At 42.1% G+C, this 57,671-nt stretch carries 60 protein-coding genes and 1 tRNA gene (2 of these 61 running past the window's edge); 18 read left to right on the top strand and 43 right to left on the bottom strand.

Annotation, left to right across the window (positions count from 1 at the left end; translation table 11 throughout):
• A protein-coding gene (locus RZ44_RS08265; RefSeq protein WP_035810291.1) for a YfcC family protein crosses the window boundary here: on the bottom strand, positions 1 to 651 show its 5' portion. 741 nt of this gene lie to the left of the window's left edge; the window shows 651 of its 1,392 coding nt (coding positions 1-651); it begins with the start codon at positions 649 to 651; its stop codon lies off the left edge, out of view.
• A gap of 192 nt (positions 652 to 843) precedes the next feature.
• On the opposite strand from RZ44_RS08265, the gene RZ44_RS08260 reads away from it, so the two are divergent.
• The 5 genes from RZ44_RS08260 (at position 844) to RZ44_RS08245 (ending at position 6,549) form a co-directional block, all read left to right on the top strand.
• The gene (locus RZ44_RS08260) at positions 844 to 2,838 is read left to right on the top strand and encodes a catalase (protein ID WP_035810288.1); all 1,995 of its coding nucleotides are present in this window, start codon (positions 844 to 846) and stop codon (positions 2,836 to 2,838) included.
• Between the two features lie 287 nt (positions 2,839 to 3,125).
• Positions 3,126 to 4,400, top strand: coding sequence for a cytosine permease (codB, locus tag RZ44_RS08255; RefSeq protein ID WP_035810286.1), 1,275 nt, complete (start codon positions 3,126 to 3,128; stop codon positions 4,398 to 4,400).
• Positions 4,390 to 5,652, top strand: coding sequence for a cytosine deaminase (gene codA / locus RZ44_RS08250; protein WP_035810285.1), 1,263 nt, complete (start codon positions 4,390 to 4,392; stop codon positions 5,650 to 5,652). Before codB ends, codA begins: the two co-directional genes overlap by 11 nt.
• 94 nt (positions 5,653 to 5,746) lie before the next feature.
• Positions 5,747 to 5,902 carry a hypothetical protein gene (locus RZ44_RS11325; RefSeq protein WP_171816122.1) on the top strand — a complete coding sequence of 52 codons (156 nt, stop codon included), beginning with the start codon at positions 5,747 to 5,749 and terminating at the stop codon, positions 5,900 to 5,902.
• The gene (locus RZ44_RS08245) at positions 5,902 to 6,549 is read left to right on the top strand and encodes a DsbA family oxidoreductase (RefSeq protein ID WP_035810284.1); all 648 of its coding nucleotides are present in this window, start codon (positions 5,902 to 5,904) and stop codon (positions 6,547 to 6,549) included. Before RZ44_RS11325 ends, RZ44_RS08245 begins: the two co-directional genes overlap by 1 nt.
• 193 nt (positions 6,550 to 6,742) lie before the next feature.
• Here RZ44_RS08245 and RZ44_RS08240 read toward each other — a convergent pair whose 3' ends face one another.
• On the bottom strand, positions 6,743 to 7,285 hold the full coding sequence (locus tag RZ44_RS08240; protein WP_171816121.1) for a superoxide dismutase family protein: 543 nt from the start codon (positions 7,283 to 7,285) through the stop codon (positions 6,743 to 6,745).
• Between the two features lie 66 nt (positions 7,286 to 7,351).
• Positions 7,352 to 8,491 (bottom strand): glycerate kinase family protein, encoded by a 1,140-nt coding sequence (locus RZ44_RS08235; RefSeq protein WP_035810279.1) that lies wholly within the window; start codon positions 8,489 to 8,491, stop codon positions 7,352 to 7,354.
• A gap of 103 nt (positions 8,492 to 8,594) precedes the next feature.
• Here RZ44_RS08235 and RZ44_RS08230 point away from each other — a divergent pair, with 103 nt between their 5' ends.
• Together RZ44_RS08230 and RZ44_RS08225 are read left to right on the top strand one after the other, a co-directional pair.
• Positions 8,595 to 9,590, top strand: coding sequence for an acrylyl-CoA reductase family protein (locus RZ44_RS08230; protein WP_035810277.1), 996 nt, complete (start codon positions 8,595 to 8,597; stop codon positions 9,588 to 9,590).
• 151 nt (positions 9,591 to 9,741) lie between these two features.
• Positions 9,742 to 10,215 carry a SoxR reducing system RseC family protein gene (locus RZ44_RS08225; protein WP_141639005.1) on the top strand — a complete coding sequence of 158 codons (474 nt, stop codon included), beginning with the start codon at positions 9,742 to 9,744 and terminating at the stop codon, positions 10,213 to 10,215.
• Between the two features lie 19 nt (positions 10,216 to 10,234).
• Here the strand turns inward: RZ44_RS08225 and RZ44_RS08220 are convergent, their stop codons facing one another.
• The 7 genes from RZ44_RS08220 to RZ44_RS08190 all read right to left on the bottom strand — a co-directional run bounded on the left by RZ44_RS08220 (position 10,235) and on the right by RZ44_RS08190 (position 17,553).
• A complete protein-coding gene (locus RZ44_RS08220; RefSeq protein ID WP_035810273.1) occupies positions 10,235 to 11,602 on the bottom strand; it encodes a lanthionine synthetase LanC family protein in 1,368 nt (455 codons plus the stop codon).
• 154 nt (positions 11,603 to 11,756) lie between these two features.
• Positions 11,757 to 12,182, bottom strand: coding sequence for an OsmC family protein (locus RZ44_RS08215; RefSeq protein WP_035810272.1), 426 nt, complete (start codon positions 12,180 to 12,182; stop codon positions 11,757 to 11,759).
• A 26-nt stretch (positions 12,183 to 12,208) separates the two neighbouring features.
• On the bottom strand, positions 12,209 to 12,991 hold the full coding sequence (locus RZ44_RS08210) for a sulfite exporter TauE/SafE family protein (RefSeq protein ID WP_035810271.1): 783 nt from the start codon (positions 12,989 to 12,991) through the stop codon (positions 12,209 to 12,211).
• Entirely contained in the window at positions 12,991 to 14,352 is a 1,362-nt protein-coding gene (locus tag RZ44_RS08205; protein ID WP_035810269.1) for an MBL fold metallo-hydrolase, read from the bottom strand. The genes RZ44_RS08210 and RZ44_RS08205 overlap by 1 nt, the downstream gene beginning before the upstream one ends.
• A 31-nt stretch (positions 14,353 to 14,383) precedes the next feature.
• On the bottom strand, positions 14,384 to 15,463 hold the full coding sequence (locus tag RZ44_RS08200) for a DsrE/DsrF/DrsH-like family protein (RefSeq protein ID WP_035810267.1): 1,080 nt from the start codon (positions 15,461 to 15,463) through the stop codon (positions 14,384 to 14,386).
• Positions 15,464 to 15,575: 112 nt separating this feature from the next.
• Positions 15,576 to 15,860 carry a metal-sensing transcriptional repressor gene (locus RZ44_RS08195; protein WP_035810265.1) on the bottom strand — a complete coding sequence of 95 codons (285 nt, stop codon included), beginning with the start codon at positions 15,858 to 15,860 and terminating at the stop codon, positions 15,576 to 15,578.
• 79 nt (positions 15,861 to 15,939) lie between these two features.
• Positions 15,940 to 17,553, bottom strand: coding sequence for a M20/M25/M40 family metallo-hydrolase (locus tag RZ44_RS08190; protein ID WP_035810264.1), 1,614 nt, complete (start codon positions 17,551 to 17,553; stop codon positions 15,940 to 15,942).
• Positions 17,554 to 17,710: 157 nt separating this feature from the next.
• On the opposite strand from RZ44_RS08190, the gene RZ44_RS08185 reads away from it, so the two are divergent.
• Positions 17,711 to 18,265 carry a GNAT family N-acetyltransferase gene (locus RZ44_RS08185; RefSeq protein ID WP_035810262.1) on the top strand — a complete coding sequence of 185 codons (555 nt, stop codon included), beginning with the start codon at positions 17,711 to 17,713 and terminating at the stop codon, positions 18,263 to 18,265.
• A gap of 32 nt (positions 18,266 to 18,297) precedes the next feature.
• Here the strand turns inward: RZ44_RS08185 and RZ44_RS08180 are convergent, their stop codons facing one another.
• Positions 18,298 to 20,277 carry an elongation factor G gene (locus RZ44_RS08180; RefSeq protein WP_035810260.1) on the bottom strand — a complete coding sequence of 660 codons (1,980 nt, stop codon included), beginning with the start codon at positions 20,275 to 20,277 and terminating at the stop codon, positions 18,298 to 18,300.
• 112 nt (positions 20,278 to 20,389) lie between these two features.
• Between RZ44_RS08180 and RZ44_RS08175 the strand changes: the two genes are divergently transcribed.
• Positions 20,390 to 20,462 (top strand) — tRNA-Ala (locus RZ44_RS08175).
• Between the two features lie 49 nt (positions 20,463 to 20,511).
• Here the strand turns inward: RZ44_RS08175 and RZ44_RS08170 are convergent.
• From RZ44_RS08170 to RZ44_RS08115, 12 genes are all read right to left on the bottom strand, one after another.
• Positions 20,512 to 21,519: a beta propeller repeat protein gene (locus RZ44_RS08170; protein WP_035810258.1), complete on the bottom strand. Its 1,008-nt coding sequence runs from the start codon at positions 21,517 to 21,519 to the stop codon at positions 20,512 to 20,514.
• 32 nt (positions 21,520 to 21,551) lie between these two features.
• The gene (locus RZ44_RS08165; RefSeq protein WP_052108920.1) at positions 21,552 to 22,262 is read right to left on the bottom strand and encodes a DUF998 domain-containing protein; all 711 of its coding nucleotides are present in this window, start codon (positions 22,260 to 22,262) and stop codon (positions 21,552 to 21,554) included.
• Positions 22,263 to 22,294: 32 nt separating this feature from the next.
• Positions 22,295 to 22,933: a pentapeptide repeat-containing protein gene (locus RZ44_RS08160; RefSeq protein WP_035810256.1), complete on the bottom strand. Its 639-nt coding sequence runs from the start codon at positions 22,931 to 22,933 to the stop codon at positions 22,295 to 22,297.
• 27 nt (positions 22,934 to 22,960) lie between these two features.
• Positions 22,961 to 23,536, bottom strand: a complete 576-nt coding sequence (locus RZ44_RS08155) for a sugar O-acetyltransferase (protein ID WP_035810254.1) — start codon at positions 23,534 to 23,536, stop codon at positions 22,961 to 22,963.
• A 127-nt stretch (positions 23,537 to 23,663) separates the two neighbouring features.
• Positions 23,664 to 24,047 (bottom strand): hypothetical protein, encoded by a 384-nt coding sequence (locus RZ44_RS08150; protein ID WP_035810252.1) that lies wholly within the window; start codon positions 24,045 to 24,047, stop codon positions 23,664 to 23,666.
• A gap of 29 nt (positions 24,048 to 24,076) precedes the next feature.
• A complete protein-coding gene (locus RZ44_RS08145) occupies positions 24,077 to 25,105 on the bottom strand; it encodes a M42 family metallopeptidase (RefSeq protein WP_035810250.1) in 1,029 nt (342 codons plus the stop codon).
• A gap of 50 nt (positions 25,106 to 25,155) precedes the next feature.
• Positions 25,156 to 25,938 (bottom strand): formate/nitrite transporter family protein, encoded by a 783-nt coding sequence (locus tag RZ44_RS08140; protein WP_035810249.1) that lies wholly within the window; start codon positions 25,936 to 25,938, stop codon positions 25,156 to 25,158.
• A gap of 22 nt (positions 25,939 to 25,960) precedes the next feature.
• Positions 25,961 to 26,260 carry a cupin domain-containing protein gene (locus RZ44_RS08135; protein ID WP_035810246.1) on the bottom strand — a complete coding sequence of 100 codons (300 nt, stop codon included), beginning with the start codon at positions 26,258 to 26,260 and terminating at the stop codon, positions 25,961 to 25,963.
• 90 nt (positions 26,261 to 26,350) lie between these two features.
• Positions 26,351 to 27,190 (bottom strand): serine/threonine-protein kinase, encoded by an 840-nt coding sequence (locus RZ44_RS08130; protein WP_035810245.1) that lies wholly within the window; start codon positions 27,188 to 27,190, stop codon positions 26,351 to 26,353.
• A 16-nt stretch (positions 27,191 to 27,206) separates the two neighbouring features.
• On the bottom strand, positions 27,207 to 29,078 hold the full coding sequence (locus tag RZ44_RS08125) for an ABC transporter ATP-binding protein (RefSeq protein WP_052108918.1): 1,872 nt from the start codon (positions 29,076 to 29,078) through the stop codon (positions 27,207 to 27,209).
• 368 nt (positions 29,079 to 29,446) lie between these two features.
• Positions 29,447 to 31,201, bottom strand: a complete 1,755-nt coding sequence (locus RZ44_RS08120) for a GMC family oxidoreductase (protein ID WP_035810243.1) — start codon at positions 31,199 to 31,201, stop codon at positions 29,447 to 29,449.
• Positions 31,201 to 32,010 (bottom strand): gluconate 2-dehydrogenase subunit 3 family protein, encoded by an 810-nt coding sequence (locus RZ44_RS08115; protein ID WP_052108916.1) that lies wholly within the window; start codon positions 32,008 to 32,010, stop codon positions 31,201 to 31,203. The genes RZ44_RS08120 and RZ44_RS08115 overlap by 1 nt, the downstream gene beginning before the upstream one ends.
• Before the next feature lie 274 nt (positions 32,011 to 32,284).
• On the opposite strand from RZ44_RS08115, the gene plsX reads away from it, so the two are divergent.
• From plsX to RZ44_RS08095, 4 genes are all read left to right on the top strand, one after another.
• Positions 32,285 to 33,277 (top strand): phosphate acyltransferase PlsX, encoded by a 993-nt coding sequence (gene plsX / locus RZ44_RS08110; protein WP_035810241.1) that lies wholly within the window; start codon positions 32,285 to 32,287, stop codon positions 33,275 to 33,277.
• Positions 33,278 to 33,452: 175 nt separating this feature from the next.
• Complete coding sequence (locus RZ44_RS08105; protein ID WP_035810239.1) at positions 33,453 to 33,974, top strand: hypothetical protein; 522 nt, start codon at positions 33,453 to 33,455, stop codon at positions 33,972 to 33,974.
• Between the two features lie 70 nt (positions 33,975 to 34,044).
• Positions 34,045 to 34,764, top strand: a complete 720-nt coding sequence (locus RZ44_RS11055) for a hypothetical protein (protein ID WP_052108914.1) — start codon at positions 34,045 to 34,047, stop codon at positions 34,762 to 34,764.
• 105 nt (positions 34,765 to 34,869) lie between these two features.
• Positions 34,870 to 37,014, top strand: coding sequence for a DNA topoisomerase III (locus tag RZ44_RS08095; RefSeq protein WP_035810237.1), 2,145 nt, complete (start codon positions 34,870 to 34,872; stop codon positions 37,012 to 37,014).
• Positions 37,015 to 37,098: 84 nt separating this feature from the next.
• Here RZ44_RS08095 and RZ44_RS08090 read toward each other — a convergent pair whose 3' ends face one another.
• Positions 37,099 to 37,788: a phosphoribosylaminoimidazolesuccinocarboxamide synthase gene (locus tag RZ44_RS08090; RefSeq protein ID WP_035810236.1), complete on the bottom strand. Its 690-nt coding sequence runs from the start codon at positions 37,786 to 37,788 to the stop codon at positions 37,099 to 37,101.
• A 295-nt stretch (positions 37,789 to 38,083) separates the two neighbouring features.
• On the opposite strand from RZ44_RS08090, the gene nhaC reads away from it, so the two are divergent.
• Entirely contained in the window at positions 38,084 to 39,556 is a 1,473-nt protein-coding gene (nhaC, locus tag RZ44_RS08085) for a Na+/H+ antiporter NhaC (protein ID WP_052108912.1), read from the top strand.
• A gap of 43 nt (positions 39,557 to 39,599) precedes the next feature.
• Here nhaC and RZ44_RS08080 read toward each other — a convergent pair whose 3' ends face one another.
• From RZ44_RS08080 to guaB, 3 genes are all read right to left on the bottom strand, one after another.
• Positions 39,600 to 40,028 (bottom strand): hypothetical protein, encoded by a 429-nt coding sequence (locus RZ44_RS08080; protein WP_141639003.1) that lies wholly within the window; start codon positions 40,026 to 40,028, stop codon positions 39,600 to 39,602.
• 101 nt (positions 40,029 to 40,129) lie between these two features.
• A complete protein-coding gene (guaA, locus tag RZ44_RS08075; protein WP_035810233.1) occupies positions 40,130 to 41,674 on the bottom strand; it encodes a glutamine-hydrolyzing GMP synthase in 1,545 nt (514 codons plus the stop codon).
• 14 nt (positions 41,675 to 41,688) lie between these two features.
• Positions 41,689 to 43,158: an IMP dehydrogenase gene (guaB, locus tag RZ44_RS08070; RefSeq protein ID WP_035810231.1), complete on the bottom strand. Its 1,470-nt coding sequence runs from the start codon at positions 43,156 to 43,158 to the stop codon at positions 41,689 to 41,691.
• Between the two features lie 260 nt (positions 43,159 to 43,418).
• Between guaB and RZ44_RS08065 the strand changes: the two genes are divergently transcribed.
• On the top strand, positions 43,419 to 43,799 hold the full coding sequence (locus tag RZ44_RS08065; protein ID WP_035810230.1) for a hypothetical protein: 381 nt from the start codon (positions 43,419 to 43,421) through the stop codon (positions 43,797 to 43,799).
• Positions 43,800 to 43,814: 15 nt separating this feature from the next.
• On the opposite strand, the gene RZ44_RS08060 is transcribed toward RZ44_RS08065, so the two are convergent.
• The 3 genes from RZ44_RS08060 to RZ44_RS08055 all read right to left on the bottom strand — a co-directional run bounded on the left by RZ44_RS08060 (position 43,815) and on the right by RZ44_RS08055 (position 45,396).
• On the bottom strand, positions 43,815 to 44,375 hold the full coding sequence (locus RZ44_RS08060; protein ID WP_035810228.1) for a YfbU family protein: 561 nt from the start codon (positions 44,373 to 44,375) through the stop codon (positions 43,815 to 43,817).
• On the bottom strand, positions 44,376 to 44,507 hold the full coding sequence (locus RZ44_RS11470) for a hypothetical protein (protein ID WP_269448285.1): 132 nt from the start codon (positions 44,505 to 44,507) through the stop codon (positions 44,376 to 44,378).
• A gap of 136 nt (positions 44,508 to 44,643) precedes the next feature.
• Positions 44,644 to 45,396, bottom strand: a complete 753-nt coding sequence (locus tag RZ44_RS08055; RefSeq protein WP_035810226.1) for a helix-turn-helix domain-containing protein — start codon at positions 45,394 to 45,396, stop codon at positions 44,644 to 44,646.
• 126 nt (positions 45,397 to 45,522) lie between these two features.
• On the opposite strand from RZ44_RS08055, the gene RZ44_RS08050 reads away from it, so the two are divergent.
• The 3 genes from RZ44_RS08050 (at position 45,523) to RZ44_RS08040 (ending at position 47,660) form a co-directional block, all read left to right on the top strand.
• Positions 45,523 to 46,110 (top strand): general stress protein, encoded by a 588-nt coding sequence (locus RZ44_RS08050; protein ID WP_035810223.1) that lies wholly within the window; start codon positions 45,523 to 45,525, stop codon positions 46,108 to 46,110.
• Positions 46,111 to 46,171: 61 nt separating this feature from the next.
• Positions 46,172 to 46,909 (top strand): class I SAM-dependent methyltransferase, encoded by a 738-nt coding sequence (locus RZ44_RS08045; RefSeq protein ID WP_035810220.1) that lies wholly within the window; start codon positions 46,172 to 46,174, stop codon positions 46,907 to 46,909.
• A gap of 127 nt (positions 46,910 to 47,036) precedes the next feature.
• Complete coding sequence (locus RZ44_RS08040; protein ID WP_035810219.1) at positions 47,037 to 47,660, top strand: hypothetical protein; 624 nt, start codon at positions 47,037 to 47,039, stop codon at positions 47,658 to 47,660.
• 118 nt (positions 47,661 to 47,778) lie between these two features.
• Here RZ44_RS08040 and RZ44_RS08035 read toward each other — a convergent pair whose 3' ends face one another.
• From RZ44_RS08035 to RZ44_RS07975, 13 genes are all read right to left on the bottom strand, one after another.
• The gene (locus RZ44_RS08035) at positions 47,779 to 48,597 is read right to left on the bottom strand and encodes an IS3 family transposase (protein WP_052108910.1); all 819 of its coding nucleotides are present in this window, start codon (positions 48,595 to 48,597) and stop codon (positions 47,779 to 47,781) included.
• Complete coding sequence (locus tag RZ44_RS08030) at positions 48,585 to 49,316, bottom strand: helix-turn-helix domain-containing protein (RefSeq protein WP_035810216.1); 732 nt, start codon at positions 49,314 to 49,316, stop codon at positions 48,585 to 48,587. Before RZ44_RS08030 ends, RZ44_RS08035 begins: the two co-directional genes overlap by 13 nt.
• Positions 49,317 to 49,420: 104 nt before the next feature.
• On the bottom strand, positions 49,421 to 50,329 hold the full coding sequence (locus RZ44_RS08025; RefSeq protein WP_035810214.1) for a VOC family protein: 909 nt from the start codon (positions 50,327 to 50,329) through the stop codon (positions 49,421 to 49,423).
• A 180-nt stretch (positions 50,330 to 50,509) separates the two neighbouring features.
• On the bottom strand, positions 50,510 to 50,749 hold the full coding sequence (gene rpsR, locus RZ44_RS08020; RefSeq protein ID WP_035810211.1) for a 30S ribosomal protein S18: 240 nt from the start codon (positions 50,747 to 50,749) through the stop codon (positions 50,510 to 50,512).
• A 218-nt stretch (positions 50,750 to 50,967) separates the two neighbouring features.
• Entirely contained in the window at positions 50,968 to 51,657 is a 690-nt protein-coding gene (gene modB / locus RZ44_RS08015) for a molybdate ABC transporter permease subunit (RefSeq protein ID WP_052108908.1), read from the bottom strand.
• The gene (gene modA, locus RZ44_RS08010) at positions 51,638 to 52,426 is read right to left on the bottom strand and encodes a molybdate ABC transporter substrate-binding protein (protein ID WP_052108906.1); all 789 of its coding nucleotides are present in this window, start codon (positions 52,424 to 52,426) and stop codon (positions 51,638 to 51,640) included. The genes modB and modA (RZ44_RS08010) overlap by 20 nt, the downstream gene beginning before the upstream one ends.
• 117 nt (positions 52,427 to 52,543) lie before the next feature.
• Positions 52,544 to 53,440 carry a molybdate ABC transporter substrate-binding protein gene (modA, locus tag RZ44_RS11050; protein WP_052108904.1) on the bottom strand — a complete coding sequence of 299 codons (897 nt, stop codon included), beginning with the start codon at positions 53,438 to 53,440 and terminating at the stop codon, positions 52,544 to 52,546.
• A 225-nt stretch (positions 53,441 to 53,665) separates the two neighbouring features.
• Positions 53,666 to 54,178 carry a single-stranded DNA-binding protein gene (ssb, locus tag RZ44_RS08000; protein WP_035810209.1) on the bottom strand — a complete coding sequence of 171 codons (513 nt, stop codon included), beginning with the start codon at positions 54,176 to 54,178 and terminating at the stop codon, positions 53,666 to 53,668.
• Between the two features lie 26 nt (positions 54,179 to 54,204).
• A complete protein-coding gene (rpsF, locus tag RZ44_RS07995; RefSeq protein WP_035810207.1) occupies positions 54,205 to 54,507 on the bottom strand; it encodes a 30S ribosomal protein S6 in 303 nt (100 codons plus the stop codon).
• Between the two features lie 231 nt (positions 54,508 to 54,738).
• Positions 54,739 to 55,839 (bottom strand): redox-regulated ATPase YchF, encoded by a 1,101-nt coding sequence (gene ychF / locus RZ44_RS07990; RefSeq protein WP_035810205.1) that lies wholly within the window; start codon positions 55,837 to 55,839, stop codon positions 54,739 to 54,741.
• A 17-nt stretch (positions 55,840 to 55,856) separates the two neighbouring features.
• Positions 55,857 to 56,039 carry a DUF951 domain-containing protein gene (locus RZ44_RS07985; RefSeq protein WP_035810203.1) on the bottom strand — a complete coding sequence of 61 codons (183 nt, stop codon included), beginning with the start codon at positions 56,037 to 56,039 and terminating at the stop codon, positions 55,857 to 55,859.
• Positions 56,040 to 56,045: 6 nt separating this feature from the next.
• A complete protein-coding gene (locus RZ44_RS07980; protein ID WP_052108903.1) occupies positions 56,046 to 56,969 on the bottom strand; it encodes a mechanosensitive ion channel family protein in 924 nt (307 codons plus the stop codon).
• A gap of 18 nt (positions 56,970 to 56,987) precedes the next feature.
• On the bottom strand, positions 56,988 to 57,671 hold the 3' portion of the coding sequence (locus RZ44_RS07975) for a ParB/RepB/Spo0J family partition protein (protein ID WP_231856257.1). It continues 90 nt past the right edge of the window; 684 of the gene's 774 nt are visible here — the last part of the coding sequence; its start codon lies beyond the right edge, outside the window; it ends in the stop codon at positions 56,988 to 56,990.

The raw sequence follows: 57,671 nt of genomic DNA, 5'->3' as shown, positions 1-57,671 counted from the left end.
CCACGTATACCAGATCGTTGCTCCAACTAAAAGTGTAAATGCAATCAGTCTGAAAAGCATTCCCGAAAACAGCGGCAGTTCTGCAATATTATGTGCAATACCTACTGTATAGGGATTAAGAAATCCTGCCGCGAACCCGATAAATGCTGCATTAAATGTAATTGCCACTGCCACGAGTGCATCGAGCTTCAGCGCTTTTACGAGAAGAACCCCGATAGCAACGAACGGTATGACGGAGTTCGCAAGCGCGCCCACCGCTCCCCCTAAAGCGAATAAGACGATGATTGTTGCAATCAGCAGAAATTCTTTGCCCCGCATTTTATCGATTGCCGAATAAATGCCCGTGTGGATCGCACCTGACTTATTAATAATCTCAAACATCCCCCCGGCAAACAGCACGAGGAAAATCAACCCTGCACTTTCAACCATTCCGGTCTGAACAGACATAAATATGTCCATAAATCCGGCCGGTGATGATTCACTACTCTCATATGATCCGGAAACTACAGTCGTCACACCGTCTGATTCTTCCCTGTCAAAAGCACCTGCAGGAACTATGTATGTCGCGATGACTGCAATCAGCAGCACAAGAAAAACGATGACATAAGTATCCGGAAATTCCCATTTCTTTTTCTTTATCTCTTTATTCATGAATCCACTCCCCTTGTTTGTCCGAATATTCTAAAATTAAAAAGATATTTCTATACTAACACAGATAAAAATCTTTGGATTTTTCTTTTTACAATTATATTTCAAATTTTAAATTATAAATTTTGTAATTTGATTAACTGAATATAAGACGGGTACAGAAGGAATGTACTTAATTTCAGGAGGGGATTTTTAATGTCCGGAAAGAAAGACGAACTGAATCAGCGGGATACAATCGATAACACGAAGAAGGCGCCGCTTACGACGAATCAGGGGCTGCCTGTAAGCGAAGACGAGTTTTCATTAAAAGCTGGTGAACGTGGTCCTACTTTAATGGAGGATTTCCATTTCCGTGAAAAAATGACACACTTTGACCATGAAAGAATTCCGGAACGCGTCGTGCATGCACGCGGTTTTGGTGTTCACGGTGAATTTGAAGTTTACGAATCATTGGAGCAATATACAAAAGCAAAATTCCTCACAGAGCCCGGTAGAAAAACTCCGGTTTTCACAAGGTTCTCTACAGTGGCAGGAAGCCGGGGATCAATGGATATTCCACGTGATGTACGCGGTTTTGCCACTAAGTTTTATACAGATGAAGGTAACTTTGACCTTGTCGGTAATAATATGCCTGTTTTCTTTATGCAGGATGCAATTAAGTTCCCGGATTTTGTCCACGCAGTAAAACCTGAACCTCATAATGAAATGCCTCAGGCTGCTTCTGCACATAATACGTTCTGGGATTATGTATCGATGAATACCGAAAGTGCTCATATGGTCATGTGGCTGATGAGTGACCGTGCAATTCCCAAAAGCCTCAGCATGATGGAAGGTTTCGGTGTCCATACATTCAGACTCGTGAATGCCGAAGGTAAAAGTCACTTTGTGAAATTCCACTGGAAACCGAAAGATGGTATGCATTCGGTATTATGGGATGAAGCGCAGATGATTAACGGTAAAAATATCGACTTTAACCGTCAGACATTATGGGAAAACATTGAAAAAGGCATTCCGGCCGAGTTCGAACTGGGTCTGCAGATAATCGACGAAAATGATGAGTTCAAAATGGATTTCGACATTCTCGATCCGACGAAACTGTGGCCTGAAGAAGACGTGCCGGTACAAATTGTCGGTAAGATGACATTAAATCAGAATGTGGATAACTATTTCGCAGAAACGGAACAGGTCGCATTCCATCCGGGCAGTGTCGTGCCGGGTATTGATTTCTCAAATGACCCGCTCCTGCAGGGACGACTGTTCTCATACACGGATACGCAGTTAATCCGTCTCGGTGGTCCGAATTTCCATCAGATTCCGATTAACCGTCCGGTATGCCCGTTCTCAAACAACCAGCGGGACGGCTACGGACAAATGTCGATTCATAAAGGTCAGACAGCACATCACATTAACCATATGAACGATAATCAGCCGGAACCGTTAAGTCCAAAAGAAGGCGGTTATGAGCATTATCATGAAAAAGTGGAAGGGCGTAAAATCCAGGCACGAAGCGACAGCTTTAAAGATCACTTCAGTCAGGCTAAAATGTTCCTGAACTCATTATCCAAACATGAGAAACAGCATTTATACGATGCTTTCAGTTTCGAGCTCGGCAAGTGTGATATGGAAATCAGGGAACTGGCAATCAACAATCTGCTGAACTTTATCGACCGGGATCTAACAGAATATGTTGCAGATCATGTCGGGGTCGCAGCTCCTTCTGAAAACAACGAATCCACTTACGATAAAAGCTCGCCTGCACTCAGCATGACGAATACAAACTTCTCGCTGAACACACGTACAGTGGGTGTAATCGTTATGCCTGACGTTCCAGAAGAGACACTGAAAGATGCCCAGGAAAAACTTGAACAGCAGGGTCTTCAGCCAATGTTCATATCAGATAAAATTTATCGCATCGGGGATATTACTCTCGATGCAACATTCGATACCGTACACGCTGTGCTGTTTGATTCATTAATCGTTATCAGCGGGCAACAGCCGCTGCCTGCACCGGCTGTTGAAAATCTTGAGATTGCTTTCAAACATAAAAAAGCAATCGGGTTCGGCACTGATTCAGCGAATATATTCGATTCGTTATCATTCTCTGAAAATGATGACGGTGTCACTGATATTGAACAGAACTTTGACGGGTTCCTGGCCGATGTTAAAGGTCACAGAGTATGGAGCCGTTAAATCATTTTAAACTTAAAGCGTGACTTTAAATTTAATCTGTGTAATACTAATCAATAACTAAATACTGGTGCCTTTAAATCAGTCCAGAGAGACTGACAAGGACAGCGCGATGTAATATCGTGCGGTTAAACACGCCCACAGTGAGGGGATAGTTTGCCGTACCTTGTTATAGAGAAAGCTTCCTGTCATGTTTCCGGCAGGAAGCTTTTCTTTTTGCCGAAAATCATAACAGAAGTGCCCTTTCGGCGCCAGTTTCTGAAATTCAAAAGATACTGGAGGAATTATTTATGTCAATTCAGGACAAAGAGTTCTCACTTGAGGCTGTGCCTCAGTCAAGTCGCAAAGGTTTCTGGAATATTTTAGCTGTTATGCTTTCACTCAGCTTTTTCTCGGCAAGTATGTGGTCAGGCGGAACACTTGGCGAAGGGCTGTCATTCACCAGCTTCATACTTATTGTTCTCGCAGGCAACCTGATTCTCGGGTTATACACTGGTGCACTTGCTTATATCGCTGCTAAAACAGGGTTGTCGACTCACCTGCTCGCACGTTACGCTTTCGGTAAAAAAGGTTCATACATTACATCTTTTCTTCTCGCTTCCACACAGGTCTGCTGGTTTGGTGTCGGTCTCGCAATGTTTGCAGTACCGGTATCAGTCGCTACAGGTATTAACGTATTTGTCCTGATTGGTGTCTTTGGTGCACTGATGACAATCTCTTCAATTTTCGGTCTAAAAGCTCTTGCCATACTCGGTTTCATCAGTGTTCCGACAATCGCCTTACTCGGAACGTATTCAATGACAGACGCAGTCAACTCAATGGGCGGCATGGAGTCACTGCTTTTATATGAACCGGCACAGTCAATGAGTATTGCACTTGCACTGACAATCTGTGTAGGCTCATTCATCAGTGCAGGCACGCTGACTCCCGACTTCACACGTTTTGCAAAATCCACAAAATCTGCAGTGAGTTCAAGCATTATTGCATTCTTCCTCGGCAACTCACTGATGTTTCTGTTCGGTGCAGTCGGCGCGATGGCATTCGGAATTGCTGACATTTCAGAAGTAATGCTGCTGCAGGGATTAATGATTCCGGCAATTATTGTTCTCGGTCTGAACATATGGACGACTAATGACAGCGCACTGTATGCATCGGGATTAGGATTTGCCAATATCTTTAAACTTCCAAAAAAATATATCGTCGTATTCAACGGCATTTTAGGTACGATTGCAGCAATGTGGCTGTACAACAACTTCGTCGGATTCCTGACACTGCTCGGATCTGCACTGCCTTCAATCGGTGCAATTATTCTTGCCGATTACTTCCTTGTAAGACGCGGGAAATACGCTGCATACGGTACAATGGAATTTAAGTCACTGAACCATGTCGCAATAGTCGCATGGATTGCCGGCGTTGCACTTGCGAACTTTGTACCGGGAATTCCGCCGCTTAATGCTTTAATCGGAACAATCATTATTTACACAGCAGGCATGAAGCTTGCAGCATCTAAAGAAACATCAGCAGTTCAACTAACTACAAAGGATGAGGTCGTACGTGATTATTAAAAATGCTTCACTCAGAGAACAAACAGGATTATGGAATATCATCGTTGAAGATGGCAGATTTAAAGAAATTACACAGGGGAAAGTAGCGGATACTGATAATACGGTTGATGTTAACGGTTCGCTTGTACTGCCCCCGTTTATCGAACCGCATATCCATCTGGATACGACACTTACAGCAGGAGAGCCGGAATGGAATTTAAGCGGGACATTGTTTGAGGGAATTCAGAGATGGTCGGAACGTAAAGAGGCACTGACAATCGAAGACGTTAAAACACGTTCGAAAAAAGCGATTAAATGGCAGATTGCACAGGGCATTCAGCATATCCGTACACATGTTGATGTAACTGATCCGGAACTGACTGCGTTAAAAGCAATGATCGAAGTAAAAGAAGAGCTGGCAGAGTTCGTTAATATTCAGCTGGTAGCTTTCCCGCAGGAAGGGATTTTATCTTATCCGAACGGTGAGGCACTGCTTGAAGAAGCTGTAAAGCTTGGCGCAGATGTAGTCGGCGGCATTCCCCACTTTGAATTCACGAGAGAATACGGTGTGGAATCAATGAAAATTGCTTTCGATCTGGCTGAAAAATACGATAAACTTGTCGATATTCACTGTGATGAAATTGATGATGAGCAGTCGAGATTCGTTGAAGTCGTTGCGAATGAAGCGTATCAGCGCGGTTACGGCGAGAAAACGACAGCGAGCCATACGACAGCAATGGGTTCATATAATGATGCATATACAGCTAAATTATTCAGACTGTTAAAAATGTCCGGCATCAACTTTGTTTCAAATCCGCTGATTAATATTCATCTGCAGGGACGTTTTGACACTTATCCGAAACGCCGCGGTTTAACAAGAGTGAAAGAAATTCAGGCTGCCGGCATGAATATCTGTTTCGGACACGATGATATATTCGACCCGTGGTACCCACTTGGCACAGGGAACATGCTTCAGGTACTTCATATGGGAATCCACGCTGCACAGCTGATGGGATACGAAGAGATTATCAATTCGATTGATCTCGTGACAACAAACAGTGCCAGAACGCTGCACATCGAAGATCAGTACGGTATTGAAGCAGGCAAACCGGCGAATTTTATCGTACTGAATGCGGATAATGAATACGATGTTATCCGTAAACAGGCTGCCGTGACGCATTCTTACAGAAACGGCAGGCTCATCGCAGGAACAAAACCTGCAGAAACGACGATTAACCTCGGTACTGAAGAAATTATTGATTTTGAAAGATAAGGAACAACACTGCCCGCTGTCCTGCAGCAGGCAGTTTTTTCGTTATTCTCCGGCTGTCCTGTTAAAATGACAGTGAGTGAAAGGAGTTTGAATCATGAGTGTAAAAGAGAATGAGACAAACATTTCAAAAGAAACACCAAAAGAAGTTAAAGAAATCGAGACTTTGGATTTCGGCAATTCCGGTATGGTGTGCGACTTCGAGACCGGTATGTGCGGTCCAATCAAAGTAGAGAAAGAGGATAATAAATAATGAAAATTACAATCTGGTCAGATTTCGTATGCCCATTCTGCTATATCGGACAGGCAAATTTAGATAATGCACTTAAAACATTTGAACATAAAGATGAAGTTGAAATTGAGTATAAGAGTTTCCAGTTAATGCCGGATGCTGAATATACTCCGGGAGAAACGTATGCTGAAACTTTCTCTAAAATGAAAGGCATGCCTGCAGCACAAGCAGAAGGCATGTTTTCACAAGTAACAGAAACAGCTGAAAAAGCTGGTGTTGTGATTAATTACGATACTGCTAAACTCACGAATACACTGGATGCTCACCGCGTTTTCCAATATGCGAAAGAACAAGGTAAAGGAACCGAATTCTTTAAAGCGTTATACCAGGCACACTTCACTAACGGTGAAGTGCTGAACGATGAAGATACACTGGCACGTCTGTCAGAATCAGTCGGCTTAGACGGTGCTGCTGTACGTGATATCGTGAAGAGCGAACAGTATAAACAGGATGTGAATGTTGATATCTCACAAGCATCAAGTCTTGGAATACAAGGCGTTCCTTTCTTCCTAGTTAACGATAAGTATTCAATTTCAGGTGCACAGCCTGTTGAATTATTCCAGGAAGCATTAGGTAAAATTTATGCTGAAGAACAGGAAACAGAATAAAATATAAAATGAAGCTGAAAACTGGAGTGGTTTATTCTGAGTTCTAGGAGATTTGGATACACATGACTGACTTTCATCCCAACCCCAAGAGATTCGGATACACATGAGAGCGTCTCATACCAACTCCATTAAAATTCAAAAAAACAGCCGGCAAATCCTTAATAATGGATTTTCCGGCTGTTTTTATTTACTGTTATTTAGGTTCTGAAATAACACCGCACGCAACTGGTGTCCCCGCATCACCTGAAGGCTGTGTTTGATAATCATCTTCACCTGAGTGAATGATTAACGCAGTTCCTTCATCAGTCAGTAAAGTATTATCTAAGTTTTCTTCTAAAATAGATACACTCTCTGTATTAAGTTCCGTTGAAACAGTTCCGTCGTCAGCAACTTCGATATTCTCCAAGTCACCTGCATGAGGCCCGTCTTCATGATCAAATCCGTGAGCAGCATCTGTCGGGTTGTAATGGTCACCTGCTGATTCAAAGTCCGGCCCTTCACACATACCTGCATTATGAATATGGATACCATGCATTCCCGGTTCGAGTCCTTCTGCTTCCAGTGCGATTGTTAAGCCATTATCCGTTTCTGCTAACGTTGCGCTGCCAATCTCTTCTTCTTCAGTATTCATCATGGTGACTTCAATTTCCTGTGATGGCTCTTGTATCGGCGCTTCTCCGCATGCTGCGAGTACTAAAATTACGAGTAACATTGGTAAATACATCAAACGCTTCATAATAATCCCTCCAGCTTCTTATAGACATGTTCCCTGACTGGAAGGACATAAACCAGACTTATAAATCTACAGGTTAATCTTCAAAGTTCTCATGACCTGTTCTACCGTTCTTTCAATATTAGTCCGTGTCCTTTTACTATCCATTGCTTCTTCAATAGATAAAGGTTCATTCTGAATTGAAAATACTGCGTTTATTCCATGATGATTAAGATTGTAAGCATCGTCAGTCAGACTTCCGCCAACAGCGATAATCGGAACATTGTATTTTCCAGCTAAGCCTGCCATACCTGCAGGCACTTTTCCCATTGATGTCTGTGCATCAATCCGGCCCTCTCCGGTAATGACAAAATCTGCATTTTCCATTTCCGACTCCACTCCGAGAACGTCCATAATAAGCTCAACACCGGACTCCAGCTGACCGTTTAAATAACCATGGAAAGCCGCACCTAAACCGCCCGCAGCACCGCCGCCTTCAATACTTGAAATCTCGATGCCCATTTCTTTAGATGTAAAATCTGCATAGTGTTTCAAACCGGCATCCAGAACTTTCAGCATATCGCTGTCTGCACCCTTTTGCGGCCCGAATATATAAGACGCTCCCTGTTGTCCGTATAAAATATTGGACACATCACAGGCCACTCTGAATTCGCAGTCTTTAAACTTCCGGCTTTCAACTGTCTGGTTAATAGAATATATAGACGATAAAGACCCGCCGCCAAACGCAACCTGATTACCGTCACTATCCTGAAACTCGTAGCCCATTGCCTGCAGCATACCGACACCGCCGTCGTTCGTTGAACTGCCGCCGAGACCGATAATGAATTTTCTCGCACCATTATTATAAGCATGATTAATTAATTCGCCGACGCCGTAAGTTGTGGTCATCAGCGGATTCAATTGAGCTTTAGACAACAATGTTAACCCGCATGCTGATGCGACTTCTATAATTGCAAGTCTTTCATCTTTAATTAACCCGTATGAAGACTCAATCGGCGTACCCAATGGACCTGTTACAGTCATCTTAACGAGACTTCCATTCATACCATCAACAAGCGTTTCGGCCGTGCCCTCGCCGCCGTCAGCCATGGCGAATGATTTGACAACAGCACCCGGAAAAACCTGTTTAATACCATTCTCAACCGCATGATTCGCATCAACAGACGGTAAACTGCCTTTAAATGAATCCATTCCCACGATAACTTTCATGTCTACTCCCCCGTAAATATAATCTTGACTCTATATTACAACTTATGATTTACCAATCACACCTGAGGGTACTGTTAGTTAAAGTAAATTTAGGAGGCTCACAATGAATTCTTTCAAAGCTTTAGTTGCTGATAAAACTGATGAAGGCACAGAAATGAGTGTTAAAAATTTAAATATAGAGGACTTATCCGGAGGTGACGTACTGATTGACGTTCACTACTCCAGCGTGAATTATAAAGATGGCATGGTTGCAGCGGAAGGTCAGATTGCTGAAAACTTCCCGATTATTCCAGGGATTGACCTTGCTGGCGAAGTGATTGAATCGACTGATGACAAGTTTAAAAAGGGTGATTCAGTCATCGCGACAAGTTACAAAATCGGGACAGGGATTTCAGGCGGATTTTCTGAAATTGCACGTATTCCCGCAGAATATGTCGTGCCATTACCTGACGGACTGACATTAAAAGAGTCTATGGAACTAGGTACTGCCGGATTTACTGCAGGCATCTCTATTTCAAAACTTGAACAGGCAGGCGTTACACCGGATAACGGTGAAGTACTCGTTGCCGGTGCTTCCGGTGGTGCCGGAAGTTTATCGATCAGTATGCTCGCTGCTTTAGGATACGATGTCGTCGCAAGTACAGGCAGCATGGATGAAAAAGATTATTTAACATCACTCGGTGCGAAGAAAGTCATTCACCGTGATGACGTCGTTAATGATGATAAAAAACCCGTTCATAAACCTCAGTATCAAGCCGCAATTGACCCGGTCGGCGGGAAAACGACAGAGTATATTATTAAAACGCTTAAACCCGAAGGTGCACTTGCTACATTCGGACTGGTGGGAGGTATTCAAGTCCATACGACTGTACTGCCGTTCATCGGACGCGGTATTCAGTGGCTCGGTGTAGATTCTGTTTTCTATCCAATGGAGCAGCGCATAAAAGTCTGGGACAGACTGGCGAAAGATTTAAAACCGGAAATACTCAACAAAGATGTTGTTAATGAAGTCAGCCTTGAGGAGCTTCCTCAGGTAATTCATGATATAATCGACGGCAAGGTCAGAGGCCGTACAATTGTTAATTTAAAAAACAGCTAGAATAACACAACAGGAGTGAAAGCAAATGGGATTGGGGAGCTTCGCGATTTTCACGGGGTTAATACTGACAGTTGGGCTTTATATTATTACCTGCCTGTCTTTCTATTTTATTATCAGGAAAGCCGGGTACAGAAATAAGTGGATGGCATTTATGCCGATACTTTCAACGTATAAGCAGCTTTGTTTCGTATACGATTACTTTAAGGGGTATCAAGTGCTGGAAGGTACGATGCCTGCAGTAAAATATCAGGATGTCAGAAGGAATTTTGTTTCATCGGCGACAGCTGCATATGTTATTCTGCTGTTTGTAGGAGCATTTATCGCTATAATGCTGCTGGAGCTCAGCGGTGTTGTCATTGAAGATAGTTCTATAGATATGATTACTAATATAACTGGCATAATTTTCAATGCTGCTATCGGTTTCTTTATTTTAAGAAGTTTTATAAATAAGGAAACCGGAGAAAAAACCTCGCCATTAATGATTTTTGTACTGATTGTTCTTGGTATTGTCACTTTAGGCCTGAGCTGGATTGCAGTGTATTTCTATTTCGGCTTAAACGACAAACATTATTATGTACTCAATTTAAATGAATTAGATGAAACTGAAGAAGCCCCCGGTTATTAACCGGAGGCTTCTTTTTATATTATAAAGTTTTAGGATAAGGATCATCCGGCAGTCTCAGTACATCGAAATCATTCGTTACCGCCTGATACAGCTGAACTAATTCAGCTGCTATACCAGAAGCACCGTCCAGATAACCAATTTTAGCAGTCACGTGACCAGGGTCTGTTCTGTCGAATGCGTGATACCAGCATGCACCTGTGTTTTCTTCATAGACACTTTCGCTCAATAGCTGCTTGCCGACACGTTTTGCATAATGTAAATATTTCTCTTCACCAGTTTCTGCCCACATTCCGATAAATACACTGCTCATTCCAGCAGAGCCGCAGCATTGTGATGCGACGTTCCAGTAGCCGTCTGAATGAAGTTCCGGTGCGCCTGTATTCAAAATCCCGTTGATGATTTTTTCTGTCCACTCTTTATACTCCGCTTCACCAGTCACTTTATACAGCTTGTAAAACAAGCGGATGGTACCTGCTGCACCGTGACATAGCCCCAGATAATGTACATCTTTTAAATAAGGAAAACTGTGCGGAAATAAAATATTATTCTTATCCACTGTCGCAATCGATTGAATATATCTTGCACCTTTTTCGGCTGCTGCAAGATACCTCTCATCTTTATTTTCTTCATATAAACAAGCCATTGTGTATGCTACACCTGCTGTACCGTAAAAGTAGTTCGGCATAACACTGTCTTCAGGGATACCAAAGTAAGCCGGACTGATTGTCGTCCATGTCGTCCGGCCGTCTTTTTCATGTCCCTCATTCAGTATCTTTTCTCCTGCTTTTAAAGCAAGATCTCGCCAGTCTGTTCTCTTATATTTTTCTGCTGCTTTAATTAAAAACAGTATAATTCCGGAGTCAAAGAAAATCGCAGGTTCATCTGTCCAGGCAATTCCTTTATCTGTCTGACGTGCTGCATCTGCTGTTTCTTCAATCAGCTGAATCGCAAATTCATCAAATTCCACCATTCCTGAAACTTCAGCCAGCTCACCAAATACATAAGCAATCCCGGTTACACCGTTCAGCATACCCCACTCTGAATGTTCGATATTACCTCCGTACTGCTGCATTCTCACTTCACAGTCCCAGTTGCTGATAATATACCTGCCCGCTTTAACAGCATCGTCTAAATAACTGTGATCCTTCGCTGCCCGTGCCAGCTGAGTCAGAAAATAAATCACACCCGGTGAACCGCTGTATAAAGAAAACTGTCCCATAAATGTATCTTCATAAGGTTCAGCCGGAGAAAACGGTTCTTCTTCCCAGTAGATACCTTCCGATGTTTCAATCGCAGTATTTTTAAACATTTGTGCTGCTGATACAGCAGCGGTCAAGTAGTCTTCAGTTTCCGGTTCATGAAATAAGGGTCTTAATTGATTAGACATTCACACACTCCTCATTATAAAACTGTGATGATACTGTATTGGGCCCTATTATATACTAATAATTCAGATTTTTTAATTCTATTAGTATTTTCTTTAATCTGAGATAAAAAAATGACCCTGTATGAAATAGCTCATACAAGGTCAAATGCCTGGTTTATTCCAATGAAATTTTACCTTCAATCTTAATTTCTGCATCCGCTCTTTTAAGCAGATTGCCGATGTGACAGCCCATGTCGGCAGTATTAAATGCACGTTCCACGAACTTAATCTCTTCTTCAGTGGCACTTTCAGGCAGACTGACTTCAGGATAATGAATAATTTTTAATCCTTTATCTTTTGAATTCACAGCTTCTGTAGTCATCACTAGACCTATTACCGGTAAGTTTCTCGCTGCAGTTAAAGCAATTAATGTCATCGCATAGCAGGATGCTGCGGAAGCTGCGAGCAGGTCTGTCGGATTTGCGCCGTCACCGCTGCCGCCTGACACCGTCGGGATTGCGATTGGCGTGTCCATTTTATCTCCTGTAATTGTTCCGTTTCCTTTTGTACTTCCGTTCCAAACAGTTTTTAAATGAGCCATATACATCTCTCACCTTAATTTATTATTTACTGCGTGAATATCTCAATCCATATTTTAACAGCAGTTCCGAGAATAAGTATTCCAAGCATCCACTGGAGTATCTTTGTATTAATCTTTTGACCGGCTTTCGCACCGAGCGGTGCTGCAATCAGACTGGCGATAATCATAATAAGAGCAGGTCCATATAATACTTGGTCCGTCACTATTTTTCCGGCTGTTGTCCCGATAGAAGAAATAAAAGTTACCGCGAGACTGGTCGCAATCGTCACCCTGGTCGGGATTCTAAGCACAACAAGCATAATCGGCACTAGAATAAATGCTCCGGCTGCGCCTACAATTCCTGAAGCCGCTCCGGTAATGAACGCTAAACCTGCAGCAAGATATTTATTGAAATGAAGCTCTCCGCCAGGAAGGAATGGTACTTCTTTTTTCGGCATGAACATCATTATTACAGCAATCGTTGCAAGAGCAGCGTAGACGATATTAATCTGATTTTCAGTGAAGAATCCTGAGCTGTATCCGCCAATCAGACTGCCGATCAGAATGGCACCGCCCATATAAACAATCAGTTTTAAATTAAGATAGCCGCTGCTTTTATAAGCCCAAACCCCGCCGATAGTAGCGAAAAACACCTGTACTGCACTTATACCGGCAACTTCATGCGCTGTAAAAGAAGTAAAACCGAGCAGGGAAGGAATATAGAGCAGCATCGGATATTTAATAATCGAGCCGCCAATGCCTACCATACCTGATATAAAAGAACCGATAAAACCAATTAAAAATATAATGATGATAAATGAGAATTCCATTATTTCATCGCTTCTTTAATACCTATATACCCTTTTTCGATATTTACAATATTATCGAACCCCCGGGCTTTAAGGACACTCATTGCAATCGCTGAACGCACACCGGATTGACAATGAACATAAATTTTATCTTCATTGTTAAACGGTATATCCGCATTTTGAAGCTTGCCAAAATGAATATGAGCTGCACTTTCCAGATTTCCAGCGTGATATTCAGAGTTTGTACGAACATCAAGAATGTTTTTACTGCTCATGTCTTTAGTAAATATTTCCGGGGAAATATTCTCGTAATTATCGTCAGAATACTGTTCTGCCTGATCCATTGGTACGATTAACTGAATGTTATCAAAACCGATAGATGCAAAATCTTCCTGCAGCGTTTTGCTGGTTTCAGGGTTTGCAATTATCGTCATCGGTTCATTGTAATTAATATACCAGCCGGCAAACTGCAGGAATTTACTATTGTAAGGTACGTTAATCGCACCTTTTTTGAATCCCTTTTTAAACTCTTTTTTACTTCTTAAATCAAACAGCTGACCCGGTAATATTTCAGGCGTACCTGCTGTGAGTTCTCTCACTTTAAATTCCGGCAGACCTTCTTTGTTCACTTTTTTCATTTGTGCAAAATAGCTCGGCGGTTCCGGCTGATCACTTGTCAGTTCATTAATAAATGCAGCTCTGTCTGTCACTTTAAGTGCCCAGTTATTTTTTCTTTCGTATCCAAGTGTAGATAACGGAACGGCCCCGAGTGATTTGCCGCATGCACTTCCTGCACCGTGCCCCGGCCATATCTGCATAAAGTCAGGATAATCTTTCATTTTTTTCAATGAATCAAACATAGCATTTGCTCCTTCTTCTGTCGCACCCTCCATATTTGCAGCTTCTTCAAGTAAATCAGGACGGCCAATATCACCGACAAATATAAAGTCTCCTGTAAACATACCCATCGGTTCCGTACTTCCGCCGCCGTGGTCTGTCAGTACAAATGAAATACTCTCAGGGGTATGTCCCGGTGTGTGAATAACTTTCAATTCGACATTTCCGACATTTATAATACTGCCTTCTTTAAGAAATACAGTGTCATCAGGAACATTTTGATATTTCCAATTCTCATCGCCTTCGTCAGAGACATAAAGTGTCGCACCAAATTTACGAGATGCATCACGAAGACCGGAAGCGAAGTCAGCATGGATATGTGTTTCTGTCGCCTTTGTTATTTTAAATCCTTCAACATCCGCCGTTTCCCGGTATTCATCTACTACGCGTTTCGGGTCGATAATAATAGCTTCTTTTGTCTTTTGACATGCTACCATATACGAAGTTTGTGAAAGTTTCTGATCATAAAATTGTTTGAAATACATTAAATACACTCTCCTGTTTTAAATTTAGTTTTTATATAAATAAGTTAAGATTTCCGTTTTCTGCATCTCCGAGATATGTGCCGACACCACCGAATTGAACATTTGATAGAAGTTCTTCTTTTTCGACTGCCATAATATCCATGCTCATTGTGCAGGCAATCATTTTAACGCCAAGTTTGTCCGCTTTTTCAATCATTTCAGACAGTGCATCAACTTTCTTTTTCTTCATAACATGCTGAATCATTTTAGAACCCGCACCGAGCATATTCATTTTAGAAATCGGGAGTTTCGAAGCTGATTTCGGCATCATCATACTGAACATTTTATCGAGACCCTTTTTATTTCTTTTCGGTGCTTTCGGGTCTTTAATAATATTCAGTCCCCAGAACGTAAAGAACATCGTTACTTCTTTCCCCATGCTCCGTGCACCGGATGCAATAATGAATGAAGCCAGTGCCTTATCCATATCGCCGCTGAAAACGACAATTGTTGCACCGTCTTTTGTTTCAACCATTTTATGCCCTTCGGTCTGTACCGGCGCTTTCTTTTCAAGAACAACAGTTACATTTTCACCTGACACTTCGTTTTTCAGTACAGCATGTCCATGTTTTTTAGCCCAGGCTTCAACATCTGTACAAAAGCCGTGATCCGTTACAGTGATTTCCATTTGCTTCCCTGTTTCAAGACCACTCATCACTTCATTAACTTTTAACAGCGGCCCCGGACACTGCAGCCCGTGCGCTGCTATTTTAATACGATCTTCGGCAATATTTGAATTCGTCTCCGCCGGAGAAATAACTTCTTCAATATCGGTATTGCTGAACTTTCCTGTATACGATGAAAAACCGCCTTCCAGGCTGATTGCTTCAAAACCGTTGGCATTTAATAAATCCGCTGCTGTCTGACTGCGTCTGCCGCTTTTACAGTATGTATAGATTGTTTTATCCTTTGGTAATTCATCCATACGCTGCTCTAACACTGTTAAAGAAATGTGTTTTGCCGATGCAACATGGCCCATTTCATATTCAAATGTTTCTCTGACATCAAGCAGATACTCTCCTTTGTTAAGCAGTTCATCTACATCGTTCATATGATAATTATTTTTATTCAATTTAATAACTTCCTCTCGTCTTTAAATACCTATAGGGGTATCTTACCAAGTATATTTATCTTTGTCAAATACCTATGGGGGTATATTTTAAAATAAAAAAAGAACAGATATATTATCTGCTCTTGTTTAATAATTCTACTGCTTCTTTAATTAATTCATCGGCGTCCTGATCCGGATTAATCATCGCTTCTTTCACACATTCCACCAGATTTTCACTGATGATTATATTCATTGTACGGTTGAGTGCACTCTTTGCTGCACTCAGCTGAGTTACTACATCTTTGCAGTTTTCACCGTCTTCAATCATTTTTTTCGCACCGTTAATCTGCCCCTGCAGTCGGTTAATACGGTTTATTACCGCTTTATCATATACATGCTTCTGATCTTCGACTATCATATACATACCTCTTTTCACTCGTAGTCACTATGTATATTATATTAGGTAATCGGCAATCCGTCAAATACCCCACCAGGTATTATCTATAGAAGAACTCGCTTACAACTTCCCTGAGCACGGCCGGCATCATTTCAAATGCATTTTTCTTATGCAGCCGTTCGGTCATTTTATGTGCATCTTTACCGTACGGCCCGATGTTCATTACCGGTGCGCTCAGCTGCTGCATTTCTTCAAACGGTATTGTATATGTTTCTCCCCATAACGGCGCATTATTTTTAAACGACTGCCAGCCGTCATCTGCAGGATTATAATTCACATAACTTAAATCTGATATACCGTTGAAATAATGCTTATTCGTCACGTCGTAATTATATTGTTCATGCATCTCACTTTTAGTCGCTTCAATCAATTTTCTCACCAGTTCATCATCCGACGAATTCACTGCGGGCATGTATGGCGGTGCAAACATCAGCACAGTTGCCGGTGCCAGTTCCTGACAATATTCCATCAGCTTATCGGCAATCAGCAGGGTCTTCTTCCGCTCGTCAGTCCCGTTTTCTTCAAGGACTGCCCTGATCAGTTCATCTGCTTCTTCTCTACTGTATTTATCGATAAAATACTCCAGCACTTCGTGGTATTCCAGCACTCTGATACAGTTCGGCGCCGGTATATGATGCGCTTTACATATCTCTTCATAATCCGTCCGGCATTCATGCATGGCTTCATCCGCAATTTCCTTAAATGTAACCATTACGTCTTTAGCCGTCTGAGTCAGCGTAAATACGTTATACAGAGCGTAACTGTGGTGCGATGTCTGTACATCGTAGTTGTCCTTTAAATCGTTCGCCTGCAGACACACCGGCAGCGGAGTTGTTTCTCCGTCAAAGGTTTCTAAAAACTTATCCGTATACTCCATTTTCTTCGTCAGATAAGACCCGATGAAATGAGATGTAATGCCGTTAAGCGGTTCGCCTGCATGAGTCGGTACACCATAAAACAGTGCTGCCGGCAGTATTTTACCGATCGATCCTGAATATATATAGTGATTCTCATCCAGAGGCTGCTGTGTAAATGACGGCTCCCCGTTTAGAAATAATTTGATATTTAAATTGTGAGCCTGTGATATTTCAAGAATACCCGGTACGGCAGCGAGCATGCCTCCGGAACTGACTTCTTCATCGGGTACTGTCACCAGCAGTAAATTCACCGGCCATTCTTCTTTTACAGCCTGTTCAATTAAATGCATATGCAGTGTGAGTCCCATCTTCATATCCATCGCACCCCGGCCGAATACATACTGATCTGTATATAAATCCTCTTTTGCATCCGGTGTCAGGAAATCCGGGTTGTCCCGAAACACCTGCGTCAATTGTTCAGGATTAAATGCAAGCTCCTGCAGCTGGCCGTATTCTTCAGTACCGACTGTATCAAAATGACTGATCAAGACGACTGTATCCGAGCTTTTATCTGTTTTATATAATGCAGTAAATGCATTTCTGTCTTTCCCTGCATCAAATAATTGAATGTTATCCGGATTAGTTTTAAAATAATCCAGTTCTTTAAATTTTGCTGTCAGCTTATGCGGAAAATCAATTTCCCCTTGTGTTCCCGATAAACTTTTCCATCCGACTAATTCATAAAGCAGCACTTCAAGCTGTGCTGCGGATTCCCATAAGTACCCCTGTTGTTCCATATGCAAAACTCCCCTTGTTTACGATAAAATAATATCCGGCATATTTCCCGGGAAACATAGCTCTTTATCCTTTAATTATACTTTATATTAAAAGTCTTAATAGTAAAAATATATTAGTATTTATAATGATACTATAGAAACAAACAAGGAGGCATTTATGTACACTGATAAAGAACTCGGCATTCGTCCAATTAAAGATAATGATTTATTAAAGCTATGGGAATTAATATATCAAGATGAAAATCCGGAATGGAAAAAGTGGGATGCGCCTTATTTTTCACACCGTTCAGTTCCTTATGAAACCTTTATGGAGAAAAGCGAAGTATTCGTCGATTCCGACAGCCTGTGGCTGATTACTGTAAATAATGAAATATACGGCATTGTGACGTATTATTTTGAAGATGATATGAAGAAATGGCTGGAAGTCGGCATTGTTATTCATGAAGGAAAGAACTGGGGCAAAGGACTTGGCACACGTGCTTTAAAACTGTGGATTAATCATGTCTTCAATACAGTACCTACCGTAAGAGTTGGTCTTACAACATGGTCAGGTAATGAACGAATGATTCGTGTTGGAGAAAAACTCGGCATGCAGCTTGAAGGCCGAGTCCGGAAAGTCCGTTTCTACAACGGTGAATACTACGATTCAATTCGTATGGGTATTTTAAAAGAAGAATGGGCAGCTAAAAAAGCAGGGACAGAATCAAATTAAGATTCTGTTCCTGCTTTTCTTGTTATATTTATTTAATTAAAGTTTCCTTTAATATGACGGACTTCATCAATGTCGTACCACTTCACTTCATAGCCTGCACCTTTTTTAAAATAAATGGAGTTCGGTGTGTTATCGAGGTCGTTTTCGGGATTATAATCCGCCTGGTCAATCACTTCTTCCGGATTGTGACACGGTCGGTATCCTGCCGATTGCAGCGACACAGTTCCTTCGCCTTTAGTATATGATGCGAGTTCAATCGGATAATCTACAAATGTCGCGACCGGTACTTCCCCTTTTAGCGATACTTTGTTTTCTCCGAGCTGCGCCATATCACCGGACTCACCGTGAAGTCTCTGAACATCTGACATTGCACGTCCCGCTGCGTCTGCCGGCAGCGTGATTTCAAATGAATACCACGGTTCGAGGATAACTGATTTAGCTTTCATTAAACCCTGTCTGACCCCGCGGTAAGTTGCCTGACGCAAATCGCCGCCCTGTGTTTCTCTTAACGCTGTTTTCGCTGCCATTAAAGTAATTGTGACATCCGTCAGCGGTGCCCCGGTAAGTACACCCAAATGCTCTTTTTCTTTAATATGAGTCATAATCAGTTTCTGAAACTGAATTTTCAAGTCATCTGTATTCGCTTCATTTTTTGCGATAATACCCTGTCCATTCTGCCCGGGTTCGATACGCAGCTGCACTTCCGCATAATGGCCGAGCGGTTCAAAATGACCGTAGCCGACAATGCTTTCTTCAATCGTTTCTCTGTATAAAATCACCGGCGGACCGAATGTGATATTCATTCCGTATTTGTCACGAATAGATTCTGTCAGTACTTCCATATGAATCGTGCCCATGACACGCATATGTATATCACCTGTTGTTTCAGAAGTTCTGAGACCAATTTCCGGTTCTTCTGCTTCAAGCTGTCTGAGTGTCTTCATCGCTGTAAATACGTCAATACCTTCCGGCAGCACGAGAGATGCTTCCATTACCGGCTGCAGCTCCGGTACCTTTGACTCAGAAAACAGTTCAATATCCGCTTCCGACAATGCAATAATATCACCGAGTTCTGCATTTTGAATGCCGATTGCCGTGCAGACATCACCCGCTGCTGCTTCACTGACCCCTTCAAATTTCCCGCCATTCAGCCTCCTCAGCTGATTGATTTTTTCGCCGTCCGAATCTTTGTAATAGACCATATCCTTAATTCGAAAAGTACCGCCTAATACTTTAAACAATGTCAGTCTCTGCCCTTTTTCGTCGTGCATAATCTTATAAACCCGTGCACCGGCTTCTTCTATATATTCTTTTGATTCGGTTAATTTTTCCATTATATTAATGACTTCACCGATACCGTTACCGTTCAGCGCTGAACCCCGGACACTTGGAAATACCGTTCTGTTCATCAACGCTTTTTTAGCAGCATCAGACCAGAATGCCTGATCTTCAGTTCCTTCCATAAACATCTCCAGCAGTTCCTCGTCCTGCATTGCCAGCTGTTCGATAAATGATTCGCTCAGCTCTGAATCTGCTTCTGAAAATAATGCACAGCGTTCATCGAGTTCCTGCAGGCTGCCCATAGTTTTATCTTTATCGACACTCGGCCGGTCATTTTTATTAATATAAATAATCGCCGGTACTTCGTATTTTTCAAGCAGCTGAAAAATTGTTACGGTATGTGACTGCACCCCGTCGACCGCACTGACCACTATAATTGCCAGGTCCAGTATTTGCAGTGACCGTTCCATTTCTGCGGACAAGTCAGCGTGCCCCGGTGTATCGATTAAAGTGAATTTACGATTACCGACTTCAAAGTCAACCTGTTTGGATGACACTGTAATTCCACGGCTTCTTTCAATAGACTCGAAATCAAAATATGTATCGCCGTGATCGACCCGTCCCCGTTTTGAAATCGCTCCTGCATGATACAGCAGCGCTTCAGTCAACGTTGTTTTCCCTGCATCTACGTGGGCTAAAATTCCAATCGTCGTACGTTCCCCTGTAATCATCGATGTACCTCCTGAACTTGAATAACTATTCTTATGTTAAGAATACAGTATTTAAAATCTTACCGCTATTGAGTAAAGATGTGTAATGTCCTACAATGAGGATAATACATCCGGGGCCATAGCTCAGCTGGGAGAGCGTTGCGCTGGCAGTGCAAAGGTCAGGGGTTCGAGCCCCCTTGGCTCCATTCAAATAAAAATCCATCTCATTATTAATATGAGATGGATTTTGTCTGTTTAATTAGTGAGACATGCCGAGTTAATCTTATTTTTCGTCACTTCTTCCGGAAATTCGACTGGAACTTTCATCCAGCTTTTACCGCGGTCGACTGAGTGATAGACACCCTTGTTATTCACACCGTAAAACACGCTTGGTTCATCCGGTGACGTCAATAGATGAGTGACAATCGTTCCTTTGCTGTCAGGCAGTCCTTCTGTAATTTCCTCCCACGGCGTGTCTCCTTGTTTACGGAATACTTTCATCTCTGTCTTTTCTCGCTCAGGCATATACGCTGAAACCGGTCCTCTTGCACCGGAAACAAGTACCGTATTTTTATCACCGGGATCCACTGCGACATGTACTAAATACGTGAAGTCTCCGAGACCTTCATTATCAATCTGCCACGACTCGCCCTTATCGTCACTCCATGCATAACCGCCCCCGCCTGCTTCGTAAAGCAGATTGTCATCGTCAGGGTGAATAATCATGTTATGCACATCAAATTGAGAACCTGCTTTACGGTCCTCAAATGACTCTCCATTATCTACCGAACGCATAATACCGCCGAGCTCAATGCCGGCAAGTACAAATGACTCATCCTGAGTACCGCTCGCTATATCTTTAACATGATGTGTATCAGGACGAGGCGGGAAACTCCACTCTGATTTCGACGGCAGGTCCTGCAGTGCAGTCATTTCTGCCCATGTTTCACCATCATCATCCGAATAATGCAATTCACTCGGTTCCGTTCCGACATATAAACGTTTTGAAACAGGACTGATATGAAGTGACATTACTCTTTTCGGTAAGACATCCTGCCCAACAGCTTCAAAGGTCTCACCATTATTACGGCTTCTGAACAGCCCGTCATCAAAAGTTCCCACGTAAATCGTTTCGGCCAATTCATCAGCAGCCACTGCACGCACGTCATCATAACCGGTCTCTATCTCGTTAATCGACCAGTCCCGTTCCCGTCCTGAAACACTGATAATTTTAGATCCTGAAGTAAAATAAATTGAAGTCATTAATATTCCTCCTTTTTAAATCTCACATAAACCTATTTACGTTGAACTGATTTATTCAGCAGCACGATTCCTGTAACAATCATCCACAGCCAGACTGAACCATAAAGCACCCTCTGAATTAAGCCTCCCGGCAGCTCAGGAAACACTGGCTGTAAAAATATAAACAGCAGACTCAATAAATTAAGAACCAGACAGAAATAAGTCCATTTTGACAGTTTCGGCATTGTACTTTTAATTGCCCGTCCAATAATAATTAAAGCAGGTATTTGCACAAACATTCCCGGCAATGAGGCAAATGTGTGTACTAAAAAATTTATATCAGCCGGGAAGATCCCTGAAATACTGTAGCTGATCCCGAAAATAACGAGCAGTACAGTCGCTGTTTTTGTTTTCATGTTATCCGGCCAAAACCGATGAAGAAAAATGGCACCGGTAAAAACTGCTATGCCAGTTAGAGTAAACGTCCAGTTCATCGCCAGATGAGCCGGTGAACAAATTTCATAAGCAGCGAGCTCATACGTATCTATTCCACATATAGTTACACCTAAATCACTCATCGGCTGTTTTAAGAAATTATACGATGCAGTACTTGCTCTGATCACAATAAATTCAACGATAAAATACAGGCTTAATGCAATCCAAGACAGTGCACCGATAGTTTTTGTGAATTCATATTTATCTTTTAATACTAATGCTGTAATTAAAAGCGTTACAGTCAATATACCCATAAATATATAAGACATGACTTCCCTCCTGCACCTGATGCCAGTTCTATCTAACTATCCTTCACTACAAGTCCCATCAATGCCGCCATCTGAATCGCCTGTACACTGGAAACGATACAGCCTTCCAGATCTTCACGCTTAATGCTTAATGACTCAAAATGGGATGAGCTGATATCAATACCTTTAAGCGGTGTATCGACAAATCTTGCTTCAGTCAGATCACAATTTTCAAAGCCAATATTTTTAAATTTATTATTAAAGAAATCTGCTGTAACCATTCTCGTATTTTCAAACAATACATTCTCAAGTTTAGATTCACTTATCCCCGATAGATTTAACAGTGACTCAAAAAATTTAACGTTTTTAATTCTGGACTCATCAAAACTGACACCAATCATTTTGCAGTTAACAAACTCAACATTATGTATAGAAGCACCTAAAAATACTGTGTTTGAAAAGTCACAGTTAACAAATCGTGTATCTGTTAAATCTGCATTATCAAATTCGTTATTCGATAAATTACTGTTCTTAATTACAGAGTTATAGGAGATTAATCTTCCGAAATCAGTATCAAGAAACTCAGCATCGTTAATCTCAATACCATCAAATATCTGATCCTCATCTTCTATAATGGACTCATAAGAAACAACTTCCAGTTCAGATGCTATTTTCAGTGGTTTTAACTTCATTTTGAATTCCTCACTATTCATTTATTCTTAAATTTTATCTTCCAAATTACTCATAAATTCCGCAGGATTCCCCGCAACAATTGTGTTGGCCGGAACATCTTTTGTAACGACCGAACCAGCTGCGACAACTGAGTTTTCTCCTATTGTAATTCCCGGGAGAATTGTTGCGTTCGAACCAATCCATGAATTTGTCTCAAGTACAATAGGTTTTAAGAACATCGTCCCTCTGTTTTTTGGATCATAGTCGTGATTAATCGTTGCAAGTACAACATTGTGGCCGATTAAACTGCCATCTCCAATTGTAATCCCGCCCTGATCCTGAAAGCGGCATCCGGAGTTAATGAACACATTCTTACCAATCTTTATATTCTTACCAAAATCAGCAGTAAACGGCACAAATAGAGAAAAGCTTTCATCAATTTCATGTCCGGTAATACCTGACATATAGTTCCTGATTTCTTCATCAGTATACGCACCGTTATTCATTTCCGCGCACAGTTTTCTGGTCTCAGCAGAAACTTCTCTCATTGCTGCATTCTCTTCTGAACCAGCCTTAAGCACTCCATCCTTTTTCATATTTAATAATAGTGTATTGATTTCCAAAATCATCATCTCCAGCTTTAATATTAATAATATTTATATACCCTGTTCTTAAATATAAATGCTGAAGCACACTTCAGGTCAATAAAAAAACCAGCTTCCTCATACTGAAGAAACTGGTCTGGTCAGATTAAACTCCGTCTGTTCTTTTCTTAAAATTAAACTGGGAAAGCAGCGGTAATGCGACAATTAAAATCCAAAACTGCAGTTCTTGGATATTGAATGCATTCGTCTTAGGCTCTCCAACTAAAACATTCATAGCTATAATTGCCGCCCAGACAGCACCCATTAAAAACAGCCACTGTTTTCTGCTTTCTTTCCTCTCATCAACAGATTCACTTTCCTCTGGTTCACCTTTTTTCTTCTCAAAATAAGCACCAATAAAAATAATCATGATTGTCAGTATGATTGGTCCAAATTGGACATACCATGGAATTGCAGGATAGAAATCTGTAACTATCAATGTAAACACTGAAGCAGAAATTATTACTGTTATAAATGTACTCTTAGACAAGATAACAACACCTTAGTGAAATAATATTATTAATTCCGAATGTATTCCGAAATCAGTTCAAACGTATTTTCAAGTGCATCGATATGCGTGCGTTCCATCCCGTGGCTGCTTGCTACTCCTGGTCCGATGAGTGCTGCTCTGATGTTCGCACCGCCGCTCATTGCTGCTGATGCATCACTGCCGTACATCGGATAGATGTCTACCGCGTAATTCAGTGCTTTATCTTTCGCAAAGTTCATCAGTTTCGTCGTCATATCGTAATCATACGGTCCTGATGAGTCTTTGGCACAGATCGACACATCGTATTCGGTACAGTCAAGATCAAGTCCGATACATCCCATATCGACAGCTAAAAGCTCTGTAATATCTTCCGGAATCCATGCAGCACCGTGACCGACTTCTTCATATGTTGAGAAGATAAATTTCAGGTTCGTCGAAGGTGTTACTTCTTCCTGTTTCATCATTTTTAAGATGCTGACCAATACAGCAACCGATGCTTTATCATCCAGGAATCTTGATTTTATAAAACCTGAGTCTGTAACGACTACTTTCGGATCGTACGCAACAATATCACCATTTTGAATGCCGATATTCTCCACATCTTCCTTACTTTCCACACGTTCATCGAGTTTTACAATCAGGTTATCAATGTCGCGTTCTTTTGTCGATGCGTCTTTGAATACGTGAATCGATGGTGATTTAGACAAAATAGTCCCCGTATATACTTTGTCATCGCGCGTAATAATGTCACAGTATTCTCCGTCAAGCGTCGGTGTTAAAGGACCGCCGAGCTTAGTCAGCGATAAAGTACCGTCCGAGTTAATTGAACGGACCATCAAACCAAGTGTATCCACGTGGGCACTTAGTCCTCTTGTGACTTCAGTATTTTCACCGTCTACCTGAACAATCAGGTTCCCCTTCGGTGTCGTCATCGTTTCATAGCCGATGTCCTCAATTGTTTCTCTCAGGAAACTCACCGCATTATTTGTGTAGCCTGTCGGGCTGTTAATTGATAACAGCTTCGTTAAAAATGAAATCGTACCGTCTTTTTTAAACATAACTAAAGCTCCCCTTTTGTTTTAACCTAAGTCTTTCTGTAAACTATACACTAAATCTTTTCTTTATACCCGCCATTTAAATAATAATAAATACAGGCCACGAAAAATCCGCCGCCGATAATATTGCCGATTGTGACCGGGATTAAATTGTAGACAAATCCGCCGACAGTGACTGTATCCACACTGCTGTGCAGGAGAGCGACTGCCATAATCGTCATGTTTGCAATGCTGTGTTCAAACCCCACCGCCACGAAAGCAAAAATCAGGACGAAGATTAATGACAGTTTCGTCATTTCATTGTTCGCACGTGCCGCTGTCCAAATAGCCAGACAGACCAGCCAGTTACACATTATTCCCTGAAACAGCAGTGCTGTGAAACCGTCGTTCATCTTGCCGGCTGCTGTGTATACTGTGTAGCTGTCCATATTAATTTCCGGAAAAATCCCGCTCAGGTATATGAAATACGAAAACAGCAGTGCACCGATTAAGTTACCGATGTAACACCAGATTAAAAGCACTGTTGTCTGTTTCCACGTAATCTTCTTCATCAGTGCGCCGAATGTAAACGTCATGACGTTGCCCGTAAACAGATCCGATCCAGCCCAGATAACGATAGCCAGTGCCACGCCGAATGTAATACCGGTAATCAGGTTAACAAACGGTGATTCCACCGCAAATAACGGGCCGCCCATAAAGAACAGCACGATACAGCCCACACCGATATATGCGCCTGCGAGCATCGATGAAACGAAAAACTTCATGCGCGAGTCTTCATAAAACTTCTGCTTATTCCGTGCATTGCCGCTCATTGTTTCGATTGTCTCTCTGTACATATGAAACGCTCCTATATAGTATTTACTTTAAAAATACGACAAGAAAATCAGTGTCGGTAACCGCCTCTACACTGTGCAGTTCTTCTGCCTCCATATATAAAATATCGCTGTCTTTTAAATGGTATTCCTCATCCGGACAGACAAATTTCACCGTACCGCTTCTCACGATGATAAAAATCGGGTTTTTGGAATCATGTTCCGGAATGCCCTCTCCCGCTTTCAGCTGGATATTAACGATATTCGACTGTTCATTGCCGAATACCTTTTTAATGGATTTATCTTTAGCCGAAAGTTCATTGTCAGTATGAATCAATTTTGCCATTTTATATCCGCTCCTTTTAACTGTTATTATACATTATGGCATGAAAAAACTCCCTGACCGGCAGTCGGGAGTTTCGAGTAATTAATGACATTAACTGCGGATATAGTCCCCACATATTTTAAATACTTCGGCGGCTGCCGGACGGTTTTTGGGGTTCGGATCCAGGCAGCGGTCCACCATCGCAATAAGCGCATCATCCGGTGCGGCCTTTCTTAAATCGGATACCGGAACAGCTCTCCGTTCCAGCTGTTCGTATTTGTTGTCCTCATATGTTTTAAACGGCCGTTCACCCGTCATCATAAAGAACAGTACCACTCCGATGCCCCATACATCTGCTGCCGGAGTTAACGGTTCACCGGAAGCCTGTTCAGGCGACATATAAGGCCGCGTGCCTGTCCCCTTTCTGATCGTCCCGGGTTCAGTGACCAGATTCAGATCGAACAGTTTGGCGAGCGGCGGCTGCGAAATAATATTGGACGGCTTAATATCCAGGTGCAGTATATTATTTTGATGCAGATAATTAACGACTGAAGCAATCTGCTTACCAAAATGCGCAATCTGCATTAGCGGCAGCTCTTCATCCTTTTTATAAATCCGGCGCACCAGATGAGATATCGTTTCACCGGTCAGCGTTTCCTGAATCACTACCGGTTCGGGTGCCATTTGCAGTTCATACCCCCGGATTAAATTCGGATGGGACAGACGTGTAATCAGTTCTCCTTCACGAATCAACCTGTCCACGGCCTTATCTTTTGACGCGACGTTCGGCTGAATCGTTTTGCCGATTGTGCTGCACATTCTCTCTTCGCTCCAGAGATGATACAGATCACAGTCTTTCCCCCGTCTCATATGCGCGACAACTTTATATCCCGGAATCAGAGTATCCCCCTGCTCGAGCGGTTCAATTAATGCTTCATCCTCAGTTTTCATTACTTTACCCCCAGTATTATTTAACAGCCGGCTCCGGTACGACTCCTTCTTCGTACTCCGCTTCATCCTGCTGATCGTTATAAAGTTTTTTATAGTTCCCGTTCAGCTTCATGAGTTCATCATGCGTACCTGTTTCATTAATTTCTCCTTCGTGAATATAGAGAATTTTATCTGCTTCACGTGCAGTTTTTAAATTATGTGTAATAATCAGTGCCGCTGTATCTTTCATCAGATCTTTCATGACACGTTTTTCCGTGGAACCGTCGAGACCGTCTGCCGGCTCATCGAGAATCAGCACCGGAGCGTTTTTTATAATCGCCCTCGCAATCGCCAGGCGCTGCTGCTGTCCTCCCGACAGGTTACGTCCCTTCTGACCGACATTCGTATCGTAGCCCTCCACCATTTTTTCGATAAAGTTGTGCGCTTCCGCTTTTTTTGCAGCCGCAACAACTTCTTCATCGTCTGCTTCCGGTTTACCGTAAGCAATATTTTCACGGACAGAACCGTCGAATATTAATGCTTCCTGAAACACGACCGCAATCTGATTGCGGAGCGACTGCAGATCCGCCGTATCCACCGGCTGACCGTTCAGGTAAATACTGCCTTCTGTCGGTTCATAAAAACGGAGCAGCATTTTAAGGATTGTCGATTTACCGACACCGCTTGCCCCGACCAGTGCGACCGTCTCTCCGGCATTTACCGTAAAGGAAATATTCGACAGCACATTGTGCTTCTTATGCGGATACGCAAAAGATACATTATTGAATGCAATGCCCGGTTCCCCATTTCCAATTTTCTCCGTACCGTTTGAGCTGACTGCAGGTGTCTGCTCCATAAACTCGATGACACGTTCGGCACTTGCCGACGCCGAGTAAATAGTGTTTAAAAGACGGCTGAGCCCGCGGACCGGACTGTACAGTCTCCGAAGGAGCGTTAAGAATGCAACAAGTACACCGATTGTTACCTCGCCCTGCATCAGCAGGAATGCACCGAATACCATAACAATCAGCGTGCCGATCGTTTCAATTAATGATACTGCCGGTGTAAAAGTTGATTTTAACCGGACTTTATACATTTTCGCTGTAAATGCAGCCAGGTTCTGATTATGGAATTTTTTCGATTCGTTTTCTTCCTGGTTGAATGCCTGCATCAGCGATATGTTTGAAAAACTTTCCTCCGTCAGGGAATTTATCGCGCCCATTCGTCTCGAACGTTCACGCGAGGCCATTTTCATACGGACCGAGAAGTACCGTGTAATAATGTAAAATAACGGAACAACAATCATCGATGCCAATGCAAGTTTCCATTCCATAAAAAATAACATACCGATAAAAACAATAAGCTGGAATACATATGACAAGGCAGAAGTTGCGCCCGTAACAATCAGTCTTTCAATTGAAGATATGTCACTCGTCAGTCTCGCGATAATATCGCCGAGTTTCCGCCCTTCAAAAAAGTGCAGTGACAAGCTTTGAAGATGTTCATATAAATGCTTTCTCAGTGCAAGGACAAATTTCTGGCCTGCCCAGTTTACTGTAAATGTCCCGCAGAATGAAAATATTCCGGCAGCAAGGCTGAGCCCGAAATAGAGCAGTACAATCCAGTAGAGCGGACTTAAGTTCCTCGCGTCCAGCACGTTATCTATAAATATTTGAAGCAGCCATACTGTACCCGATAATGCCATCGGCTGCAGTGCAATAAATATCAGTCCGACAAAAATCCATTTACGGTAATGTTTTGTGTACGGCCAAAAACGGCGGAATACTTCTTTTACAGGAACCGGTGGTGCTTTGCCGATAATGTTCCCTTTAGTTTCTTCCATAGTAAAAAATCGGTTGATCTTTTGAAACAGTGATTCATTCGTGTCGTATTTATTTGACCTTTGCATTTGTTCCTCATCCTTTCAAAACGCAGGCAGGCGGACCGCATCTCACACGGGCCGCCTGTTTCAAAGATATATTGAAATGTTTACCCGCGTATACTGTGAATCTTAGTCAGATGAAACGCTGCTCTCTGAAGCACTTGATTCACTTGAATAAGAATCTGTTGAGAAATCATTTGATACTGCCGGTTCAATTTCCTCGAAATAGTTCATGGATTTCTCCTCCCTTCGCTTGTGTTAACTCTATAATGCCCCCGGATAGTTAAGTAACAGTTATCAGAAAATTAAAATTTGATTAAAATGTATTGATTTTATTAAATCACATAAAATAAAGCCTCCCCCGAATAATATCGGAAGAGGCTCAAAATTTAATTTTATGCTCTCATCGTCTTACTTTTCGCTGTTGCAAGCTGACCACCTTCATCTAAGAATCGTTCAACACCTTCGGCTGCTCTGTATGCCAGTGCACCGATTGTCGGTGTCGGGTGGTGTCCGCCGAACTGCGGGAATGCAGAGCCGCCGACGACAAACAGGTTGTCGACATCCCACATCTGAAGATAGTTGTTTACTACCGATGTTTCCGGGTCATCCCCCATCACTACACCGCCTGTGTAGTGTCCACCTGAAAATACATGGTTAAACTCTTCGGCCACTTCATCTTCTTCAATAATGTCAGCGCCCATTTCTTCCATGATTTCACGGCATCGGTCGATACCGAATTGGGCAATCGGTTTTTCATTTGAACCAAATTTATACGTGATGCGGAGTAACGGATCACCGTACTCATCTTTATATGTCGGATCGAGATCCACATAGTTATGCCAGTATGACATCGCGATATTTGTATACCAGATGCGAAGTGCGCTGTACGCGTATTTCAGCGATTCAGCTTTATAATCCGCACCCCAGCTCGGTACTTCTCTCGTATAGTTGTTACTGCTCGAGATTGCCCCGAAACCATACTGTCTTAATTCAATCGCACCGCCGCCGATAAAGTCGAGGTCTGAATGGTCGAAGTTATCCGCTGCATAGTCGTTTACCGCTGCACCTAACGCGCCAGCCCCCATATACAGGTTAAACTTCTCATTTTCAAAGAATCCGCGAACGCCGTGGAACGCCGAGTTGTACTGCCCGTTAAAGTTACGGCCGATCAGCCCTTCACGTGTTTCCGGATCATACTGCTCACCGATTTCAGAAAGCATCAACAGTCTGTTGTTCGTAAATGCGAATGCCGCAAGTACGACAACGTCCGCCGGCTGCTCGTATTCCTGACCTGTCGTTTCATCCACGTACATAACACCTGTTGCTTCACTGCTGTCCTCATCGTAAAGCACACGGCGCACGTTCGCACGTGTACGGAGTTCAAAGTTATCGTGCCTCATCGCCGTCGGAATTACCGTTGCCAAAGGATCCGATTTCGCATCAAAGTCACACCCTGCTCTCGTACAGAATGAACAGTACATACATGCATTCAGTTTTTCCCCGTCCGGATTTTCGTAGTTCTGCGACATATTGCCTGCAGCCACCTGGAACGGGTGCAGTCCTAGGTTTGACGCAGCATCCTTAAACATTTTTAATGACGGCGTTTCATTCAGGGGCGGGTTCGGCCACGGTTTGTTGCGTTCAGGGGCAAGCGGGTCCTGCTCCCCCGAAATACCTGCCGTGTCTTCCCACTTCTCATAATAAGGTTCCATTTCCTCATATGTAATCCCCCAGTCCTGAAGGCTCATATCGTCAGGAATCTTATCTTCACCGTAACGTTCGATTGTCTGACTGCGTATTTCAAATTCATACGGCCAGTATCTGTATGTCGCACCTGCCCAGTGAACACTCGCACCGCCGAGGTCTGTTCCGAGCTGATTGTCTTTCATCGTTCGGACAGGCAGGGCTGTTTCGTCAATTTCGTTTCTCGATGTGACTGTGTCCCCTTTTAAACTCTGCATAATCTCATAACGGTTATCAAAACGAAGCTCATCTTTTACGCCGATGTAGTCACTTCTCGTCGCGTGGTTACCTTTTTCAAGACCGACTACATTCTTACCTGCTTTGGCAAGTTCTGCACTGACAATACCGCCAGCCCAGCCCATACCGACAACAACCGCATCTACTTTATCAAGTACTTCAGCCATTAAATACCGCCCCCTTGGTAAGATCTCAGACTTTCAGGTTCAAGCTCAACGAATTCTTCCGACAGAATCTGATCCATCCAGCCCATGCGCGGTCCAGGATATTTAATCATCTTCCAGCCTTCCATGTTCTTATTGCCGCCGTAAACCGGGTCGGCATATACACCTTCAATTGTCGTATTGCGAAGCAGCGAGAAGAATGCTTCAGAACGCATTCCCGGAACATCCACTTCTCCCGATTCAAACGCTCTTAATACTTCATCCTGTACATCCGGTTCAAGATCTACAAATTCAGTATCATGCTCTTCTACCGCATATTCACGCAAACGCCTGATACCGAGTACAAAAATTTCACCCCGGTTTAATTTTTCCTGACGGCCGTGTGTATCGGAAGCCATCGGTTCATATGGGCCCATCCGGTAATCCGTACCGTTTGAACCCCATGTTCCGTAAAGCTGATTATCGATAAAGTACGGCACACCCAGTTCAATTGCTCCCGGTCCGTTATCATCTTCCGGGTAAATTCTTTCCGTCGCTGCCGCGAGTGCTGCGAAGTCTTCCTGTCTGCTGATATACGTCCGTGCTGCAAACTCCTGTGCGTCCGCACCACCTTCGCCGCCGTCTGCTGTCTCACCTCCGGTATCTGTTTCAGCAGACTCAGAATCCTGTTCGGAGCCGAACTGGAATCCTGTAAATCCGCCTAAAAGTGCACCTCCGGCAATACCTCCGGCTGCAACACCAGTCGTTTTAAGAAAATCGCGCCGCGAAAACACTTTTTCATCACTGTTGTTACCTGTTTCTTCTTTAACCATGAAAGCCATCCCCCTCTTTACTTTGATTAAATTAAAAAATCGTGCTTACACCGAGTTTAATACGCTTTCACAAAGTTGTCAAAATTGCCCAATAATTATAAAAAATACTTTAAATGAGAATATTTTATGACTACAGTACTGTCATACAGAGTACATACCCTATTAATCAGACTTTTTTCTTCTTATATAATATTTAATTTATAAAAATTAGCAGAAGAACATTATCCTGCATATGGTAAAGTAATTATAAAATATTGAAGGAGTAACTATTACGATGATTAAAATTGCAATCGACTGTATGCGCGGAGATTTTGGTCCTGAAATCACTGTGGCCGGAGTATGTAATGCATTAGCTGAAAATGACAACCTGCACGTTATGCTGTATGGAAATCCGTCAATGATTGAACCGGAGATCACTGCCGGAACCGACAGAAACAGAGTAGAAATTTTTGCATCCGAAGATGAGATTACAAATACTGACCATCCGTTAAAATCTATTAAAAGAAAACCGGAGTCTGCTCTGGTGCAGGCATTAAAAGCAGTCGCTAATGATGAAGCCGATGCGTTCGTTTCTGCAGGGAGCAGCGGTGCAATTTTCGCGGGCAGCCTTTCTATTGTCGGTAAACTTCCCGGGATTAAACGCCCTGCATCGGTCGGATTTATGCCGACGATGTCAAAAACATCACCCCACTGTCTTATGATCGATACCGGTGCAAATATCGCTGCGAAACCGGAGCACCTGGCACAATACGGAAGGCTCGGTACTGTACTTGCAAGACAGATGATGAACGTTGAAAATCCGACAATCGGTTTACTGAACATCGGTGAAGAAGATTCCAAGGGCAATGAATTTACGAAAGAAACATTCCAGTTACTCTCAGAAGACGAAACAATAAACTTTAGAGGAAATGTGGAACCTCACACAATAATGCAGGGATCGCATCACATTCTTCTTACCGACGGCTTTACGGGAAATATTATGCTGAAATCGATGGAAGGTATGGCTGCAGGGATTTTAAATGAACTCCTGGAAAATATTAATACTGACGGAGCTTTAAGTAAGGAATCCCTTCATATTATTGAAAAGTCGGTCCATGCAGGTATTAACCGCTACACAAATGTCGACGCAGGAGGCGGATTTGTTCTCGGTGTTCAAAAACCGGTTGTCATTACACACGGTGCTGCGGGTTCAACCATGTTTAAAAACAGTATACAGCTCGCCGTATCACTGAAAGAAAGTGACGCTTTCGCAAGTCTCAATGAGTAAATGTTTTCCCTAAGGGTAATAATACAATACATAGTATATTAATTTATATTTGATATCTCGTTATGTAATGTTTTCGAAATATACGTAACATAATTGCAATAATTAATCAGCCATGTTACGTTGTCCACAACAAGCCAATTAAAAATAAAGTTAGATATTCAGGAGGATTTATTTTATGAAGAAAGTAACTTTATTAAGTTCATTATTAGTCGCAGGAGCAGCAGCGTTTACAGGAGTAAATGGCACAGCACAGGCGGATGAAGTTGAAGTAAATGGCGCGAAAACACCCTGGGCAGCAGTAGTAGACGAAGAATCAGACTTTGACGGCGACGGATGGTCAGATGCAGGATACTCTTACGATTGGATGCCGCAGGTCCAGCAGGACAGAATTTTTGAATTAAAAGATGAGCAATTAGCCGGGGAAATGACCCAGGCGGAATATAACGAACGAATCGCACCGATTTTTGACGGGGAGTACGCTCTGATCGAACGTCCAGGTCATAATGGTTACGGTGGAATTAAAACGGATGAAGACAGTTTAATTGCGATGGCACAGTATGCGCCGAAGACGTTAGATAAGACACCGCTCAAAGACGAACCATACAATTACAGCTTTGTACGCGACGGATATCAGTTTAACTTTTCTTATGACGGCACGTACTGGAATTGGTCATACTATTACACAGGCGGCGAATAAGCGAATTAACAACAGTGATTCCGACATTACCGGACATTAGCAGGTTAAATTTTCAGGAAGGTGAATTCCAATGAAGAAAGTAACTTTATTAGGTTCCGTATTGGTCGCAGGTGCATTAACGTTTACAGGAGTGAACGGACACGCCGCGGCGGATGATGTTGAAGAAGAAGGCGCGAAAACAGTCTGGGGTGAGGTACTCCCATCAGACGCTGACCCTGATGGTGACGGCTGGGCGAATACAGGCTTCGATGTCGACTGGATGTCACAGGAAGGTCAGAACCGTGTAGCGGACTTGTCAGAGTCTAAAGACAACGGAGAATTATCACAGGTTGAATATAATGAAGCAGTCGCAGAAGTTTTTAAAATTGAGCAGGAGCTCGCAGATGGTGATGTTTCGGAGAGCACCGGACATCCAGCTGAGGGTCATCAGGATGCCGGACAAATGAGTACTGATGTGGACAGAGCACACCTGGCTGATCTGGCACTCAATTCTCCGGATGTACTGAATGCAGCACCATTGCAGGAAGAGCCGTACAACTATAATTTTGTGTACGGCGATTACGGCTTCCACTTTTCATATGACGGTACGTACTGGAAATGGTCATATGATGAGTTAAAACCTGACTTTAGTGAAGCCGATTTAATCTATCTCGCTCATAATAATCCGGCAATGCTGAACAAGTACCCGGCAAAAGCAGGAAAATATGACTTTAAACTGTACGATGATAATTATGTCTACCATTTCCAATCAGATGGTTATGAATGGACATGGGTCTATGAACCGAAATAACACTGGACAAGAGACATACCTCAGGCAGCTGCCTGAGGTATGTTTTTTTTGCATAAAACCAGTATAATTAACAAATATACTGAATGAACGAGAGGATGAATATTTTTGGCAAAAAGTCTTGTACTTGCTGAAAAACCTTCAGTGGCACGTGATATTGCACGCGTACTGAACTGCAGTAAAAAAGGTAATGGTTATTTAGAAGGCAGTAAATATATTGTGACATGGGCGCTTGGACACCTGGTGACACTTCAGGACCCTGAAAAATATGATACGAAATATCAAAAATGGAATATGAATGACCTACCGATGATGCCGGCTCCGTTGAAGCTGACGCATATCCCGAAAACAACGAAACAATTTAAAGCGGTTCAGTCACAGCTGAAACGTAAAGATGTGGAAGAAGTCATCATCGCTACAGATGCCGGACGTGAAGGTGAACTGGTCGCCCGCTGGATTCTCGATTATGCGAAAGTAAACAAGCCTGTAAAACGTCTGTGGATCTCTTCCGTAACAGACAAAGCGATTGCGAACGGCTTTAAAAACCTTCAGCCGGGAAATAAATACATCAATCTGTATCAGGCTGCAGCTGCAAGAAGCGAAGCCGACTGGTACGTCGGGTTAAACGCCACACGTGCATTAACGACGAAATACAACGCCCAGCTGAACTGCGGCCGTGTCCAGACACCGACACTCGCAATAATTCAGGCGCGTGAAGAGTTAATTAAAAACTTTAAACCGAAAACATTTTACGGCATGGATGTTATTACTGACAAACTGACATTCAAATGGACAGACGGCAATAACTACTCTACTTTCGATGAAGCGAAAATCGATAACGTCAGTAAAAAACTGAATGCTGATTCATTAACCGTTAAAGATGTTCAGAAAAAAGAAAAGAAACAATTTGCTCCGGGTCTGTACGATCTGACAGAGCTGCAGAGAGATGCCAATAAGATTTTCGGCATGTCAGCGAAAGAAACTCTGCAGACAATGCAGAACTTATATGAACGCCATAAAGTACTGACGTATCCGAGAACAGACTCTAAGTTCATCTCCGAGGATATCGTTGAAACGCTGAAAGAACGTGTTGAAGTGAGTGGTATCGGACAGTTCAGCAAAGTGGCAGCACGTATTTTAAGAGCACCGCTTAAAACGAACAGTTCTTTCGTGAACAACAGCAAAGTCAGTGATCACCACGCGATTATCCCAACAGAAAGTCCGGTCTTCTTTACTGATTTCACTGAACGTGAGAAGCGTATTTATGAACTTGTAGTGCAAAGATTTATGAGTGTGCTTTTACCGCCCTATGAATATGAAGTCACTACGGTAACTGTTGAAATTAACGGTGAACAGCTGGAAGCGAAATACAACCGGGTATTAAATCAGGGCTTCAAAATTGTCTATAAAGAAGAGTCATCGGATATTACAGCTGAAGTCCATAAAGGCGATACTTTAAAAGTGAATAACGTGAAACAGACGACAGGTGAAACATCACCCCCTGCACGATTCACAGAAGCATCACTCCTTCAGGCAATGGAAAACCCTGCGAAATATTTCCAGATGGATAAAGAACATAAAAAGACACTCGCAGAATCCGGCGGGTTGGGTACAGTCGCAACGAGGGCTGATATTATAGATAAGCTGTTTAATACGTTTTATCTTGAGAAAAACGGGCAGGCAATCAGCCTGACTTCAAAAGGCCGGCAGCTGTTGGACCTTGCACCTGAAATTCTGAAATCACCTGTAACGACTGCAGAATGGGAAACACAGCTTGAACAGATCGAAAAAGGCAAAATGAACAGACAGAAATTTATCGAAGATATGAAGAAACATACGAAAGATATTGTCTCTGAAATTAAACAGAGTGAGAAAACATTCAAGCACGATAACCTGACAGGCAGAGACTGCCCGGAATGCGGTAAGCCGTTACTTGAAGTTAAAGGTAAAAAAGGCACGATGCATGTATGTCAGGACAGAGAATGCGGATATAAACGCAACGTTGAAAAGATAACGAATGCGAGATGTCCGAAATGTAAGAAGAAAATGACGCTCAGCGGATCAGGCGACGGACAGGTATTCAGATGTAAATGCGGCCACCGCGAGAAGATGTCGAGCTTTGAAGCACGTAAGAAGAAAGAGAATCGCGGACGCGTGGATAAGAAAACTGTTAATAAATATATCAATCAAAAAGAAGAACCGATTAACAATGCTTTGGCAGAACAGCTGAAGAAATTAAATCTGGATAAATAATACCTAACATTAAAACAACCCTCCGGCAATCACTGATTTTAGTAATTACCGGAGGGTTTTTATGATATACTATCCTGAAATTTATTACTTATTATCAAACAAATAATCAACTATCTTCAACGGTTCAATATTCTCCCCGTCTTTATATACACGCATATTGCCGCCTGAAATTTCATCGATCAGCAGAACTTCTCCTGTATCCTGGTCCCGTCCGAATTCCAGCTTGATGTCATACAGGTCCAGTCCTTTTTGTGCCAGTTCTTCTTTAACCACTTCACTGATTTTAACAGTCAGATCTGCAATTTCGCTGTATTCATCCGCTGTTAATATGTTCAGTGCTTCCAGTGCATCTTTAGTAATGAACGGATCCTGTTTCTCATCATCTTTTAACGTCACTTCAACATATGCCGGCAGTTCTGCACCTTCTTCAATGTAGCTGCTATAACGACGGATAAAGCTTCCTACTGCTTTGTATCTGCAGATGACTTCCAGCCCTTCTCCGAAGATATTAATTTTCTTAACACGCATCTCACGTTTTTCTACATCTGAATCAACATAATGTGTTGGAATGTCAGCTGAGTTTAACTTTTCAAAGAAAAAGCTTGTCATTTTAAGACCTGCTTTACCAGAACCCTCAACTTTTAAGCCAACCTGGTTTTCTCCCGGATCAAACACTCCGTCCTTACCTGTCATGTCATCTTTAAAATAAAGTACCGTCTGTCCGTTTTCATCCAGATATACATCTTTAGTTTTGCCTTTGTAAACAAGTTCCATTTGTAGACACCCCGTCAGATTATTTATGAATCTAATTCTATGAATACTCAAACATTTTTATAAATGTTTTGACTATTACTACTTTTGACTGATTACTACTAAATTCTACAATATCCTAAGGTATTATGTCTATATTTATATTTAAAATCGTTTTTTGCCGAAAATTTATTATGAATAACGGTTTAAAGTTCGGATTATATAAATACCACTTTTATCCGGTAAATGGTTTTTTATGCAAATAACACTTGAGAAAGCGGTTACTTTATGTATAATTAAGCAAAAAAGGGGGAGCAATATGGCGAAGAATGATTTGTTTGAACATGAAACAAAAAAAGAATTTAATTTTTTTATGGCAATAATACCTCTGGCTGTTATGGTCATCACTATGCTTTATGCGATTGTTGTCCTTGAGACAGACCCGCATCTGCCGTTAATTATCGGAACGGTTACAGCAGCGGTCGTCGCATTTATCAATGGATTTAAGTTCGATGATCTGGAAGAGATGATGTACAAGGGGATCAGGCTGGCACTTCCTGCAGTCGTTATCATCATGCTCGTCGGTCTGATTATCGGATCATGGATTGGCGGCGGTGTTGTTGCCACGATGATATATTACGGGCTGATGATTATTAACCCGCAGTACTTCCTCGTAACAATATGTCTGATCTGCGGTATAGTCTCACTCGCAATCGGCAGCTCATGGTCTACGATGGCTACTATCGGTGTTGCAGGAATGGGGATTGGCGTAAGTATGGGAATCAACCCTGCAATGATTGCAGGTGCTGTAATTTCAGGTGCTTACTTCGGAGATAAAATGTCGCCGTTGTCGGATACGACAAACCTTGCATCCGGTCTGACGAACACAGACTTATTTGTCCATATTAAGCACATGCTCTATACAACTGTACCGGGCTTAATCGTCGCTCTGACGGTGTTTTTCTTTATTGGAATCAACGTTATCGGTACAAATACAGCTTCGCCTGAAGATATCCAGGTCATGCTGGCATCGATGGATGAAAACTTTGTTATCAGTCCGTGGCTTCTCGCAGTGCCTGTACTGGTCATTCTATGCATTATAATGAAAGTAAAAGCAGTACCTGCACTTGCTGTTGGTGTATTTCTCGGCTTCATCTGCTCTATTTTAGTACAGGGAGAGACACTTGCGGACTCTGCATCATTTTTAATGAACGGCTTCGTTCTTGAATCAAACAACGAAATGGTCGATACGCTGTTTAACCGCGGCGGACTCATGGATATGATGTACACAATTTCCATGACAATTGTTGCAATGACATTCGCAGGAATTCTCGAGTATACAGGGATGCTGAGTGCGATTATGAACCAGATACTTAAAATTGCCAAAGGCACATTCGGGATTATCTCAGCGACAATCGTTTCATGTTTCGCAACGAATGCAACATGTTCGGAACAGTACATTTCGGTTGTTGTCCCTTCAAGAATGTTTTTAAGAACATATATTGAAAACAGACTGCACTCGAAAAACCTGTCGAGATCGCTGGAAGACGGCGGGACACTGACATCCGTATTTATTCCATGGAATACATGCGGGGTATTCATTTACGGAACACTCGGTGTCTCTGCACTTGAATACGCACCATTTGCGATTCTGAACTTCACAGTCCCTGTAATCGCATTAATTTTAGCGGCCACTGGATTTGGTATCGCTAAAATAACGGCAGAAGAACGCGACGCTTACCTGGCGGAATATTATCCCGATGAACAGCAGGAAAAACCTGCAACGGCATAGAAAAAAAGCTCTCAGAAAAATTTCTGAGAGCTTTTTCATTTGGTTATTTAAGTAAACTTTTCATCCAGTGAATCAAATCCGGTATCTCATCATTATATATTATCGCCAAAACCTTCCGGCCATCCGTAATAAACAAGGCGTCCAGCGGCACATCATTTTCTTTGATGACTTCAGCTATCGAGCTGTCCGGCCAATTTGTACCGCATAAAAACAGCTGTTCACCTTCGACAAGAAAGCTTGAAGGATTACGTTCCAGCTGAGAAACAAGTTTATTGTCAAGATCATTGCCCTTAAACTCATAAATCTGGTTATTCGCTTCGGCAGCAACAGTTAATTCATACAACGGTTTTCTGAACAATCTTTTTCGTTCATAAACTTCAGGCTTCACTTTGAAAACAACCTCTGTCAGTTTCAACGGTGCTGTTTCTTTTGCCTGATGAGCATCCTGTTCCAATTCCATAGTCACTATCATAATCATTTTCCTTTTCACTTTTAATATGATCTTTCCATCACTATAACAAATAAAACACCCTTTAACCTCAAAAGGCTAAAGGGTGTTTTAAACTGTGGACGTTATTCCCACTCAATTGTTGCCGGCGGCTTGCTCGTAATATCATAAACCACGCGGTTGATATGTTTAGATTCATTTACCAGACGTTTAGAGATTTTCTCCAGCACATCCCAGTCGATTCTCGCGAAGTCACTCGTCATGCCGTCGATGCTCGTTACAGCTCTGATTCCAATCGTATAGTCATACGTTCTGTAATCCCCTGTCACACCAACTGAACGGATATTCGGAAGTACCGTGAAGTACTGCCAGATATCTCTGTCGAGTCCTGCTTTTGCAATTTCATCTCTTAAAATCCAGTCACTTTCTCTGACGATTTCAAGTTTTTCTTCCGTGATTTCACCAAGCACACGGATACCGAGTCCCGGACCAGGGAACGGCTGTCTCCATACTAAGTGTTCAGGAATTCCCAGTTCAATACCAAGTTCACGTACTTCATCTTTGAACAGCGTGTTTAACGGTTCAATCAATTCAAACTGCATGTCTTCAGGCAGTCCGCCCACGTTGTGGTGCGACTTGATTGTCGTTGCTGTTTCCGTACCCGACTCAATAATATCAGTGTACAGTGTACCCTGCGCAAGATAGTCCACATCTGTAAGTTTGGATGCTTCGTCATCGAATACGTAAATAAATTCGTTACCGATAATTTTACGTTTCTGCTCCGGATCTGATACACCTTTCAGCTTAGACATAAAACGGTCTTTTGCATCTACTCTGATAATGTTCATGTTGAAGCCTTCACCAAACTGCTCCATCACCATGTCCCCTTCGCCTTTACGAAGAAGTCCGTGGTCTACAAAAATACAAGTCAGCTGGTCACCGATTGCTTTATGAAGAAGTACTGCTGTTACTGATGAGTCAACACCGCCGCTCATCGCACATAATACTTTTTTGTCACCGACTGTTTCACGGATTTTATCGATTTCGATATCGATAAAATTATCCATCGTCCACTCGCCTGTGCAGTCACAAATATCACGGATAAAGTTCTTCAGGAACTGCTCGCCGTTTTGCGTGTGTTTTGATTCCGGGTGGAACTGCACACCGTAAAATGGTTTTTCTTCGTGTTTAACTGCAGCATTCGGACACAGGTGTGTCTGTGCAATCACAGAGAATCCTTCACCAAGCTGAGTGACTTTATCTCCGTGGCTCATTAATACTGTTTCAATTTTGTCCCAGCCCTTAAAGATATCCACTTCGTTGTTCAGGTTCATTTCAGTTGCGCCCGATTCCTTCTGATCCGAGTTCACAACTTCACCGCCGTTCAGCTGCATCATCAGCTGCATACCGTAGCAGATACCCAGTACAGGAACACCCAGGTCGAATACTCCCGGGTCTACTGTAAATGCATCTTCTGCATAAACAGAACGCGGTCCGCCTGAAAGAATAATTCCTTTTGGTTCAAGTTCTTTAATTTCTTCAAGTGTGATGCTCGGGTTGTGCAGCTCACTGTACACGCCAAGTTCACGAATACGGCGTGTAATTAACTGGTTATACTGACTGCCGTAATCTATTACTAAAATAAGTTCCTGCTCTTTAGCCATTTCCATGAAAGAATTACTCCTTATATACTGTAGTTTGGTGCTTCTTTTGTAACCTGTACGTTATGCGGGTGACTTTCAATCAGACCTGCACCTGTAATTTTAACGAATTGCGCTTTTTCTCTTAACGCCTTAAGATCTGCACTTCCTGTATAACCCATACCTGAACGCAGTCCGCCTAACAGCTGGTAAACTGTTTCAGATAACGGCCCTTTATACTCCGTACGTCCTTCGATACCTTCCGGAACAAATTTCTTCGCTTCAGTATCTTCCTGGAAGTAACGGTCTTTGGAACCCTGCTCCATCGCACCAAGTGAACCCATACCGCGGTATGTTTTGTAGCGGCGACCCTGGAACATTTCAGTTTCACCCGGAGATTCTTCAGTACCTGCAAGCAGGCTTCCAAGCATTACAGCGTGTCCGCCTGCAGCTAATGCTTTAACGATATCTCCTGACAGTTTAATACCGCCGTCAGCGATAATTGACCTGCCGTGTTTACGCGCTTCTGTTGCTGCATCGTATACAGCTGTAACCTGCGGTACACCAACACCTGTAACAACACGAGTTGTACAGATTGAGCCCGGACCGATACCTACTTTAACTACATCTACACCCGCTTCGATTAAAGCACGTGTTCCTTCTGCAGTTGCAACGTTACCGGCGATTAAAGTCGTATCCGGGAACTTGCTGCGGATATCTTTAATTGCATCGATAACACCCTGTGAATGACCGTGAGCAGTATCGATGACAAGCGCATCAACGCCGCCTGCGATTAATTCTTCAGCACGCTTCTCAGTTTCTTTCGCAATACCGATTGCTGCTGCAACAAGAAGTCTGCCCTGATCATCTTTCGCAGCATTCGGGAATTCGATTACTTTTTCGATATCCTTAATCGTAATTAACCCTTTAAGCACATTGTTGTCATCTACCAGCGGTAATTTTTCAATGCGGTGTTTCTGTAAAATACGTCCTGCATCTTCGAGTTTCGTCCCGACCGGTGCAGTAATCAGATTATCTTTGGTCATAACCTCTTCGATTGTCATAGAAAAGTTTTCGACAAAGCGCATATCTCTGTTTGTAATGATACCAATCAGTTTTTTCTCATCCGGATTGTTAACGATCGGCACACCCGAGATTCTGTATTTGCTCATCAGGTGTTCTGCTGCAAATACCTGCTCTTCTTTCGTCAGGAAGAACGGGTCTTTAATTACACCGTTTTCCGAGCGTTTAACTTTCTCGACTTCATCACGCTGACGTTCGATAGACATGTTCTTATGAATAACACCAAGACCGCCCTGGCGTGCAATTGCAATCGCCATTTGAGATTCAGTTACTGTATCCATTCCCGCACTGATTAAAGGAATGTTTAACTTAAGACTCGGTGACAATTGGACACCCAAGTCCACCTCTTTAGGTAATACTGCTGAATGAGCCGGCAGAAGTAATACATCATCAAATGTAAGTCCTTCTTTTTTAAACTTATCTTCCCACATAAAAAACTGCCTCCTGGTTATATAATTTAGTCGTATGCTGCATCTGGTATAAAATATTAATTTCCCTATTATAGCAAAATCCGAACTGTCAGACAATAAAGTGAACTTAATAAATTATTCTTATTATAAAACACAATCGAAAGATATGAAAGACTCTCTTAATGTTCGGAATTTTAAGAATTTAATGTCGTGGTGTAAGTTTGAGAAATCCTTCGCGGGGAATAGATGAGTAATACAATCTTTATTTTGAGGTGAACATAATGCAATACATTGAAAAGTATACTTCATTGGACGACATTTTAGAAAGAATTGACCTGCTGAAACAGGAAGAAAATTATTATGAGGAAGACTTTCATATTCTCGGGCTTGAGGATCTTGAACCTGACTGGACAGATTATATGGGCTGCACGTATAATCCTCATTCCAATAATATTTCCTTTAAAGACTTTTTTACTAAGAATATTAAAGCAGAGGATTATCTGTACGACCTGGGACTCAATGCTAATCTTGTACAGACACATTTAAACACGCTGGAAGAAGGAAAGTTTCTGCTGGTATTTAATGATGATGCATTGAAACGTGATATCGATCGCGACAGTGTTGAAGCAGAAATAGAAAAAGGACCGGGAGATAATTTATAATTATCCCCGGTTTTTTTACAGTGCAAATTGAATCTGCTGATCACGGCGGACACAAATATCTTTGATCATCTCATCCGTTAAATATTCATTTCGCTTATAGCGTTCATATTTCAACATCATCTCCCTGTAATGTCTCAATGTTATCGGAAGGGATTCTTTAAAAATCGGTACACGGGTCTGGTACGTTCTTACGAGAAATATGTAGGCAGACAGGTGAAAATTTAACGCCGTTTCAAATCCGCAGAAATTCGTATAACATTCGAGTACTGTATTTTGTGCGTCCGCTTTCGGCAGTTTCGCAAGCGACATCGAGATATGGTCGAACATTTCCAATAAAAATCTGACTTCAATTGAGATTTCAGCCGGTACGGTGTCATTTCCAACACCGATAAAATCCATCACTTCGCAGTAACTTATCTCAATGCCGTGTCTCACAATATGGAGACAGTATTCGCAGTAATCGATGTATTCCTGAACCGTGCTTTTTTGCTGCATGTTTTCCAATAAACTGATCAGCTGTATTTTTCCAGACAGATTGATAAAGTCCACGCTGTCGGGCGGCATAACGCTGCTCATTTAAAATACCTGAATGTGACAGTCACTTAAATTATGCACGGGTATTTCCTCTGCATCTGCTGCCGTATTTGAAAAAAATAAAAGTGCGATTAAGCCGAGCGACAAAAGTGTCTTTTTTAAAATACTCTTCATGTACATAACCTCTTTAATATTTTTTTCTCTGGATTCTTTTATATGTATCAGAGTATTTTTATTATAATCAATCCGATTGTCAAATAACCAACTCTATTTCAGCAATTTCTCATATATGATAAATTGTTTGTGTTTCTCAAACAATTTGCGGTTCATTTAACGCTTCGAGTGCTTTCTTCTCCAGCCATTCAATCTTTTTGAGCAGAAAAGTCGATTCATTCTTCTGCAGGAGGTTCTTTGCTCTTTTTGCACACTGCAGAATTTTACTGTACTCTTTCGTACTTCCATATCCTCTCATCAGGTTAATATACAGTTTAACAGCTGTCCGGTAGTATACTTTGTCGGAATTACTGCTGTAGACATGAGCCGCCTGAGTATAATAGTACAGACCCTCGCTGCCGTCACCGTACAGTACATTTCCCTTTGCCATATACAAACCGGCTTTTAAATATTCGAGCGAGCTTTTATCTTCTATTCGTTTAAATGCATTGTCCAGACACTTCAGTGCACCGGCAGAATCATTCTGCATCTTTAAAACAATCGCTCTGTGCCAGTCATAATACACTGACAATTTATTGTTGCTCCGCCACTCGTTCAACGTTATCTTATTCAGCGTCTTTTCCAGAAGGTCCAGTCTGGACTGCTCCCTGATTAAATCGAGTTCTTCTGTTATTTTCATATCCACTGCCGGAGTCAGTCTGATAATCACATCTTCCAGTGTCAAATCCAGTGCTGTCATTATTTTTACCACATAAACAAAGCCGACATTCTCCCCTTTTTCCAGCCGGCTGATTGTCGACACTGATACTCCCGTTTTCAGTGACAGCGATGATTGGGACACACCGTATTCCTTACGGCGGGATATAATTGCTGAGTTATTTATTTTCATGGCTTTCCCCCTTATTTAGAATATAAAGTAAATTAGAAATATTTGTCAATCACAAATATACGTACGCGTTTTATCAGAATGATTTAGGGTATAATTAAGATAAAAGAACGTGATGGAGGATTGAGTATGACAACAATTGAAATATATTCAAATGCCGATGAACTCAGTGATAAAATTTACAGCCTGCGTGCAGAAGGCGTGAAGGATTCCAATATGACGGTCGTTTCCAAAGATCGTTTTAAAGCAACGTTTTTAAGATATACGCGTGTGCCGTTCAGAAAAGCAGACGGTACGATGTGGGACAAGGTCGCAGCGAAATTTTTAGATGAAGATTCCAAAGAACGCGTTGCAGAGCAGTTAAATTTAACCGGTGAAGATTATTCCAGGTTCAGAGAAGCGATTGACAGCGGCAATATTTTACTGCTTGTCCGTTCCGAAGAAGATAAAGTTAAACAGGATGAAGCCGCATCAGGCAGCCCTGAAACACAGGATGAGGCAATGAAAGCAGCAGCGGCAACACCGTCCCAGCCTCTTCAGATTTCTCATGATGCAGGTTCAGACAGAGCCAAAGCGAAAAAGAAACATGACAGCTATATGGATGCCGCGGAAATTATTCACGAAGACGGCAGCAGACGTACCGTTAAACATGACGGCAATTCATTTACGATTGTTAATATGAAAAAAGAGCTGAAAGATACGGATAACAGCAAATAAGATATGGTATGAATCTCCTATAATGTATTTATAGGAGATTCTTTTATCAGGGGGAGTCATAATGGAAAAGCAGTACGATGAAGATAATTTCTTTAATATGTATAAGGAAATCCGCCATATGCCGATGAGCTACAACGAGATTGTTGAGTTTCCTGAAATTAAAAAGCACATGCCGAATTTAAAAAATATGGACGTGCTGGATATCGGCTGCGGATTCGGTCATCTTTTAAAATATATGCTGCAGTTTAAGCCGGCATCGATGACAGGACTGGATTCGTCAGCCAATATGATTACTCACTGCCGTGAAGATGATGAACTAAAAGATGTTACTTTGATTCATGATGGTATTTTATCAGCCTCAGATTTAAGTAAATATGATTTCATCGTCTCGTCACTCGTGTTTCACTATATTGAGGATTTTGATGCGCTGGCTAAGAAATTATCCGGATTGCTGAACAGAGAAGGCCGGCTGCTGTTTACGGCAGAACACCCTATTCAGACGGCGACGGTGGAAAAGAATCTCGTGTTGGAAGATGAGCAGGGTATGTATGCCCGTGTCGATCATTATTTTGATGAAAGCGTTCGGGACTCCCCGTGGCGCGATAACATTGTCATTAAAAAATATCATCATAAAATGGATACCATCCTTAACTCGCTGATACAAAACGGGCTGACAATAGAAGCAGTAAAAGAACTCGGCGACTCAGCTGAAGTATTTGAGCACTATCCCGATGAACGAATACATAAGCTGCAGACATTTCCGCCGTTTCTACTGGTAAAGTGCCGTAAAGAAAAATAACCTCTAGTATGGCAATTATGACATTATATTAAAATTGCACTTGCATAATGCTCCTTGAAATGGAATATTATAGTAAAGGCAGCCGGCAACTGACTGGCAGCAAATTTAATAAACAGGGGATGCACCTATGAAAAAATTAATTGCTTTGTTTGCAACAGGCGCTCTGTCACTCACATTGCTGGCAGCCTGCGGCAATGAAGAGGAAGAGCCGATGGCTGAGGAAAATGACACTGCTGAAGCAGAGGCTGAGACCGAAGAAGCTGATGTTGAGGAAGAGGAGTCTGTCGAGGAAGATAACGACAGCGGAGACGAAGATATTGATGATCAGACTGGTTTAAAACTGGGTGAGACGGGACTTGTGCAGACAACACTCGGGAATTACGAGCTGACTGTTCACTCCGGAGAATTGACGACAGAAACAATAGACGGACTGGAACCATTGATCGATGAAATAGTTATATTAAATATGACATTTAAAAACGTAGACGATGAACCGATTCCTGCAGAAGACATCATGCTTTATCTCGGAATCAAAACTGATCCCGAGGGAGGCGACAACACCAATGCAGCCGCTTCCTTTGACAGTATAGAAAACTTTGAAGGCTCGCTTGAACCGGGAGAGTCCAGAGATGCTCAATTCATTTCTGATATAAAAACTGCAGATGAATATTATTTCGGTACCAGCATGCCTGCTGCATTATCAATAAACGAAGTGTCGTGGACTATTTTGGATGAAGAAATGCGAGATTAACACCTGCTTACAGTCGAATAAAAGGCACCCGGAATTTATTGATGTGCCCCCCGTCAAGTAGACAGGTAAAAAAACAAATAGTGTTTTGTACGCACACGACGATTGTCGTGTGCATTTTTTATGCAGGTATCTTTAAGCCCATCTTCAATGTGACACGCTGTGTATTGTAGAACTTAATATAGTCAGTGATGTCTTGTTTTAGGTCAGTGATAGTATCGTATCTATTTAAGTAATACTTCTCAGATTTAATAATGCCCCATACATTCTCAATCGGTCCGTTATCAATACATTTTCCAGGACGCGACATACTATGAATCGATTGGGTCTGTTTAATAAAATGATGAAACGCATGAGACGTGTATTGGGAACCACGGTCCGTGTGGATGATGGTTTGACCTTCAATTAACTGTGGCTCTATTTGTTTAAAGGTCTGAGTCACCAGAGATTGATCGCTATGTGTATCTATGTGATGCGCAATGATTTTATTCGTGCAGAGATCCAGCACGGCACTTAAATAGACTTTGCGACCATCGGTCGTACTGAATTCAGTAATATCAGTCACCAGTTTCTGCATGGGTTTAGCTGCATGAAATTTGCGATTCAGTATATTCGCAGCAACATAGTCTGGTTGGACTGTTTTGTATCGACGTTTCTTTCGACGAATCACCGATTTCAAGTTCATCACTTTCATCAGTCGATATACATGTTTGTGATTCACCTTGGCCTGTCTGTAATGATTCAGGTATATCGTCATTCGACGATAACCGTATATGCCTTCTAATGCTTCATAGGTGTCTGACATCATTGCCATCAATGTTTGATCCCGTTTTTCATACTGTGCGGGTTTTCGATTGAGCCATTTATAATAGCTGGCTCGATAAATTTCCAGAAACTGGCAAAGATGGACAATCGGGTATTTATGTTTTAACGCTTCGATCGTTTGGTACGACGCTTTTTGGCGAATTCTTGTCTGATCAACTCTCTTTCCATTTGTTCCTGCTTTTTTAACGTTTCATTTTCCATTTCTAACCACTGATTCCGGACTCTGAGCGCTTCAATCTCAGTTCTCAGTTGTTCTTCGCTGGTTTGAGCTTCGGATGGTTTCTTCTTACCCCGATTATCTTCGAGTGCTTTCGGTCCAAATTTCTTATATTTTTGCGTCCATGAATAGACGTTATTGTAGCTGACCTTAAATTTTTCTGCCGCATCCTTATAAGATAATTGGTTATTTATGACGGTTTCCACAATCTCGATACGTTCCTCATATGTTGTTTTTCTGCTTTTCATTTGATAGACCTCCGGTTTTGGAGAATACGTTCGATTCTCTTTGCCTTCAGTATATCGTATCACCCATTGTCGCACCGTATGATGACTAGGAATATTATATTTAACAGCCAACGTTTTATAACTCGTATCACTGCGAAGATATTCTTGAATCACTTTATATTTAAATTGATCTGAATAATGTCGATTATTGTGTTGTCTAAGTAAACCGTTCACTCCATGTTCTAAATATTTCCTGACATACTGCCGAAAAGTCGATGGATCTAAATCAAACTGATAATTATCACGTAGCTCTCGTAAAGAGACACCCTCTAAATATAATTCGATATATTTCAATAGTTCATTCGTTGAATATTTTATATTCGATTTCAAGACAAAGCTCCCCCTAAAGTAGTTCACTTTTTTAAGTGTCTACTTTAGGGGGAGCATATCATTATACTCCGGGTGCCTTTTATCTTTTCTGAGTCTAATACAACTTATAAGTTCTTTTTATCTAAGTTATATGCTTCTTCAAGCGTCTCAATATCAAATTTTTTCATTTTAAGAAATGCCTGTGTGACACGTGCTATCTGTTCGGGAGTACCTTCTTCCAGCATCTCATCCATCACTTTCGGGACGATTTGCCACGACACTCCAAACTTATCTTTCAGCCAGCCGCACTCTTCTGCTTCCGGCACTGCCGATAATTTTTCCCAGTATTTATCAATTTCTTTTTGATTATCGCATTTTACAAGCAGTGAAACACCTTCTGAGAAATCAAAATCATGCTTATGTCCGCTGTCGTTAAACGAAAAACGCTTATTAAACAGCCGGGCTTCACCGTGCATAATCATATCTTCTGTATCAGGCTCCATACCCGGCGGGTAATTTAACGATGCGAGATGTTCACTTTTTTTAAACGTGTCAACATAAAGCTCCGTTGCTTCTTTTGCCTTGCCCTTATTATCGTTCGCGAACATCAGTGACGGTACGATATTATTTTTATTACTTCGGTGATCACGCAGCCACAGCTGCCAGGATGTGCCGTATTTATCTTCGACCCAGGCATATTTATCGTTAAACGGATACTTATCCAGCGGCATTAATACTTTACCGTCCTGTTTCAGTTTTTTATATAACTTATCGACCAGCTCTGCATTATTTCTATTAACTTGAACGATAAAAGAAATCGATGGATTTTTCGTTGCGTACGGCCCGGCACTCAGTGCCATAAATTCGTAGCCCATCAGTTTAAACACAACCTGTGTCGCTTGACCTGACGGCGTATCTTTAAAAGTATCTTTCCTGATAATTTCAGAATTCGGGAAAATCGAAGTGTACCACTGCGCGGCTTCAACAGCTTTTTTATCAAACCATAAATGCGGGACAATTTTTTGATAGTTCACACTGTCATCTCCTTTAAATTGAATGAGCCTTTCCCTTTAAGTATAACTGAAGAAATATGCAATCAATATTAATAACTACTATGATGTCCGGATTGATAATCCAATTAAAATTTTACAGGGAAGATAATTAGAAAAACGAAAAACTCCTGATATCTAAGATATCAGGAGTTCAGTAATTTCTTACTGTTCTTCTTTAACATATGGTAATAATGCCATGTGACGTGCACGTTTGATAGCACCAGTTAACTGACGCTGATACTTCGCTGAAGTACCTGTAACACGTCTAGGAAGAATTTTCCCACGTTCAGAAATGAACTTTTTAAGAAGTTCTACTTCTTTGTAGTCGATGTGCGTAATACCGTTTGCTGTGAAATAACAAACTTTTTTACGACGACGACCGCCTCTTCTTGGACCTGCCATAGTAAGCCCTCCTCTACAGATTAGTTAATTCGACTGTGTGGATCGAATCTTGTAATCCATAACTTAGTTATTTACTAAACGTGTGTTTTATAATGTGTGTATGTGCACGATATATATTACAACTTTTATGGTAAAAAGTCAATTATTAATATTAGTTCCTTCATCTTTCTTGCGATTGTTGATGATGGGTTCTCTACACAATATCTACTCCGCTATATCTAGTCCGCTGATTTTGTTCTCACAAACAGCAGCATAATAAACGAAATCACGATAATCGTAATCACCCAGAGCCATGCGAGTTCTATATTACCGGATTGCAGGGCAACATATATCGCGGTCGGCAGTGTCTGTGTCCGTCCCGGGATATTCCCTGCGATCATCAGCGTTGCCCCGAATTCTCCCAGTGCACGTGCAAAGCTCAGTATCGCACCGGTCATCAGCGGCACCGCGGCAAGAGGCAGCGTAATTTTCATGAATACCTGAAAATTACTTGCCCCGTCTACTCTCGCTGCATCTTCAATGTCTTTATCGATACTTAAAAATCCGGTTTTCGCCGCCTGGTACATGAGCGGAAATGATACGACCGTACTCGCAAGCACTGCTGCATACCAGGTAAATATAATCGACTGACTGAATATCCATTCAACGATATTACCGGCAAAGCCGTTATTGCCGAATATTACAATAAGAATAAAACCGACTACCGTCGGCGGCAGCACTATCGGCAGCATAATAATCGTTTCGAGTATGATTTTTCCTTTAAATTGTTTCTGTGTCATAAAGCGTGCGATTAACGTGCCGAAAATAAACGATAATATCAGCGCAATAAATGCGACTCTCAGAGACAGAAGAACCGGTGTCAGAAATTCTTCTGCCGTAATGCCGTAGTTATTCAGCAGTGAAGCCATATTTCTCAAACACTGCTAAGGCGTCGGCAGACTGCAGATATTCATAAAATGTTTCCGCCGCTTCAGCATTATCCGATTCCTGAATTAGTCCGACAGGATAGACGATCGGTTCATGCGCACCGGCTGGTGCCGTGTCCGCTATCCCGACCGAGTCACTCGTTAACGCATCCGTTCTGTACACCAGTCCTGCATCAACTTCACCGCGTTCCACGTAAGTTAATACAGCACGAACATCTTCTGCATAAACGAGTTTCTGTTCAAGGTCCGCCGTCAGGCCGAGAGTATCGATTGTCTGCATACTGTATTGTCCTGCCGGCACCGAATCCGGCGTCCCGACCGCAATACGCGATGCGTCTTCAATGTCATCGAATGAAGTCACAGTCTCATTATCTTTTGGTGTGATCAGCACCAGTTCATTGTGCAGCAGACTCACCGAATTTTCTTTTGCAATACTGCCGTTCTCAAGCAGCACTTTAAAGTCGTCTGACGAAGCGGAAAAGAACATATCTGCAGGTGCGCCATTAGAGATCTGCTGCTGCAGTGCACCGGAACCCCCGAAGTTAAAATCGACTTTAATCTCCGGATGTTCCTCATGGAACATTTCCGCTGTCTCCTGCAGCGCATCTGTCAAACTCGCAGCAGCGGATACTGTCAGCGTAACAGATTCATCCCCACTGTCCGCTTTGTCACCGCCGCATGCCGTCAGCACAGTCACAACAGCGGACAGACACACGAGCAGCACCCTTTTCGATTTATTCAGATGAGTCATATCGATTATCCTCTCAAAACCTTTATTTAAATTAATCTTAGTCTTTTACTTTATAAAAGTAAACGCATTAAAAAAGACAGAACCTCTATTCTAAAGGGTCTGTCTGAATGTTATATGTTAAACGATATAGCCGTAATTCGTAAAGATTTCCAATGCTTCTTCCGACTGTAAGAATTTGTAGAAAGTATCTGCGGCACTGCCGTCATCCACACCATTCGACAAACCGAGCCCGTATACAAACGGATCTACCATCGAACGCGGTGCACGTGAAACAATACGTATATCGTCCGCTTCCGAAATATCTGTTCTGAGAAGGAATCCTGCATCAGTATCGCCTGCTGAAATACTCTCAACCGCGGCATCGGTATCTTTCGCAGTTTTTACATTATCGGGATTCATATTCCGCTCCGCTTCCTGAGCAAGCAGTTCTTCAGCATGAGTGCCTGATAAAGAGTGCTCCGGATCAACGATTGTCAATATCGCTTCTTCATTATTGAAAATATCATTGTATGTAGTAATATCCTCATTGTCTGAACCTGTCACGAGAACAAGTTCATTTATCAGCAGATATTTCGTCGCAAGCATGTCGAGTATTCCCGCATCTACCAGCGAGTCATATCCTTCGTCAGAGCTTGAGAAGTAAATATCCATATCTTCATCGTTACCTTCGATTAAATCTTCAGTCAGCGTTTCTGTATGGCCGTATTGAACCTCGATCTGAATATCGGGATTATTCTCTTCAAAGAGAGTAACCAGCTTATCCATGACCTCTTCGAGACTCTGCTCGGCAGTAACATGTACGACATCGCTCTCTTCTGCGGCCGGTTCGTCTTCGGTAGATTCCTCTGCCTCATCAGATACATCTTCAGTTTCTTCTTCTGTTGTCTCTTCAGATTCCTGAGTTTCGTCAGGCTCTTTTTCGTTTTCAGAAGACTCGTCATTATTACTACAAGCTGCCAGAATCACGCACAGCGATAGTAAAAGTGCCCATCCAAGGACATTTTTTCTAATCATTGCGATTTCGCTCCTACTTAAAAGATTATATACACTTCATTATAAACACTATAAATCAAAAACTACACCAATATAAATTTATAAAGACGATAAACATTGCTTATGTATTACGAGTTTTTAAAAAACTAAAATAAAAACCTGAGATACGGTATCTCAGGTTTTTCACACATTTCACACACATTTTTTAAAACACACGATAACAAAGTCTGGATTGTTATATTTTATTTAGAACGGTAGATCATCATCGCTGATGTCTACTGGACCCTTAGAGTTTGCAAATGGATTTTCTTCTGCGTTATCCTGACGCTGCTGACTGCGTCCCGTTGACTGATTTCCAGTCGACTGGTTGCCGCCGTAAGCATTCTGGTAAGAGTCAGCAGAGTTATAATCATTATTGCCTTGAGATTGATTACCGCTGCCTTTAGGCTCCAGGAACTGAACACTTTCACACACGACTTCAGTTACATATACTCTTTGCCCGTCTTTATTCTCGTAGTTACGAGTTTGAATTCTGCCGTCGATTCCGACTAAGCTGCCTTTTTTAACATACTGGTTAACGTTCTCTGCCTGTTTGCGGAAAACAACACAGTTGATAAAGTCAGCGCCTCTTTCACCGTTCTGGCCGGCAAATGGACGATTCACAGCTAAGTTGAAAGTAGCGACAGCAACATTGCTTTGACTGACTCTAAGTTCAGGGTCTCTTGTTAAGCGACCCACTAAAACTACACGGTTTAGCATGTAATCAACTCCACTCAATATTTAACTTATTTTTTAGCTTCTGCTTGTTCGTCGCGAACAACGATATGACGAATAATGTCATTGTTGATCTTCGCTAAGCGGTCAAACTCATCAGCAGCGGCACTGTCACCGTTGTACTTGATGATTTGGTAATATCCATCTTTGAAATCTTCGATTTCATAAGCAAGACGACGTTTACCCCACTCTTTAGATTCGACGATTTCCGCACCATTGCCAGTAAGAACCTCATCAAAACGTTTAACTAACGCTGATTTAGCTTCTTCTTCAATATCCGGGCGGATTACATATAAAATTTCATATGCTCTCATCTTCTACACCTCCTTATGGTCTTTGCGGCCGAAAACACACGTTCTCAGCAAGGAATAATTTTCATTACTCACAATCAGGAATTATAGCAATAAAATCGCATAATTACAATAGTTACGCTGTAATTAATATGATTTATTTTTTCGGAAATTTCACTGTTCACTCATGGAGCCGACCCGGTACTGCAATTTAAAAAGCTGCGGATTCTTTAAAAAGAACCCGCAGCTTAAATTTTAAACGTTAAATCGGAAGTGAACGACGTCTCCGTCTTTCATAATGTACTCTTTACCTTCAAGACGGACTTTGCCCGCTTCTTTAGCTTTCGCTTCGCTGCCTGCTTCCACAAGATCATCGTATGCCACTGTTTCAGCACGGATAAATCCTTTTTGGAAATCAGTGTGGATAATTCCCGCACACTCAGGCGCTGTCATGCCTTTTTTGAACGTCCATGCTCTGACTTCCTGCACCCCTGCAGTGAAGTATGTCGCAAGACCAAGCAGGTCGTATGAAGCTCTGACAAGCTTATCGAGACCTGATTCTTTCAATCCAAGCTCTTCTAAGAACATTTCTTTTTCATCATCATCAAGCACTGCGATTTCCTCTTCAACTTTCGCAGAAATAACGATGACTTCAGAACCTTCTTCTTCAGCATATTTTTTAATTGCTGCAAGATGCTCGTTGTCTTCTAAAGAAGCCAGATCATCTTCCGAAACGTTCGCTACATACAGTGTCGGTTTTTGAGTCAGCAGGTGGAAGTGTTTCACTGATTTAAGTTCTTCTGTTGAGAAATCAAGTGCACGAACCGGTTTTCCTTCTTCCAGTCCTTCTTTGATTTTCGTCAGAATTTTCGCTTCAGCCATTGCATCCTTATCTTTCTGTTTCGCCATTTTTTCCACTTTCGGCAAACGCTTGTCGACACTTTCAAGGTCGGCAAGAATAAGTTCCATGTTGATAACTTCAATATCATCAAGCGGATTTACTTTCCCTGATACGTGAGTCACGTTCTCATCATCAAACGCGCGGACAACCTGACAGATTGCATCTACTTCGCGGATGTTGGCAAGGAACTTGTTCCCGAGACCTTCACCTTTTGAAGCACCTTTGACGATTCCGGCAATATCCGTAAATTCGAATGCTGTCGGCACAGTTTTCTTAGGCTCGACAATTTGAGTTAAAACGTTCAGACGCTCGTCCGGCACCTCGACGATTCCTACGTTCGGGTCGATTGTTGCGAACGGGTAGTTGGCAGCGAGTGCACCTGCTTTTGTTATTGCGTTAAAAAGTGTTGATTTACCAACGTTTGGCAATCCGACAATTCCTGCAGTTAAAGACATAATAGTTGCTCCTTTAGTTATATAATTACTTTTTTAAGTCGTTTATCAAAGTCGCGTCGCGGCATCATAATCGTCCGGTCGCAATTCGTACATCTGATTTTTATATCCGCACCCATCCGGACAATCTGAAACTGATTCGTTCCGCAGGGATGCGCTTTTTTCATTTCTACAAGGTTATTTAAATCGTATTTTTTCTCCATAATTACTTACTCCTCGGCATCATTTTGATCGAAATCGTTAATGTCCATAGTAGGTACAGATACAAATACTCCATGTGATTCAAGATACTGCTTCAAACGCTTCCGCGTGCGGCGTGTCGCACCGAAATGTTCCATCGGCTGGGTAGTCAGCATAATGCGGATGGTCGCCTCACCCTGCTGGATATCCTGTACACCCAATATTGCAGGCTGCTCGACAAGCACCGCTTCGTCACGCCAGTGATTTTCGAAATAATGGTCGATTGTCTCCTCCACCTTATCCAGATCTTCCTGAATAGAGAATTTCATATCGAGAAAAGATACGGAATTATAACGGGAGAAGTTGATCACTTCGTTAATTGTGCCGTTTGGAATCATATATAATTCGCCTTCATAACCCTGAATACGTGAAGAACGCAATCCTAATGATAACACTTCACCTTCGGCAACAGTAGTACCTGACGTATTTACCCTGACAAAATCACCTTTATCAAACTGGTTTTCCAGAATGATAAAGAATCCGGTAATCATGTCTTTCACTAAGCTCTGTGCACCAAAACCGATTGCCAGACCGACAACTCCGGCACCGGCGAGCAGCGTGGCTACGGGAATACTGAACAATTCAAGTACTGCGACGACAACGAAGAACCAGATGAATATTGTCGCACTGTTCTGCAGCACATTAATCAGTGTATTATTGCGTTTGTCAGAACCTTTCAGTCGGGATTTCGATTTATATTTGAAGAAATTCTCAATCAGGCGGTTCGCAATTTTAGTTAAAACGTACCCTGCAAGTAAAAGAATTACTGCGATCAGGACATTTCTCCCGATGATAATCCATAAATCCGGATCCTTTACCCTGTCCACAAGTTCCTGTATAAATCCGATTGGATCTTCACTGTCTGCTGTATTAAGCAAAGTTAAAAACTGCATATAATAAATCCTCTTTCTTTATTTTTTCTGAAGCATCGCGAGAATTCTCTTAAATTCTTCTTCCGATGTAAACTCCAGCTGTATCATTCCTTTATTCTTTACTTTTTTTATTTCCACATTTGTGCCGTAATGCTCTTTCAGCTTATTTTCATAACTCTGTAAAAACTTCAGCTTCTTTGCTGTTTTCTTTATCTTTTTCTTCTTGTCGAAAGTTTTTACGTAAGCTTCAAGCGCACGCACGCTCATATTCTGCGCGATTGTTTCTTCAGCCACCTGTTCCATTAACAGCGGGTCTTTTAACGACAGCAGTGTTCTGCCATGTGCACTGCTCAGTTTCTGGTCGTTCATTGCCCGTTTTACCGCTGACGGCAAATTTAACAGTCTGAGCATATTGGCGATGTATGATCTCGATTTCCCGAGACGCTGTGACAGCTCGTCCTGTGTCAGGTCCGCTTTTGTCATCAGTTCTTTATAGCTTTCCGCTTCTTCAAGTGCACTTAAATCTTCACGCTGCAGGTTTTCAATAATTGCAAGTTCCATCATTTCCTTATCGGACATGCCGGTAATAATCGCAGGTATTTTTTCAAGGCCCGCTCTTTTACTTGCCCTTAGCCGCCGTTCACCGGCAACCAGTGTATAGCCTTTCACAGACTTCCTGACTGTGACCGGCTGCATCACACCGTGAATCAGAATGCTGTTCTT

Origin of the sequence: Jeotgalicoccus saudimassiliensis, from assembly GCF_000756715.1 — a bacterium.
Taxonomy (GTDB): domain Bacteria; phylum Bacillota; class Bacilli; order Staphylococcales; family Salinicoccaceae; genus Jeotgalicoccus; species Jeotgalicoccus saudimassiliensis.
This window is presented reverse-complemented; position numbering and strand designations above follow the sequence as displayed.

Excerpts from the sequence above, each read along its gene's own strand:
- rpsF (WP_035810207.1), bottom strand. The coding sequence starts at position 54,507 with ATGAGAGCATATGAAATTTTATATGTAATCCGCCCGGATATTGAAGAA.
- RZ44_RS08165 (WP_052108920.1), bottom strand. The coding sequence starts at position 22,262 with ATGTCTTATATATTTATGGGTATATTGACTGTAACGCTTTTAATTACA.
- RZ44_RS07980 (WP_052108903.1), bottom strand. The coding sequence starts at position 56,969 with ATGCAGTTTTTAACTTTGCTTAATACAGCAGACAGTGAAGATCCAATC.
- RZ44_RS08125 (WP_052108918.1), bottom strand. The coding sequence starts at position 29,078 with ATGCAAAGGTCAAATAAATACGACACGAATGAATCACTGTTTCAAAAG.
- RZ44_RS08260 (WP_035810288.1), top strand. The coding sequence starts at position 844 with ATGTCCGGAAAGAAAGACGAACTGAATCAGCGGGATACAATCGATAAC.
- RZ44_RS08245 (WP_035810284.1), top strand. The coding sequence starts at position 5,902 with ATGAAAATTACAATCTGGTCAGATTTCGTATGCCCATTCTGCTATATC.
- ychF (WP_035810205.1), bottom strand. The coding sequence starts at position 55,839 with ATGTCTTTAACTGCAGGAATTGTCGGATTGCCAAACGTTGGTAAATCA.
- RZ44_RS08205 (WP_035810269.1), bottom strand. The coding sequence starts at position 14,352 with ATGTATTTCAAACAATTTTATGATCAGAAACTTTCACAAACTTCGTAT.
- RZ44_RS08235 (WP_035810279.1), bottom strand. The coding sequence starts at position 8,491 with ATGAAAGTTATCGTGGGAATGGATTCATTTAAAGGCAGTTTACCGTCT.
- RZ44_RS08050 (WP_035810223.1), top strand. The coding sequence starts at position 45,523 with ATGACAACAATTGAAATATATTCAAATGCCGATGAACTCAGTGATAAA.
- RZ44_RS08195 (WP_035810265.1), bottom strand. The coding sequence starts at position 15,860 with ATGATAGTCGAAGATCAGAAGCATGTATATGATAAAGCGGTAATAAAC.
- RZ44_RS08145 (WP_035810250.1), bottom strand. The coding sequence starts at position 25,105 with ATGTTTAAAAAAGACGGTACGATTTCATTTTTAACGAAGCTGTTATCA.
- RZ44_RS08115 (WP_052108916.1), bottom strand. The coding sequence starts at position 32,010 with ATGGTTAAAGAAGAAACAGGTAACAACAGTGATGAAAAAGTGTTTTCG.
- RZ44_RS08180 (WP_035810260.1), bottom strand. The coding sequence starts at position 20,277 with ATGATTACAGGGGAACGTACGACGATTGGAATTTTAGCCCACGTAGAT.
- RZ44_RS08215 (WP_035810272.1), bottom strand. The coding sequence starts at position 12,182 with ATGGCTCATTTAAAAACTGTTTGGAACGGAAGTACAAAAGGAAACGGA.
- RZ44_RS08120 (WP_035810243.1), bottom strand. The coding sequence starts at position 31,201 with ATGGCTGAAGTACTTGATAAAGTAGATGCGGTTGTTGTCGGTATGGGC.
- rpsR (WP_035810211.1), bottom strand. The coding sequence starts at position 50,749 with ATGGCAGGTCCAAGAAGAGGCGGTCGTCGTCGTAAAAAAGTTTGTTAT.
- RZ44_RS08045 (WP_035810220.1), top strand. The coding sequence starts at position 46,172 with ATGGAAAAGCAGTACGATGAAGATAATTTCTTTAATATGTATAAGGAA.
- RZ44_RS08225 (WP_141639005.1), top strand. The coding sequence starts at position 9,742 with ATGCCGATACTTTCAACGTATAAGCAGCTTTGTTTCGTATACGATTAC.
- RZ44_RS08060 (WP_035810228.1), bottom strand. The coding sequence starts at position 44,375 with ATGAGCAGCGTTATGCCGCCCGACAGCGTGGACTTTATCAATCTGTCT.
- RZ44_RS08160 (WP_035810256.1), bottom strand. The coding sequence starts at position 22,933 with ATGAAGTTAAAACCACTGAAAATAGCATCTGAACTGGAAGTTGTTTCT.
- guaB (WP_035810231.1), bottom strand. The coding sequence starts at position 43,158 with ATGTGGGAAGATAAGTTTAAAAAAGAAGGACTTACATTTGATGATGTA.
- nhaC (WP_052108912.1), top strand. The coding sequence starts at position 38,084 with ATGGCGAAGAATGATTTGTTTGAACATGAAACAAAAAAAGAATTTAAT.
- RZ44_RS08140 (WP_035810249.1), bottom strand. The coding sequence starts at position 25,938 with ATGTACAGAGAGACAATCGAAACAATGAGCGGCAATGCACGGAATAAG.
- modA (WP_052108904.1), bottom strand. The coding sequence starts at position 53,440 with ATGATTAGAAAAAATGTCCTTGGATGGGCACTTTTACTATCGCTGTGC.
- guaA (WP_035810233.1), bottom strand. The coding sequence starts at position 41,674 with ATGGAAATGGCTAAAGAGCAGGAACTTATTTTAGTAATAGATTACGGC.
- RZ44_RS08040 (WP_035810219.1), top strand. The coding sequence starts at position 47,037 with ATGAAAAAATTAATTGCTTTGTTTGCAACAGGCGCTCTGTCACTCACA.
- RZ44_RS08065 (WP_035810230.1), top strand. The coding sequence starts at position 43,419 with ATGCAATACATTGAAAAGTATACTTCATTGGACGACATTTTAGAAAGA.
- RZ44_RS07985 (WP_035810203.1), bottom strand. The coding sequence starts at position 56,039 with ATGGAGAAAAAATACGATTTAAATAACCTTGTAGAAATGAAAAAAGCG.
- RZ44_RS11325 (WP_171816122.1), top strand. The coding sequence starts at position 5,747 with ATGAGTGTAAAAGAGAATGAGACAAACATTTCAAAAGAAACACCAAAA.
- RZ44_RS08210 (WP_035810271.1), bottom strand. The coding sequence starts at position 12,991 with ATGGAATTCTCATTTATCATCATTATATTTTTAATTGGTTTTATCGGT.
- RZ44_RS08220 (WP_035810273.1), bottom strand. The coding sequence starts at position 11,602 with ATGTCTAATCAATTAAGACCCTTATTTCATGAACCGGAAACTGAAGAC.
- RZ44_RS08080 (WP_141639003.1), bottom strand. The coding sequence starts at position 40,028 with ATGATAGTGACTATGGAATTGGAACAGGATGCTCATCAGGCAAAAGAA.
- RZ44_RS08170 (WP_035810258.1), bottom strand. The coding sequence starts at position 21,519 with ATGACTTCAATTTATTTTACTTCAGGATCTAAAATTATCAGTGTTTCA.
- RZ44_RS08190 (WP_035810264.1), bottom strand. The coding sequence starts at position 17,553 with ATGGAACAACAGGGGTACTTATGGGAATCCGCAGCACAGCTTGAAGTG.
- RZ44_RS08105 (WP_035810239.1), top strand. The coding sequence starts at position 33,453 with ATGAAGAAAGTAACTTTATTAAGTTCATTATTAGTCGCAGGAGCAGCA.
- RZ44_RS08055 (WP_035810226.1), bottom strand. The coding sequence starts at position 45,396 with ATGAAAATAAATAACTCAGCAATTATATCCCGCCGTAAGGAATACGGT.
- RZ44_RS08240 (WP_171816121.1), bottom strand. The coding sequence starts at position 7,285 with ATGAAGCGTTTGATGTATTTACCAATGTTACTCGTAATTTTAGTACTC.
- RZ44_RS08135 (WP_035810246.1), bottom strand. The coding sequence starts at position 26,260 with ATGGCAAAATTGATTCATACTGACAATGAACTTTCGGCTAAAGATAAA.
- RZ44_RS11470 (WP_269448285.1), bottom strand. The coding sequence starts at position 44,507 with ATGAAGAGTATTTTAAAAAAGACACTTTTGTCGCTCGGCTTAATCGCA.
- RZ44_RS08130 (WP_035810245.1), bottom strand. The coding sequence starts at position 27,190 with ATGAAAACTGAGGATGAAGCATTAATTGAACCGCTCGAGCAGGGGGAT.
- RZ44_RS11055 (WP_052108914.1), top strand. The coding sequence starts at position 34,045 with ATGAAGAAAGTAACTTTATTAGGTTCCGTATTGGTCGCAGGTGCATTA.
- plsX (WP_035810241.1), top strand. The coding sequence starts at position 32,285 with ATGATTAAAATTGCAATCGACTGTATGCGCGGAGATTTTGGTCCTGAA.
- modA (WP_052108906.1), bottom strand. The coding sequence starts at position 52,426 with ATGACTCATCTGAATAAATCGAAAAGGGTGCTGCTCGTGTGTCTGTCC.
- codB (WP_035810286.1), top strand. The coding sequence starts at position 3,126 with ATGTCAATTCAGGACAAAGAGTTCTCACTTGAGGCTGTGCCTCAGTCA.
- ssb (WP_035810209.1), bottom strand. The coding sequence starts at position 54,178 with ATGCTAAACCGTGTAGTTTTAGTGGGTCGCTTAACAAGAGACCCTGAA.
- RZ44_RS08185 (WP_035810262.1), top strand. The coding sequence starts at position 17,711 with ATGTACACTGATAAAGAACTCGGCATTCGTCCAATTAAAGATAATGAT.
- modB (WP_052108908.1), bottom strand. The coding sequence starts at position 51,657 with ATGGCTTCACTGCTGAATAACTACGGCATTACGGCAGAAGAATTTCTG.
- RZ44_RS08090 (WP_035810236.1), bottom strand. The coding sequence starts at position 37,788 with ATGGAACTTGTTTACAAAGGCAAAACTAAAGATGTATATCTGGATGAA.
- RZ44_RS08230 (WP_035810277.1), top strand. The coding sequence starts at position 8,595 with ATGAATTCTTTCAAAGCTTTAGTTGCTGATAAAACTGATGAAGGCACA.